Genomic DNA, 57102 nt, shown 5'->3' with positions numbered 1-57102 from the left:
GCCCCTGATTCACCGCCGAGCAGTTGTAGGGGACGGTGATGTGGACCGGTGCCGACGGGTCGTCGACGCGGAGCAGTCCCCATTCCTCGGCCGCGGTCCGGTGGCTCAGGATCGCCCGGCCGCCGTACAGGAGTGCGGCGGAGAGGGCCATCGGGCGGGTGAGCGGACCGTTGGTGACCGCGATGACGCGCGGCAGCACCCGCAGCCACTGGCCGGACACCACACGATGTCGGAGTGCGGTGGCACTGACGCCGTGCGCCCGGAGCTGTGCCGTGGTGACGACGCCGTCCTGGGCGTCGAGAATGGTCTGCCATGAGTCGTGTTCCATGCTCGGAACGGTGTCGGCCCGCCCCGACAGGAACCGCCCCTAACCACCATTTTTTTTCCACAGCCTGTGGATAACCCCTGTGAGTGCCGATGCGCATCCGAGTACACATCGGCACTCACGTGCGGAGCGCAACCAGAGGGTTGCAGAACGACGAAAAGAGTGCAACCATGAAGTTGCACATCAACCGTTGTCGAAAAAGGTGACCCACCATGGACGCATCGAGCAGCATCACCCGGACCGTCGTCGTGAACGCCCCGAGATCGGCGGTGTGGGCGGCGATCACGGATCCCGACAAGATCAGCCAGTGGTTCGGGCAGCGCACGTCGCTCGACCTCAGCGTCGGCGGTAAGGCCGCCTTCACCTGGGACGAGCACGGCACCGCCCGCGCCGTCGTCACGGAGGTCGACGAACCGAACGCGTTCGGCTTCCGCTGGGCCGCCGACATGGACGCCGACCCGGTGATCGGCAACTCCACCCTGGTGCGGTTCACGCTGTCCGAGCACGCGTCCGGCACCGAACTGACAGTCGTCGAGACCGGATTCGACACCCTCGACCGCGACGTGGCCGACCAGAAGAGGGCCCGCAAGGGCAACGTCCAGGGCTGGCACGCCGAACTCGACGAACTGGTCGCGTACCTGCACGGCGTGAAGGCGTGACAGTGGGCACGTACGCCGAACTGGCCTCGGTGTTCGCGGCACTGTCCGACGAAACCCGCTGGGAGATCCTCACCGAACTCGGGCGGGCCGACCAGTCGGCGTCGTCGCTCGCCACCCGGCTTCCGGTGTCGCGGCAGGCCATCGCGAAGCATTTGAATGCGCTGCAGGCCTGCGGACTGGTGGAGTCGGTGAAGGTGGGCCGCGAGATCCGCTACCGCGCGCTGGGCGCGGAGCTCAACAAGACGGCGCGGACGCTGGAACGGATCGGCGCCGAGTGGGATCGCCGGCTGGCCGCCATCAAGCAGATCGCGGAATCGATGGAGGAGTAAAGACCCCAGACAGGGGTTCGGCCGGGAATGCTTCTGCATTCTCGGCCGGATCTCTGCTTCTCGAGTTTTCTCTGCTCACAGGTACATTTCCTCGATCCGCATCACTGACGATACACGCGAGTGATCTACGTCACAAGAGGCTCTACCGGACTTTTCTTCACCCGATCGTGCCCGGGCAGGGCCAGGGACACCGCGAACACCAGGACCGCCAGCACGGCGCACACCCCGTAGGCGATCGAGAAACCGGCGGCCGAGGCGACACCGCCCACCATGCTCGCCGCCAGGACCGTCGCGACCACCGCGCTGCACATGGTGGTACCCATCGTCCGCAGCAGGACGTTGACGCCGTTGGCCGCGGCCATCTGCGTGGACGGCACGGCCCGGACGATCAGCATCGGCAGCGTGCTGTACACCAGCGCGGTGCCGACGGCCGCGACCCCGAGCGCGGCGATCACCATCCACAACTCCTTGTGCGGCACCGTGTGCAGCGCGTAGCCGAGGACGAGACAGATCGCGCCCGACAGGATCGTCACCTTCGACCCGTAGCGTTCGGACACCCGGGCCCCGACCTGCGCGAAGACGATCATCGACAGACTCGTCGGCAGCTGGCACACCGCGGCCTGGAGAATCGTCAGGCCGTAGCCGGCGTCTCCGCGGGGCGCCTGCAGCAACTGGGTGGTGATGAGGGCGTTTCCGTAGAACGCGAACCCGACGAGCAGCGCCGTGACATGCGGCAGCAGCACCGACCGTCGCGCCGACACCCGCAGGTCAACCAGCGGGTTCCGATTTCGCAGCTGCTGATGTCCCCACAGCGCGAACAGGAACACCGCGGACGCGAACATGCCCAGCACCGCGGGGCTACCCCAGCCCCACGAGCTGCCCTGGGTGATCGGGACGAGCAGGCAGACGAGGGCCGCGGTGAGACCGACGGCGCCGACGCCGTCGAACCGCCCACCGGACCGCACCTCGGACTCGCGGATGAACAGCACCGCGGCCGTGGTGACCGCGAGCCCGATTCCCGCGATGACCCAGAAGAGGACGTGCCAGTTGGAGTACTCGGCGACGGACGCCGCGAACGGCAGTCCGAGCGCGGTGCCGATCCCGAGGGTCGAGCTCATCATGGCGATGGCGCCGTTGACCTTCTCCCGCGGCAATTCGTCGCGGAGGATCGAGATTCCGACCGGGATGACGGCGGCGCCTGCCCCCTGCAGTCCCCGCGCGAAGATCAGGAACGCGATGTCGGACGTCACGGCGCAGATCAACGCTCCGAGCGTCATGAAGACGAAGGCGACGAGAAGCATCCGCTTCTTGCCGAACATGTCGGCGAGCCTGCCGAAGATGGGGGTGACGACCGCGCCGACCAGGAGGGTGGTGGTGATCAGCCAGGACACCGACGTCTGACTCGCGCCGGTGAACGCCGGCATGCTGGGCAGGAGGGGCACCATGACGGTCTGCAGGACGGCCTGGAACACGCCCGCGAACGCGAGAATCGGGAAGAGGTAACGCGATCCGCCGGCAGAGTCCGGCGGTGCGACCGGCTGATCCGCAAGCGCCGACAGTGGGCGCGGCAACGAGATCGTCAAGCGTCACCCCTTGCACAGCTGGTAAATGGTTGTTCACCAGATTAGGTGAACAACCATTTACCCCGCAAGCCGGACAATCCGCCCTCAGCCGTCGAGCAACTCCTGCACCAGCGGGGCGTAGTGCGCCACCACCTCTTCCGGGGTGCCCGTCGCATGCTCCTGCATCATCTTGCGACGCATGACGGCGAGACCCGTCAGCATCGACATCACCAGTTCGGCGCGCAGCCGGGCATCCGGCCCGGGCAGTCGTTCGGCCAGCGCGTCGATCATCTGCGCCGAATAGTTGGCGCGAAGCTTGCGGCTGCTCTCCTCGCTCGGCCCGCTCATGAACAGGATGTTCAGCGACAGCGGCTTGTACGGTTCGAGCGGCCGCGCGAACATCGACACCATCCGCTCACCGAGACCGTCCAGCGGACCGCTGAACACGATCTCCGCGGCGGCACGGAAATCGACGAGCGCGTCGAACAGCTGCTCCTTCGACCCGAAGTACTTGATGATCAGCGGTGCGCTGACCCCGGCGTCCTCGGCGATGTCCTTGAGCGTGATCTCCCGGTACGGACGCGTCGCGAACGCCCGCCCCGCCGCGTCGACGATCAGCGACCGTGACTGCTCGGCCGTCCGCTTCACCGGCGCGGCAGTGCCCGGATCCGACGTCACAGCGTGCGTCTCCCCGACAACGCCCTGCCCAGCGTGAGCTCGTCGGCGAACTCGAGGTCGCCGCCCATCGGCAGACCCGACGCGAGCCGGCTGACCGTCAGCCCGGGGAAGTCCCGCAGCATCCGCACCAGATACGTCGCGGTGGCCTCCCCCTCGGTGTTGGGGTCGGTCGCGATGATCACCTCGGAGACGTCGACGCCGTCCTCCTGATTGCCGATGCGCGCGAGCAACTCCCGGATACGGAGCTGATCGGGGCCCACCCCGGACAGCGGATCCAGCGCACCGCCCAGAACGTGATAGCGGCCCTTGAACTCGCGGGTGCGCTCGACGGCCTGGACGTCCTTCGGCTCCTCGACCACACAGATCACCGTGCGGTCACGGCGCGGATCGGCGCAGATGCGGCAGTGCTCCTTGTCGGAGACCGTGCCGCACACCACGCAGAACTGGACGCCGTCGCGCACCCGCTGCAGCGCATTCTTGAGCCGGTCGATCTCCGGCGGCTCGACGCTGAGCAGGTGGAACGCGATGCGCTGAGCGCTCTTCGGCCCGACGCCGGGCAGCTTGCCGAGCTCGTCGATCAGATCCTGAACCGGACCTTCGTACACGCCGCGCCTCTAGAAACCGGGGAGACCGGGCAGGCCTCCCCCACCGAATCCGCCCGCGAGCGGACCGAGCTTCTGCGCCGCGATCTCCTGCGCCTTGTTCGACGCGTCCTCGATCGCACCGATCACGAGGTCCTGCAGAGTTTCCACGTCGTCGGGATCGACGACCTTCGGATCGATCTTCAGACCGACCACTTCACCTGTTCCCTTGACCGTCGCGGTCACGAGTCCGCCACCGGCCTGCCCGGTGACCTCGGCCTCGGCCATCTCCTGCTGGGCGGCCATCAGCTGCTGCTGCATCTGCTGTGCCTGCGCGAGGAGCGCCGACATGTCGGGTTGTCCACCTGGTTGCACTGACGTGGTCCTTTCTGCTGTTTCCCCTGCCAGAGTAGACCGTGACCGTCGGTGCGGTCCGGCACCGACGCCGTCGTGGGACTCACGCCGACGGCGCCGGAGCGAACCGGCGTCGCGTCAGGCGAGTTCGCGCTCGAGGTTCGCCAGCACCTGCCCCTGAATCTTCTTCAGACCCAGCGGGGCGAACGTCTTCTCGAAGAAGCCCCCGATGCCGCCCGCGCCCTTCCACTCGGTGGTGGTGGTGACCGTGGAACCGCTGCCGCTCGGGGCGACGACCCAGGTGGTGACGAGCGACGAGTTCGCGTCCGTCTCGGTGATCGTGTTGCCCGCCACGGTGACCGTGGCCTTGATGTCGCGGGACCGCTTCTCGGTGGCCTTCAACGTCCACTGCGCGACGGTGCCGCCGCCCTGCCCACCCTCGAGGACGCGGTAGTCCAGGTACTGCTCCGAGAGGATGCGCGGACGCACCGTCTCGTAGTCCGTCAAAGCCGCGAGCGCCTTCTCCGGTGTGGCTGCGACGGTGATCGAACTGCTCGCGCTGACCTGGCCCACTGTTCTGACTCCTCTTGTACGATTTGTACGAAACTGCTTCCTCCTCTCATCCTGCCTTCCGTCGGCGAGTCCGGGCGATGACGTGGCAATCTATTGTGAGGTAGCTCACTTCGACGTGGTCACGACCCGCACATTGATGAGACATTTGTGTGAATCTTCGCTCGACCGCGCCGATATGCGTGGCCTGAACCCGCGGAGAGGGATAGCGTCAAGGTGTGGCTGCCTCTTCGGTTGAACTACTGAAAAGCATGCGGGAGGGTGGACGCCCCTTCCGTGCGCATCGCACTCTGCCCGTCACCGGGATCGACGCTCACCGCGCCGGCGTCGAACGGCTTCTCGCGTCCTACCGCGCGATTCCCACGGACGCCACCGTGCGTCTCGCGAAGAAGACGTCCAACCTGTTCCGGGCCCGGGCCCAGACCAGCGCACCCGGCCTCGACGTCTCCGGTCTCGGCGGAGTCATCTCGGTGGACGAGCAGGCCCGCACCGCGGATGTCGCCGGAATGTGCACGTACGAAGACCTGGTGGACGCCACCCTGCCGTACGGGCTGGCGCCGCTGGTGGTTCCACAACTGAAGACCATCACACTCGGCGGCGCGGTCACCGGCCTCGGCATCGAGTCCACGTCGTTCCGCAACGGGCTCCCCCACGAATCGGTCCTCGAGATCGACGTCCTGACCGGCAGCGGCGACATCGTCACCGCGACACCGGAAGGCGAGAACTCCGACCTGTTCTGGGGGTTCCCCAACTCCTACGGAACCCTCGGCTACTCCACACGACTGCGCATTCAGCTCGAGCCCGTCAAACGGTATGTGGCACTGCGACATCTGCGTTTCGACTCCCTGGACGAACTGCAGTCGGCGATGGATCGCATCGTCACCGAGCGCATCCACGACGACATCCCCGTCGACTACCTGGACGGCGTCGTGTTCACCGCATCCGAGAGTTACCTGACGCTGGGCCACCAGACTGACGAGGGCGGCCCCGTCAGCGACTACACCGGACAGAACATCTTCTACCGGTCCATCCAGCACAGTTCCGTGAACCACCCCAAAACGGACAAACTCATCATCCGAGACTACCTGTGGCGCTGGGACACCGACTGGTTCTGGTGCTCACGCGCCTTCGGCGCCCAGAACCCCACCATCCGCCGGCTGTGGCCGAAGAACCTCCTGCGCAGCAGCTTCTACTGGAAGCTCATCGCCCTCGACCACAAGTACGACATCGGCGACCGCCTCGAGAAGCGCAAGGGCAACCCGCCGCGCGAACGCGTCGTGCAGGACGTCGAAGTACCCATCGACCGCACCGCGGACTTCGTCCGCTGGTTCCTCGACGATATCCCGATCGAACCGCTGTGGCTGTGCCCGTTGCGGTTGCGGGAACCCGCCCCCGCCGGCGCGTCCTCGCAGCGCCCCTGGCCCCTGTACCCCCTCGAACCGAAACGCACATACGTGAACATCGGATTCTGGTCGTCGGTGCCCATCGTTCCGGGCCGACCCGAGGGGGCGGCGAATCGGCTGATCGAAGACAAGGTCAGCGACTTCGACGGACACAAGTCCCTCTACTCCGATTCGTACTATTCACGGGAAGACTTCGAACGCCTCTACTACGGCGGCGATCGATACACGGAACTGAAAAAACGCTACGACCCGAAATCACGATTACTGGACCTTTTCTCCAAGGCGGTGCAACGTCGATGACAACTCTGAAAGCTTCACGCTCCCAAGATCACAAGCTGACCATCGCAGAGATTCTCGAAACTCTGTCCGACGGCATGCTCCCGCTGCGGTTCTCCGCCTACGACGGCAGCGCCGCCGGCCCGGAGGACGCCCCCTACGGTCTCCACCTCAAGACGACCCGGGGCACCACCTACCTGGCGACCGCCCCCGGCGACCTCGGCATGGCGCGGGCCTACGTGTCCGGCGACCTCGAGGCCCGCGGCGTCCACCCCGGTGACCCCTACGAGATCCTCCGCGTCATGGGCGACGAACTGCACTTCCGTCGTCCGTCCGCGCTCACGCTCGCCGCGATCACGCGCTCGCTCGGCTGGGATCTGCTGCGCCCCATCGCCCCTCCCCCGCAGGAGCATCTCCCGCGGTGGCGTCGAGTCGCGGAAGGGTTGCGGCACTCCAAGTCCCGCGACGCCGAGGTCATCCACCACCACTACGACGTCTCGAACACCTTCTACGAGTACGTCCTCGGCCCGTCCATGACCTACACCTGCGCCTGCTACGAGAACACCGAGCAGACCCTCGAAGAAGCACAGGACAACAAGTACCGCCTCGTCTTCGAGAAGCTCGGCCTCCAGCCCGGCGACCGACTGCTCGACATCGGCTGCGGCTGGGGATCGATGGTCCGGTACGCCGCCCGCCGCGGCGTCAAGGTCATCGGCGCCACCCTGTCCCGCGAACAGGCCGAATGGGCGCAAAAGGCCATCGCCGAAGAAGGACTGTCCGACCTCGCCGAGGTCCGGTTCTCAGACTACCGCGACGTCCCCGAGACCGGATTCGACGCCATCTCCTCGATCGGCCTGACCGAGCACATCGGTGTCGGCAACTACCCCGCCTACTTCGGGCTGCTGCAGAGCAAACTCCGCGAGGGCGGCCGGCTGCTGAACCACTGCATCACCCGGCCCGACAACCAGAGTCAGGCGCGCGCAGGCGGATTCATCGACCGGTACGTCTTCCCCGACGGCGAACTCACCGGCTCCGGACGCATCATCACCGAGATCCAGAACGTCGGACTCGAGGTGCGGCACGAGGAGAACCTGCGCGAACACTACGCACTCACCCTCGCCGGATGGTGCCAGAACCTCGTCGACAACTGGGACGCCTGCGTCGCCGAGGTCGGCGAAGGCACCGCACGCGTGTGGGGCCTCTACATGGCAGGGTCGCGGCTGGGCTTCGAACGCAACGTCGTTCAGCTGCACCAGGTTCTCGCCGTCAAGCTCGGCCCCAAGGGCGAGGCGCACGTCCCGCTGCGTCCGTGGTGGAAGTAGGCGGCTCCGCCGCCCGTGCGCCTTTTTGGTAGCTAGAGCAACCAGAAAGGCGCACAGGCCCGGCAGGGCCTCTCGCCGGGCCTGATCCACCCCTCCCGCACCAGGACGGTCTCGACTTCGCGGGCCACCGCACACGGATTCTTTGTCACCTCGTCGAACCCGTAGACGAGTCGCGGCCGTCCCTGCAGTTCCGCGGCATTGTCGCGTCGGCGGTCCCGGAACGCGACCTCCGCCATGGCATGCGCGCGGCGACCGTCGAGTCGCACGATGAGCGGCACACCGTGGTCGGAGTAGTCGCAGTCCTCGAAGAGGGTCCGCCCGTCCACGACAACGGGTGACTGGCGCCGCGCCCGTGGTAGCCCGTGCGCATCCTCGACGTCGGTGGCGTAGCGGTACTCGAGCACCGACTGGACGCCGTCGGCGAGCAGTCGTACCGCATCCACGAGCGCCTTGCCATACCGACGTGGTCGTCGCTCCTCCATGCGTCGCCGGATGTCGCGCAGGGGGATCCGGGCATTGGTCACGAGGGCGATGAGCCTGGTGTATGCGTCACGGGCCGTGGGCTCGGCAATCGCGAGGTCGAGTGCAGTGTCGGCTCGCGCCGTACGAGGCGGATCCGTGTCGACGGCGATGTAATCGTGGGCCCTCGACCTGTGCACGACAACTCCCGGATGCAACGGCGAGGACGGAGCGATCGGATTGCCCGGCTTACGCGACGGACGCATGCCCGTCGAGCTCTGGCACCGCGACGATTTCCCGTACGGCACGGTGATGTGGATCGGTTCGCCGTCGCGGCGAGGGACCATCCCCCATTCCTCCGCCGCGGTAATGTGGCTGAGCATCGAATGGCCGCCGCCGTAGAGGAGAGCGGCGGACAGGATCATGTTTCGGGTCAACGGGCCGTTGGTGACGGCATAGACGCCTTGGAGGACACGGCGCCACTGCCCCGAGTCGAGGAGATGGCGAACCCTCCCTCTGGAGAAGCCGAACGGCTCGAGTTGGGATTGCGTGACGATCCCGAACTGGGTGTCAACGAGGCGCTGAAAGTCGTGGAGGTCGATGTCGGTCATACGGCGCATCGTGCGATGCGCGTCCGACTCCGATGCCGACAAAAACGCGGTTATCCACGCTGCCTGTGGATAACCGCGAAGTTGTGGATAACCCGCCCCGTGCGCCTTTTTGGTTGTTGCAGCTACCAAAAAGGCGCACGGGCGGCGGAGCCGCCTGCTACTTCAGCGAGGCCGGCGGGGTGAAGCGCTCACCGTACTTGGCGGCGAGTTCTTCGGCACGCTTGACGAAGCCGGCCTGGCCGCCTTCGTAGCCCTGGATGTACTGCGACACACCGCCGGTCCAGGCGGGGAAGCCGATACCCATGATGGAGCCGATGTTGGCGTCGGCGGTGGTGAGGAGCACACCTTCGTCGAAGCACTTCTGCGTCTCGATGGCCTCGATGAACAGCATGCGCTCGATGAGGTCCTGGAACGGCACCTCGAGTTCCTTGGAACCGAAGTTCTCCCGCAGCCCGGACCACAGGCCGGTGCGCTTGCCGTCGGCGTAGTCGTAGAAGCCGGCGCCGCCGAGTTTGCCCTTGCGGTCGAACTTGTCGACCATCGTGTTGATGACGTCGCCTGCCGGATCGGCGGGCAGTTCCTTGCCTTCGGCCTTCGCAGCTTCCGCGGTTTCCTTGCGGATCTTCTGCATCAGCGTGAGGTTCAGCTCGTCGGACAGCTGCAGCGGTGCCGCCGGGTAGCCGGCCTGCATGCCTGCCTGCTCGATGGTGGCGGGCTCGATGCCCTCCGCCAGCATGGCGATGGCCTCGTTGATGAACGTGCCGATGACGCGCGAGGTGAAGAAGCCACGCGAGTCGTTGACGACGATCGGCGTCTTGCGGATGGCCTGGACGTAGTCGAAGACGCGCGCGAGGGCCTCGTCGGACGTCTTCTCGCCGCGGATGATCTCGACGAGCGGCATCTTGTCGACGGGGGAGAAGAAGTGGATTCCGATGAAGTCCTCTTGACGCTTCACACCCGTCGCCAGGCCGGTGATCGGCAGGGTCGACGTGTTCGAGCCGAGCAGTGCCGTCGGCTCGACGATGTCCTCGATCTCCTGGAACACCTTGTGCTTCAGGTCCTGCGACTCGAACACGGCCTCGATGACGAAGTCGACACCGGCGAAGTCGGCGGGGTCGGCGGTCGGAGTGATGCGGTCGAGCAGCGTCTTCGACTTCTCCTCGGTGGTCTTGCCACGCGAGAGGGCCTTGGCCTCGATGCCCTCGGAGTACGCCTTGCCCTTGTTGGCGGCCTCGATGGTGACGTCCTTGAGGACGACGTCGAAGCCGGCCTTCGCGGACACGTAGGCGATGCCCGCGCCCATCATTCCGGCACCGAGCACACCGACCTTGGTGATCGGGGTCTTCTCGATGCCCTCGGGGCGGGAGGCGCCGGAGTTGATGGCCTGCAGGTCGAAGAAGAACGCCTGGATCATGTTCTTCGCGACCTGGCCGGTGACCAGCGACGTGAAGTAGCGGGCCTCGATGAGGAGCGCGTTGTCGATGTCGACCTGCGAACCCTCGACGGCGGCGGCCATGATGGCGCGCGGTGCCGGCATGGGAGCACCCTTGAGCTGCTTGCGCAGGTTCGCGGGGAACGCGGGCAGGTTGGCTGCGAACGCCGGGGTGGACGGGGTGCCGCCGGGGATCCGGTAGCCCTTCTTGTCCCACGGCTGGACGCCGCCCTCGGGGTTGGCCTTGATCCACGCCTTCGCGGCGGGGACCAGCTCCTCGACCGAGGACACGACCTCGTCGACGAGTCCGACCTCCTTGGCCTGCACCGGTCCACGCTGCTGACCCTGGAGCAGCACCTGCATGAGCGCGTTCTGCAGGCCGAGCATGCGGACGGTGCGCACGACGCCGCCACCACCGGGCAGCAGGCCGAGGGTGACCTCGGGCAGGCCGATCTTGACGCCCTTCACGTCCGCGGCGACGCGGTGATGCGTGGCCAGGGCGATCTCGAGTCCGCCACCGAGCGCGGCACCGTTGATGGCGGCGACGACAGGCTTGCCGAGCGTCTCGAGGCGGCGCAGGTCCGACTTGATCGCGACGCTGTGGCTGTAGATCTCGTCGGCGTTCTCCGGGCCGACCTTGATCATGTTCTTCAGGTCGCCGCCGGCGAAGAACGTCTTCTTGCCGGACGTGATGACGACACCGGTGATGGAGTCCTTCTCGTCGACGAGGCGGTCGACGGTCGCCTTCATCGAGGAGATGTAGGCGTCGTTCATGGTGTTCGCGCCCTGGTTGGGATCGTCGATGGTGAGCACGACGATGCCGTCGGCGTCCTGCTCCCAGTTGATGATGTTCTGCTCGCTCACTGCTTCAAGTCTCCTGATGGTCCGGGCGGTCAGACGCGCTCGATGATGGTGGCGACGCCCATACCGCCGCCGATGCATAGGGTGATGAGGGCGTACCGGGCGTTACGGCGCTCGAGCTCGTCGATCATGGTGCCGGTGATCATGGCGCCGGTGGCTCCGAGCGGGTGTCCCATCGCGATGGCACCGCCGTTGACGTTGAGCTTCTCGTCGGGGATGTTCAGGTCCTTCTGGAACTTGAGCACCACGGACGCGAACGCCTCGTTGATCTCGAACAGGTCGATGTCGTCGACGGTCAGACCGGCGGCGGCGAGGACCTTCTTCGAGGCCGGGGTCGGGCCAGTGAGCATGATCGTGGAGTCGGCACCGCTGGTGGCCGTCGCGACGACGCGGGCGCGCGGGGTCAGGCTCATGTCCTTGCCCGCCTGCTCGGATCCGACGAGGACCAGTGCGGCGCCGTCGACGATGCCGGAGCTGTTGCCGCCGTGGTGGACGTGGTTGATCTTCTCGACCCAGTGGTACTTCTGCAGCGACACGGCGTCGAAGCCGCCCATCTCACCGACGCCGGCGAACGACGGGTTGAGGCCCGCGAGGTTCTCGAGCGTGGTGCCGGGACGCATGTGCTCGTCCTGATCGAGGACGGTGAGGCCGTTGATGTCCTTGACCGGGACGACGGACTTGGCGAAGTAGCCGCCGGTCCACGCCTTCGCGGCGAGGTCCTGCGAGCGGACGGCGTACGCGTCGACGTCCTCGCGGGAGAAGCCCTCGATCGTGGCGATCAGGTCGGCGCCCACACCCTGGGGAACGAAGTAGTTGTCGTAGTTGGTGGCCGGGTCGAGCGCCCACGGTCCACCGTCGGAGCCCATCGGCACGCGGGACATCGACTCGACGCCGCCGGCGATGACCAGTTCGTCCCAGCCGGAGCGGACCTTCTGCGCGGCGGTGTTGACGGCCTCGAGGCCGGACGCGCAGAACCGGTTCAGCTGGACGCCACCGACGGTGTCGGGCAGCCCGGCGTCGTTGACCGCGACGCGCGCGATGTCCATGCCCTGGTCGCCGACCGGGGTGACGACGCCGAGGATCAGGTCCGAGATGCGATCCTCGTCGAGGTCCGGGAAGCGGGCGCGGAGCTCGTCGATCAGGCCGGTGACCAGCGAGATCGGCTTGACCGAGTGCAGCGAACCGGTCTTCTTTCCGCGGCCACGCGGGGTGCGGATGGCTTCATAAATGAATGCCTCTGTGGTCACTGTGGAGTGTTCCTTCCTTATCTGCGTCGACGCCGACCGTGCACACGGCGCTCTGCACGGGGCATACCCCGGCACGTCCACCTTAGAACGTGTTGCAAAACGGAAGGAAGGACCGAAGCGATCCTGGATCGTGACCCAGGCGATCACGATCGGCCGGTCTGCGCCCTGCCCGGCCCGCCTTTCGTGCTGTAATGACGCGGCGCTCGACCCGACCCGAGCGGAGGAGAACACGCTGTGACCACCCGACTGTCCCGCCGGCAACTGTTCGGCGCCGCGACCGCGGGTGCGGTGACCGTCGTCGGGCTGGGGCGTGCCGCGGCGTCCGCGAATCCGGCTCGTCGGCTGCCGTCGCCTGCCGCGATCACGGCGTCCGATCCGGCTCTCCTCAGCGCGGTCGAGGCCGCGTCGCTGTTGCAGTCCCGGGCGCTGCATCCGCGCGAACTTCTGGACGCATGCCTGTCGCGCAGCGCCGCGCACGACGGCGGCATCGGGGCGTGGATCCGTATCTACCCCGAGCAGGCGTACGAGGCCGCGGAGTCCGCCGCCCGGCGACTCGAGGAAGGGTCCGCGCCGCTGGTGTGCGGATTGCCGATCGCGTTGAAGGACCTGTACGCGGTGGCCGGGCTGCCCGTCACGGCGTCGAGCGGCGTCCTCGAGGGCAACATCGCCGCCGGCGATTCCGGGGTGTGGCGGCAGCTGCGCGACGCGGGCATGGTGCTGATGGGCCACGCGCACACTCACGAGTTCGCCATCGGAACGGCGACACCGCAGGTGGGGAACCCGTGGAACGTCGAGTACTCGCCGGGCGGCTCGTCCGGTGGCAGCGCAGCCGCCCTCGCCGCACGGTTCGCGCCCTGTGCGGCGGGTACCGACACCGGCGGGTCGCTGCGCATTCCCGCGAGCGCGTGCGGAATCACGTCGATCAAACCGACGTTCGGCCGGTGCAGCACCAGCGGGGTGATTCCGCTGACCTGGACGCGCGATCACACCGGTCCGATGGGACGCAGTGTCGCCGACGCGTCGCTGCTCCTGAGCCACATGGCGGGCGTCGACGTCGACGACCCCAGCACGTCGGTGGGTCCGGGCGTTCCCGCGGAGGGTTACCCGCTGACCGCCGCGGGCGGGTCACGCCCACTGTCCGGCACGCGTTTCGGGTTGCCTCGGGGTGTCGCCGACGACCTGCCCGGCCCGATCGGGACCCTGTTCGCCGGCTTCCTCGACCTCGTCCGCGCACTGGGCGGCCAGATCGTCGACGTGACCGAGCCCGACGTCCCGAAGGGGTTGCTGAGCGGCGACTATGCCGAGTTCGGCTCGTATCACCAGCAGTTCGCGGACCGGCTCCCGGCATACGGCCCGGAGTCGGCGCTCGCCGCGACCGCGGCGATGGCGAGCCTCGCCCTGCCCGTAGCCGACTACTTCGCACTCGAACGCGCACGGCTGCGCTTCCAGCACGACTACAACCGGATGTTCGCCGAGCACCGGCTGGATGCGATTCTGCGTCCCGGCGCACTCACCGACGGCGTGCGGCGCGACGCACTCGCCGATTCGAGCGTGTTCGCCGGTGCGCGGGAGAACTACTTCTGGGCCAACTACACGGGGGCACCGGTCGTCTGCACCCCGGTGGGCCGGTCCGCGGCCACCGGCATTCCGTTCGGCGTGCAACTGGGCGGTCTTCCGTGGTCCGAGGCGTCGCTGATCTCCATCGTCCTGGAACTGCAGGAGGCGCAGCCGGTGTGGCGGGACACGCCGCCGCTCGGCCCGGCGCCGCGGCGGATCCCCGAGGTGCGGGTAGCGGCCCCCGGCGCCGGACCGACTGCGACCAACACGGACGACACGGGCCCGGGCATCCGGTTCGTGCCGACGACGTCGACCGCGGCAGTGTGACCTCGCGAGGTCAGGCGTCGAGGCCGAGACCCGCGTCCCGTGCCCGAACGATCGCGGCGGGACGGTCGGGCACACCGAGTTTGGTCAGCACGTTCGACACGTGGTTGCGCACGGTCTTCGGGCTCAGCACGAGCCGCCGCGAGATGCTCGCGTTGTCGTAGCCGCGGGCAACGAGGTCGAGGACTTCACGCTCCCGGTCGGTCAGCTCGGGAAACACCGTGGGGCCCACCCTGCGTGAGGCGGCCATGAAGCTCATCGCGCGGGCCGCGACCGCGGCGCCGAGGATCACCTCACCGTTGGCGACCGCCCGGACCGCCCGTTCGACCTCCCCCGGGTCGGCCCCCTTCACCAGGTAGCCGCGAGCCCCGGCACGCACCGACGCGACCAGCGACTCGTCGTCCTCGTGCATGGTCACCACGAGCACCCGCAGTGCGGGATGCCGCTCGACGAGCCGCCGGGTGGCGTCCACCCCCGAACCGTCCCCGAGTTCGAGGTCCATCAGCACCACGTCGATGTCGCCGTCGACGACGTCGAGCGCCTCCGCGACGGAGCTGGCCTGCGCGGCCACCTCCATGCCGTCCAGCGTCGACAGCAACGCGACCATCCCCAGCCGGAACACGGGGTGGTCGTCGACGACGGCGACCCGGATGGACGAGGTGGTGGAATCCGTGGCGGCGCTCATGATGCGGTCAACGGTAACCGGGCCGTGACCACCGTGCCTGTCGGACGGGCGGATTCGATGTGGAGCGTGCCACCAAGTTCGTGGGCCCGCTCGCGCATCGACCGGGTTCCGACGCCGCCGCCCCCGGCCGGATCGAACCCGCACCCGTCGTCGTGGATGACGACGGTGAGCATCTCCCGAGCGAACGTGGCGTCGACCCGGCAGCCGTCGGCGCCGCTGTGCCTGCGCGCGTTGGTGACGGCCTCGACGACGATCCCGTACGCCGCGGCGCTGATCTCCGCGCCCAGCCTCGGCGGCGGTTCGGCCTGCACTCGCAGCTGGAATCCGCTGCGCGACTGGTTGGCCGCCAGTTCGTGCAGCGCCGGGACCAATCCGAGCTCGTCGAGCACCGGCGGGAACATGCTGCGGGACAGCTGCCGGACGCCCTCCACCTGATGGTCGAGTTGCTCCTGCAGCGCGTCGATGAGTTCCGCGGCGGCGGCGGGATCCGAGCCGAGCAGGTTCCGGGCGCCCTGCAGACCGAGTCGGATACCCGCCAGCGACGGACCCAGCCCGTCGTGCAGTTCGCGGCGAATCATCTGCCGCTCCTCCAGTCGCACGGACGCGAGCCGCCGCCGCGCCTCCTGCAGATTCTCCGCCGACTGCAGCACGACGAGACCGGCAGTCACCACCGCCGACAGTTCGGTGAGCGACCGGCGGGTGCGCGCCCCCAGCGACTCCCCCGGTGGCGCCGTCACGACCATCGTCCCCAGCACCGCACCGCGGTGGGCCAACTCCACCGACTCGGCGTGCCCCGTCGCCGAACCCCACACCGCGGCAACCCCGTTGGCGCGACGCACGGACACGGATTCGAGCCGCAACGCGACGCCCACCCCGGCAGCGAGACCCTCCAGGAGTTGTTCCGGGGTCTCGGCACTGCCGAACTGCCGGCCCAGGGTCCGGACGGCCCGCGCCGGATCCGCGCCCTCGCCGTAGACGAGGCGGTGCACCCGCCGCTGCAGCCACAACCGGACCGGCTGCACCGCGACGGCGACGACACCCGCCGCGACCACCTGCGCCCCCACCGAATCGCCTTCGGGCAGCAGCGCCGTCACGGCCGTGGCCACCACCACGTAGAGCACCAGCAGCAGCACGGTGAGGGTGCCGGCCACCGTCGCGCGGCTGACGGCGAGGTTCAGCCCCCACATGCGCTGGCGCAGGATGCACACCAGGATCGCGACCGGATAGAACGCCTGAACGGCCAAGTGCGCCAACGGGTTGAGCACCCACAGACCCGGCAGTGACGCGGGCAGCGCCAACGGAACGTACGCGGCGGTCATCAGCGCCGTGCCGAGGCACATCCATCCGAGCCCGACACGCTCGTCGGGTGGGCCGTGACGCCACCGCCACCCGCAGTCCGCGGCCGCCGCAGAGCCGACGACGAGAACGGGCGCGATCACCCAGACCGCGGGGATGTCCGTGAACGTGCGGGACCAGAAGTACCAGGCCGTCGCGGCGATACCCGCGAGGACGCCGAGTTTCGCGCCGACGCCCAGCGGGTGGTCGCGGATCAGCCACGGCACGATCAGGAACAGGCTGAGCGTCCCCGGAATCCACGCGGTGTTCTGCAGCGGCGACAGCACGTCGACCCACGGCAACCCGGGACGCACGAGCGCGAGTTGCGAATAGTTGTAGCTCAGCGCGGCGACACCCACGCCGATCGCGGTGAGCCCCATGATGATCGGCACCGGGTGCACCCGCCGCGCGAGGACGACGCCCGCCACGGTCCCGTAGACCGCCGCCCCGACGACGTCCACCAGGAAGAACAGTTGGTTCGAATCGATGCCCGGATCGGCCCGGACGAACGCCACCACCGAGAGGACGACCAGAATCCACGCGGACACCGCCATGACAGCAGCAGGTACGGGCGCACCGCCCGTACCCGCCGACCCCTCGGTCATTCGAGTGTCCTTCTGCTTCACCATGATGCGAACGAGTATCGCCCCTACTCGCGCACGGTGTCGGCGAAAGCGAATCCGATCGCGCTCACCAGCACCCACAGCGGTCCGGTGAACCCGGCGAGGTACTGCAGCGGCGAGACGCCGATGACGGCCGTCACCAGGCCCAGGACCAGGCTGACCCAGCCGATCCACTGCGGGCCCGCCTGTCCGCGCAGCAGTGCGACGGCCACCGCCAGCGCGCTGACGCCCGCCCCCGCCCACAGCCACGGGATGGTGCCCATCCAGTGACCGCCGACCACCGCGAACGCCGGCACCAACTGGTCCGTGTCACCGAGACCGAACACCAACTCGGTGGTCAGGCCGGTTCCCAGCAGGCACGCCGCCGACGTCAGGACCAGACCGAACGCCGCGACCGACGGCAGGATGCTCTCGGCGGGCAACGCTGCCCGCAGCCGCTGGGACAGCCCGGCGGCGAAGACGAGGATCAGCAGCGCCGTGGTCATGATCGATACGTGCATGACGAGGATCCCGGTGCGCTGTCCGGCGAGGCCGTTCATGATGGCGACCGCGTCGCCGGCCGACGCCTCCGCGTAGACGGCGTCGATCGACATGCTCGCCTGGATGCCGACGATTCCGGCCACGCCGGCGAGGACCCCGACGTAGGCCCACCACCGGCTGCCACTTCGCGGTCGTGCCGTCGCCGGGACCTCGTTCTGCACGCCGTCTGGAACGTTCACTGTGCTCATGGGACGAGAATCGGCCACCCGGCGTCCCGGGCACCAGGGGCGGATGTCCCGATGTGGCGGGACCGCCGACGGCCCTTCGGGTCAGCCCTCGAGCTTCTTTGCCCCGAGCATGTCCTTGAGCAGTTCGAACGCCACGTCTTCCGGGTCGCGGCGCGTCGTGGGGTCGACGGGTTCCGCCGCCTCCGCGAACATCTCTTCCTCGTCCTCGGGTGTGGAGACGGGCGGCGTGGTCGCCGAAGCCTCGTAGTCGATCGGCCCGGGATCGTCCGGGTAGTCGGGTGCCTCCGGCGGCGGGATGTCGTCGTCCGGTTCGGACGACGGACGTGCCTGTCCCGCACCCGGGCCCGAGTCGGAGCGCTGCGTGTCGGACTGCTGCTGCGGCGGGCGCTGTGCGGTCCGCTCCTGGCTGGGCCGGGAGAACCGCGGTGCGCCTGCCGGTTTCGTCGGCGCTGCGGCGGCCTTCGCGACCGGTGGCGGCGGCGCCGTCGGAGCGCCGGCCTGGTACTCCACTTCCCAGGTGCCGCCGAACATCTCGGCGAGCACCTCGGTGATCACCTGGGCGTTGTGCGGTGACGCGATGCGAGCGCCCAGGTTGGGGACGGGGTGCGCCAGGATCAGGCGGTTGCCCTGAACGTCGTGCACCGTCGCGGCCGACAACATGGCAGGCAGGATCTTGTTCCGCTGACTCACCTTTTCGCGCAGCGAATTCCAGGCTTCCCGCAGCGCGGCAGCATCCGGGCCGGCGGATGCGGCGGGCGCCGCCTCCACCTCGGGGGCGATCGGCGGCTCCGGCTCGGGTTCGGGAGTCGGCTCCGGCACAGGAGTCGGTTCCGGCGCAGGATTCGGTTCCGGCGCAGGGGTCGGCTCGGGTTCCGGGACCGGAGCGGGCGCCGGTGCGGGAGTCGGCTCGGGCTCGGGTGCGGGAACAGGGGCCGGCTCGGGCTGCGGCTCCGGTTCGGGGACAGGGGTCGGTTCGGGCTGCGGCTCCGGTTCGGGAACGGGCGTCGGCGCGGGCTCCGGAACCGGCCGCGGCATCGGTTCGGGTTCCGGCTCGGGCGGCGGGGGCACGGTGGCCGCCGCGGCCTGGCGCATCGACGGTCGCTGGAACTTCGGTTCCGGTTCCGGCTCGGCGGGTTGTTGCGGCGCACGCGCAGGAGCCGCCGCGGGCCGCTCGGCCGCGTCGACGGCCGGCGCCGACCCGGCGGGCGGAAGTCCGCGTTCGACCCGTTCGAGTCGCTGCAGCACGGCGGACTCCGCATCGGACGCCGAGGGCAGCAGCATCCGGGCGCACATCACCTCGAGCAGCAGGCGGGGGGCGGTGGCGCCGCGCATCTCACCGAGGCCCGCGTGCATCACCTCGGCGTAGCGGGTGAGCGTGGCGGGACCGATCCGCTGGACCTGGGCGCGCATGTGCTCGAGCACGTCGCCGGGCGCGTCGACCAGGCCACGTTCGGCGGCGTCGGGCACCGCCTGCATCAGGATGAGGTCGCGCAGACGCTCGAGCAGGTCGACGGCGAACCGGCGTGGATCGTGCCCGGCGTCCATCACGCGGTCGACCGTCCCGAACAGCGCTGCACCGTCGCCGGTGGCGAGCGCGTCCACGGCGTCGTCGATGAGCGCGACGTCGGTGACGCCGAGCAGCGCGAGAGCGCGCGGGTAGGTGACACCCTCGTCGCCCGCGCCGGCGAGCAGCTGATCGAGGATGCTCAGCGAGTCACGCGGCGAACCGCCACCCGCGCGGATGACCAGCGGATACACCGGGTCCGCGACCGGCACACTCTCCTGGTGGCAGATCTTCTCCAGCAACCCGCGCATCGTCGCCGGTGCGAGCAACCGGAACGGGTAGTGATGGGTGCGCGAGCGGATGGTCGGCAGCACCTTTTCGGGTTCGGTGGTGGCGAAGATGAAGATGAGGTGCTCCGGCGGCTCCTCGACGATCTTGAGGAGCGCGTTGAAACCGGCCGTGGTGACCATGTGGGCCTCGTCCACGATGAACACCCGGTACCGGGATTCGGCGGGCGCGTAGAACGCGCGGTCGCGCAGCTCACGGGTGTCGTCGACACCACCGTGGCTGGCCGCGTCGAGTTCGGTGACGTCGAGGTTGCCCGATCCGCCGGGGCCGAGGGCCACGCACGAGGGGCACTGGCCGCACGGCGTCGAGGTGGGACCCTCGACGCAGTTCAGCGATCGGGCCAGGATGCGGGCAGACGACGTCTTGCCACAGCCGCGGGGACCGGAGAACAGATACGCGTGGTTGATCCGTCCGGCGTCGAGAGCGGTGCTCAGTGGTTCGGTGACGTGCTCCTGCCCCACCACCTCGGCGAAGGATGCGGGTCGGTACTTCCGGTACAGGGCCACGCGGAAAGACTACCGGCGGTCCCCGACAGTCCGGGCCGGGTGGTCGAAGCACCCGCTCAGCAACCGCTCGGGGCGCTACTCACAGGCGGAAGTCCGAACCTGACCGCATTGCGTAACACGTTCGCAACGCAGCGGCAGCACAGTCGAAACCGCTCACGGTCATCGTGACTTTCCGCGCCGGGTTTCGTCCCGGGGTGTGAGGAGAATGTCGTGCCTGCAATCGACGCCGGAGCAACCGCCTGGCTTCTGATCAGTACCGCGCTGGTCCTTCTGATGACGCCGGGGCTCGCCCTGTTCTACGGCGGAATGGTCCGTTCCACCGGCGTACTGAACATGATCATGATGAGCTTCGTGTCGATCGCGCTGGTCACGGTCGCGTGGCTGGTGGCCGGATACTCCCTCATCTTCGGCGACGACATCGGCGGCGGACTGATCGGCGGGCTGGAGCACCTGGGGATGGTGGGCATCGACCCGACCACCGTCCACGGGCAGGTGCCCGAGATCCTGTTCGCCACGTTCCAGCTGACGTTCGCGATCATCACCGCCGCGCTGATCAGCGGTGCGATCGCCGATCGGGCCAAGTTCTCGGCCTGGATGATCTTCGTGCCCGTCTGGGCCCTCGTCGTCTACGCACCCGTCGCGCACTGGGTGTGGAACCCGCAGGGCTGGATCGCGCAGTTCGGCGCCCTCGACTATGCGGGCGGACTGGTCGTCGAGATCGTGTCCGGAGCGTCGGGCCTGGCGTTGGCGCTGGTGCTGGGCCCGCGTCTCGGTTTCCGGTCCGAGTCGATGCGCCCCCACAACCTTCCGCTGGTGTTGCTGGGCGTCGGCCTGCTGTGGTTCGGCTGGTTCGGTTTCAACGCCGGCTCCGCGCTCGCCGCCGACGGCACCGCCGCCGCGATCTTCCTGAATACCCTCGTCGCCGGGTGCACGGGCCTGCTCGGCTGGCTCCTCGTCGAGCAGAAGCGGGACGGTCACCCCACCACGTTCGGTGCGGCGTCCGGCGTCGTCGCGGGTCTGGTCGCGATCACCCCGTCCTGCGGCACCGTCAGCATGGTCGGGGCGCTCGTCGTCGGCGCCGTCGCCGGTGTGGTCTGCTCGTTCGCCGTCGGCTGGAAGTTCCGCCTCGGGTACGACGACTCGCTCGACGTCGTGGGAGTCCACCTGATGGGCGGCATCGTCGGCACCCTCCTGATCGGACTGCTGGCCACCGAGGTCATGACCGACGGACCGGAAGGCCTCTTCTACGGGGGCGGTTTCGCGCAACTCGGCAAGCAGTTGCTGGCCGTGGTGGTCGTCGCCCTGTACGCGTTCGGAGTGACGTACGCGCTGGGCAAACTGATCGACCGGATCTTCGGGTTCCGGGTGAGCGCGGAGGACGAGTCGTCCGGCATCGACCTCGCGTTGCACGCCGAATCGGCGTACGAACACGGTGTGCTCGGGCACGGTCCGGGCGGCGGCGGTCAGGGCAACAGTGTCTTCCCGTGGATGCACGAGGCCGAACGCCGGCGGCACCTGGACGCCGAGCGGAAGCAGAAGCCGTCGGATCCCGAGTAGCGGCGGCTACTTCTTCTTCGCTGCCGCAGCCTTCTTCGCCTCGGCCTTCGCGGCTTTCTTGAACTCGCGGACCTCGTGGAGGCTCTTGTCGTCCACGACGTCCGCGATCGACCGCCGGGATCCCTCGGTGCCGTAGTCGCCTGCGGCCTCCCGCCAGCCCTTCGGCTCCACACCGATCTGCTTGCCGAGCAGTGCCAGGAAGATGCGCGCCTTCTGATCGCCGTAACCCGGCAGCGCCTTCAGCCGTTTCAGGACCTCTTTGCCGTCGGGGTCGCCGCTGGTCCACAACGCCTCGACGCTGCCGTCGTAGTTCTCGACGAGGAACGCGCACAGCGACTGGATGCGGGTGGCCATCGATCCGGGAAACCGGTGGACCGCCGGTGTCTGTGAGCAGACGGCCGCGAACTCTTCCGGATCCATCTCCGCGATGCGATGCACCTCGAGGCCGCCGATCCGGTCGTCCAGCTTCTTCGGACCCGCGAACGCCGTCTCCATCGGAACCTGCTGATCGAGCAACATCCCGATGAGCAACGCCAGCGGATCACTCGCCAGAAGCGCGTCGGCGTCCGGATCCCCTACCAGATTCAGCGTGCGTGCCATGCTCTGATCCTGCCATCCCACCATCGGGCGGGTGCGCCCTTCACCTCGACGCGCGGTTTATTCACAGAGTTATCCACATCACTGCATTACCGGTCGGTACGCTCCAGCATCGAGGCCACGCCGGCGATCAGACCGTCGCGCCAGTGCAGGACGTCGTGGCCCCCGCAGAACTCGCGGTACCGCACGGTGAAGGCCAACAGTTCGCGTACCTCGCGGTTGGGTTCGACGAGCATCCATTCGAGGGTCCCGACCTCCACGCTGAACCGGCTGTTCGACGGGGCAGCGGCGCGGACGCGGTCCTGGAACGGGACTCCCGGCCCCGAGCCGGGCCACCAGAACGATCCGGACAGGCTGACGGCGCAGCCGAACACGTGCGGGGCCGTCAGCGCGAGGTGGCACGCCGTCAGTCCGCCCAGGCTGCAGCCGGCCACGATCGTCGACGCGGGATCGTCGGTGGCACCCCATTCCCGCCGCAGCCACGGAAGCAGTTCGCCGACGAGACCGGACGCGAACGCGGCACTGCAGCCCAGCTCCTCGGATCGCAGTTCGGGTCCGACGCTGTCGACCATCACGACGAGCGGAACCCGGTGCCCGGCACGTCCGAGTGCGTCGACGGCGCCCGCGATCGGCAGGTCGACCGCCCACGTCCGGCCGTCCAGCAACACCACAACCGGACGATTCCGAACAGTGAGTCCGGGCGGTTCGTAGACCCACACCGACCGACGCGTGCCCGACAGCGTGAACGCCGTCTCGTGAAGCGCGCCGCGGCCGGGCCGGTCGGTCCACCAGTGCTGTGCGGGCGCCGCCGGCATCACCGCCTCGGAGCTGTCACCGGTCTGCACCACCCGCGTCGGCAGTGGGTTGAACGGGTCGGGTTGCGCGTCGGCGAGCACCCTCCGCCACCACTGCCAGCCCGGGGTGCCGCCGGGAACTGTCAATGGTTCCGCCCGGGGAATGAAACGGTAAGCACCCCGCCACTTCTCGGGGACCTCGATCGAGAGGGACCACAGGTCGGTGCCGGGTAGCCGGGACAGCGCGGCCTGTCCCAGGCGGGAGCGATCGGTGATTCCGTTGGCGTCGAGGTAGACGTGCCGCGTGCGTGACGTGCGCTCGTCACCGTCCGGATCGCGCCAGCAGAACGTCGCGATCACGCAGCCGGGGCCTGCCCCGTCCGGCTCGATGAGGGGACTGCCCGCGGCGGTGAGACGGTCCCAGAACGCGGGGACGCCGTCACGCGTCAGGTCGTCGATCGACCGTGCGCGCACGACGCGACGCTCGGGTCCCGGCACTCGTTGCAGCATCCACTTCCCCATTCGAATGTAGGTAACGCTAGCCTAAATCAGCTTCCTTACCCGTGCGAAAGAGAGTCTTACCGTGAAACTTCGTCGCTCACTGGCAGCCGTCGCTGTCCTCGCCGTCGGGATCGGCGCTGCCGCGTGCTCATCCGATCCCGATTCCGACGCCGCGACCACCGGCACCACCGCCGCGTCCGACCAGAACTGGCCGCGCACCGTCACCGACGAGACCGGCAGCATCACGATCGAACAGAAGCCCGAGCGGATCGTGTCCACCAGCGTCACCCTCACGGGCTCACTGCTCGCCCTCGACGCCCCACTGATCGGTACCGGCGCGCAGCGAGCCAGCGACGTGACCGACGAGAACGGTCTGTTCACGCAGTGGGCGGACATCGCCGCCGAGCGCGGCGTCGACACGCTGTACCAGGGCGAACCCAACGTCGAGAAGATCACCGCCGCCGATCCGGACCTCATCTTCATGTCCGCCACCGGCGGCGACTCGGCGCTCGATCAGGTGGACACGTTGAAGCAGATCGCGCCCGTCGTGGTGCTGCGATACGACGACAAGTCGTGGCAGGACCTCAGCGGACAGATCGCCGCGGCCATCGGGGCCGAGGCACAGGCCGACGCCCTCGTCGCGAAATTCGACCAGCAACTCGACGACGCCAAAGCGGCGCTGGGCGACACGGTCGCTGCGGCGAACCCGGTGAATGTGCTCGCATACAACTCGCCGGAGGAGTCGCGGATCTTCACTGCCGAATCGGCGCAGGGCATCCTGCTGGAACGCCTCGGATTCTCGCTCGCCGAGCTGCCGTCCGACCTCACCGCCGCCGACAAGGGCATCATGGCCGGCCGCAAGGACGTCGTGCCGGCCGGGCAGGAGAACCTGCCGCGAGCCGTGCCCGGCAACACCACGTTCATCGTGATCGGTGAAGCAGCGGACGCCGACAGGTTCCTTACCGATCCGACGCTGCGGGAGACGCCGTCCGTGGAGAAGGAGCAGGTGATCGGGCTCGGGAAGGACAGCTTCCGCCTCGACTACTACAGCGCGTCCAACCTGATCGACCGGGTCACGAACGCAGTGCGATAGCGCTCACCCCGTGTCGGCGCGGCCCATATCGGGTACCTCTACGTCACAGGGACTCCGGTCCGTTCACACAACCCGAAGGACACCCGATGGCCCAGAACGAAACGAATCGAGCCAACGGGATGAGCCGCGCCGTCGACAGGGCAACCGACAGCAACACTTTCGAGCGGGTCGCGCGCGCCGGCCACGTGATGAGCGGTTTCGTCCACCTGCTGATCGCGTACATCATCGTTCAGCTGGCGTTCGGCACCGGCGGCAACGCCGATCAGTCCGGGGCCCTCGGCGCCCTGGCCGCCAAACCCGGTGGCCGGTTCGTGCTGTGGGTGGCGATGGTCGCGTTCATCGCGATGGCGCTGTGGCGGCTCGCCGAGACCGTTCTCGGCCCCCACGTCACCGAGAATTCCGGGGGCGACGGCGACGACACGTCCCTGCTGGACCGCGCGAAGGCGTTCGGCCTGGCCGTCGTCTACTTCGCGTTCGCCTTCTCGGCGTACCAGTTCGCGAGCGGCGGTGGTAAATCGAGCGGTCAGCAGAACGCCGGAATGAGTGCACGCCTCATGGAATCCGGGGGAGGCAAGATCCTTCTCGTGGTGGTGGGTCTCGTCGCCATCGCGATCGGCGGCTACCACATCTACAAGGGGGCGTCGAAGAACTTCCTGGACGACCTGAAGGGCACCCCGTCGAAGCTCGTCGAGCCCCTCGGAGTGGTCGGCTACGTCGCCAAGGGGCTCGTCATCGCGGGCGCGGGCGTGCTGGTGATCGTGGCGGTCGTCAACGCCGACCCGTCCAAGGCCACCGGCCTCGACGGCGCGGTCAAGACACTGGGCTCGGCGCCGTTCGGGCAGTTCCTCCTGGTCCTCGCCGGACTGGGCATCGCCGCGTACGGGCTGTACAGCTTCGTGATGGCGCGCTACGCCAGGATGTAGAGACACGTCCGGCCGCTCACCCATGAAGGGTGAGCGGCCGGACGTCTTCTACTAGGACTTCGGCAGGTCCAGGCGTGACTCGGTGGCCGCGAGCAGCACGCACGTCGCGACACCGTTCATCGACTTGTCCAGATCCTCCATCGAGGGGAAGCTCGGCGCGAGCCGGATGTTCTTGTCCTCGGGGTCGACGCCGTACGGGAACGCCGATCCGGCGGCGGTGAGCGCGATCCCCGCGTCCTTCGCCAGAGCGATGACGCGCTTCGCGGTGCCCTCGACGACGTCCAGGCTGATGAAATATCCGCCCTTCGGCTCCGTCCACGACGCCACCTTCGACGCCCCGAGACGATCCTCGAGGATCTTCAGGACGAGCGCGAACTTCGGCGCCAGGATCTCGCGGTGCTTCTCCATGTGGGCGCGCACGCCCTCGGCGTCACCGAAGAACCGCAGGTGCCGCAGCTGGTTCAGCTTGTCGGGACCGATGCTCTTCTTGCCGAGGTACTTCTGGTACCAGGCCAGGTTCGCGGTCGAGGAACCGAAGAAGCTGACGCCGGCACCGGCGAACGTGATCTTCGACGTCGACGCGAACACGAGCGGCCGGTTCGGGTTGCCCGCCTCCGCGGCCATCCCGAGGATGTCCAGCGACGGCGCCGTCTCGCCGACGAGCGGGTGGACGGCGTAGGCGTTGTCCCAGAACAGCCGGAAGTCGGGGGCTGCGGCCGGCATCGACGCCAGCGTCCGCGTCACCTCTTCCGAGTACACCGCGCCCGTCGGGTTGGAGTAGTTGGGGACGGCCCACAGACCCTTGATCTGCGGATCGTTCGCCACCAGCTCGGAGATGACGCCCACGTCGGGGCCGTCCGGGCGCATCGGCACCGGGATCATCTCGATGCCGTACGTCTCGGTGATCCCGAAGTGCCGGTCGTAACCGGGTGCCGGGCACAGGAACTTGACCTTCTCCTCCTGCGACCACGGGCGCGGGGAGTCGGGGGTGCCGTGCAGCAGGGCGAACACGACGTTGTCGTGCATGATCTCGAGGCTGGCGTTGTTGCCGGCGAGCAGGTTCTCGACGGGGATGCCGAGCAGTTCACCGAAGATGGCGCGCAGCTCCGGCAGCCCGGTCAGCCCGCCGTAGTTGCGGGTGTCGGTGCCGTTGCCGTCGCGGAAGTCGCCGTCACCGGGCAGTGTCAGCAGCGCCGCCGACAGATCCAGCTGTTCGGGCGAGGGCTTGCCGCGAGTGAGGTCGAGCGTGAGCTTCTCCGTCTTCAGCTGCGCGTAACTCGCAGTCTGGCGCTCGTGCTCCGAAAGTAGTTCCTCATGGCTCATCAACCCGATCTGGGTCTGGTTGGTCATCAGGAGCGGCCTCTCACCGACGTCGTGGGTCGGGTATGCGAAAGATAGGGGACCCCGCGCACCCGGCAGAGCCCGTTGACCCTTGCTGCCTTCCGGCCCTGGGGGAGTTCACAGGATGCGCGCCGCGCGGGATCCACCACAGAGTGTAGACGGCCCCGAGACGTGGTCGGGATCCACCCCGGCCCGGGCCCGACGCCGCACCTCTGACCACGGCCAGTGCTACCGTCGCCCCCGCATTCGGCCACCTTCGGCAAAGGATCGGGATGAAACTCAGAAGGACAGCACACACGGTGACACTCGCCGCCGTCGTGGCAGCACTGTCGGCGTGCGGCGGAGGCAGCGACGACGCAGCCACGTCGGACGCGGTGAGCTGGGACGCGGCCGAGCCGTGCACGCTCGCGGACGATGCGACGCTCGCACCGCTCCTCACGGCAGGCGCCGGCGAGGGCACCGCCACCGACAGTCCCGAACGTCGCGCCTGCACGTGGGGCAAGCCCGAGGCGCTGAACACCGTGACGATCACGACTACGAGCGCGCCGGAACCGGTCGACCCGCTGCGCACGATCGACGTCGGCGGGCTCGAGGGGCGCGCGCTCGCCGAGAGCAAGTACCAGTGCATCCTCGAGGTCACCACCGATGCGGGCACCCTGTCGATCGAGACGAAATTCGGTCTCGACGCCACCGCGAACGCGGACACGTCCTGCGACCGGTCCGTCCCTCTCGCCGAGCATGCCCTCACCCAGCTGAAGTGGGCCTAGAACGGGCGGCTACCTGGTCGTTTAACGGTGAGCCGCCGTCGTTGGGTATGCTCCTCCACGGAGGATTCGCCTAGTGGCCTATGGCGCTCGCCTGGAACGCGGGTTGGGTTAACGCCCTCAGGGGTTCAAATCCCCTATCCTCCGCCACAGGAACCCCTGTGAACTGCTGAGAAGCGGTTCGCAGGGGTTTCTTTTTTCTGTCTTCGAGCGACGACCGATCGCCTGTCGGAGCCGAAAGTCCTGGCCACAGCGGGCACAACCCGTTATCTTCCTGTTATCGTCTGCGGTGCAGCGTTCGCTGTGCTGTGTGTCGATTCGAGATAAAAGGACATTCGTATGGCGATTCGTCGCACCCGCGCACTGATCGTGGGCCTGGTCGCAGTGTTGGCATCGGGCCTCGTGTCCGTATTGGCCGGAACCGGCGTCGCCCACGCCGACTCGGCCCTGATCTCGGTGTATTCACCGTCGATGGACAAGGACATTCCCGTCAAGGTGCTCAAGGCCGCGGGCGGTGGTCCCGCGCCGACCCTGTACCTGCTCGACGGTCTGCGGGCACCGGACGACAACAACGGCTGGCTGATCGAGACCGACGTGGAGAGTTTCTTCGCCGGCAAGCACGTCAACGTGGTCATCCCGTTCGGCGGCGGCGGCACCTTCTACTCCGACTGGCAGCGCGACGACCCGAAGCTCGGCCGCGTCAAGTGGGAGACGTTCCTGACCAATGAGCTGCCCCCGGTGATGGCTTCCCAGTTCGGCAGCGACGGGGTGAACAACGCGGTCGCGGGTCTGTCGATGAGCGGCACCTCCGCGTTGAACCTCGCCACTCACCGTCCCGACTTCTACAAGGCGGTCGCGTCGTACAGCGGTTACCCGACGGCCAGCTCGCCCGGCTTCGCGCAGGGCATCCAGGTTTCCGTCGCTCAGATGGGCGGCAACGCGCTGAACATGTGGGGCTTCTGGCCGTCGGGTGCGTGGCTTCGCAACGACCCGCTGCTCAACGTCGGCGCGCTGCGCGGCAAGTCCGTCTACATCTCGTCCGGCGCAGGCTCGGCGGCGGGCGATCCGACGGTCGACCCGGACAGCGCCTCGTTCGACCCGGTGAAGTTCTCGCAGACGGTCCCCCTCGAGACCGCCTCCGGTCTGAGCAGCAAGGTGTTCGTGCCCGCGGCGCAGCGCGCAGGCGCCAAGCTGCAGACCCACATCACCGACGACGGCCTCCACACGTGGAACTACTGGCAGGACCGCTTGCACGAGTCCTGGGCCAACACGCTGGCACCCGCCCTCGGGACCTCCTGAGCCAGGCGTCGTGATCGCCTGACCTACGCCTCAGTGGCCCCCGATCTCCGGATCGGGGGCCACTGTCGTCGGCTGCGGTGTTTGATGTGGGGTGTGCCGATCGACGACAGCAGGCGGATACTCGCGCTGGCGGTGGTGTTGTCCACGCTGGCCGGTTACGTCGACGCGCTGGGATTCATCACGCTCGGCGGGTTCTTCGTCGCGTTCATGAGCGGCAACCTCACCCGGTTCAGTGTCGGGTTCGCAGACGCCGCGTGGGCGCACGCGGCGACGGCTGCCGCGGTGATCGGCATGTTCGTTCTCGGCTGCGCCCTCGGCGCCGTGGTCGTGCACCTGTCCGATCGTCGGCGCCTGCCCGTCCGGACGACGGTGCTCGCTGTCGTGTCGGGACTGCTGATCGTCGGCGCGGTGGCCGCGACTGTCGGGGCGAGCACGGTGGCCGTCGGCGCGATGCTGCTCGCGATGGGCGCCGAGAACTCCTTCTTCCAGCGCGACGGCGAGGTGACCATCGGTCTCACCTACATGACGGGCGCGCTCGTGAAGATGGGACATCGGCTGGCCGGAGCACTGTTCGGCGGGCCGCGGTGGGCGTGGCTACGACACTTCGCGCTGTGGGCCGGTCTGGTGGTGGGAGCGGTGACGGGCGCCCTCGCGCACCACTGGATCGGGCTCGACGCCCTCTGGTTCGCTGCCGTCCTGTCGGCAGCGCTGACCGTCACCGTCCACCTGAGGATCGACCGCGCTACTCGCCGCCCGCAGTTGTCGTGACCGGGTTGCCTGCGGAGTCGAGGGTCCACCACACGCTGCCGACCGCCTGCCCGAATGCGTCGCCGGGTTCGTTGTCGTCCTTGTAGCGGTACACGGGGCGTCCGTTGACGGTGAGCTGATGGGTGCCGTCCGGCGCCGGGATGGTGTCGATGACGACTTCCTGCAACCCCTGGACCGTCGGGTTCTCGGTGACGGAGGTGACCGGCGGCCACGACTGCAGGCACGTGTCCCGGCACGAACTGGCGCCGGAGCCGACCTCGTCGTTGTCGTACACGTAGACCGTCATGCCACCGTCGTCGACCATCACCTCGCCGAGCGTCGTCGGTCCCATCTTCAGTACGGGTGTGCCGGGCGCGGCTGGCGGGGACGTCGGCGTCGGCGACACCGGGGCGTTGCCGCCCGTGTCGCCGGAATCGGTGCTGTCGTAGGCGCAACTCGAGAAGGTCAGGCTGACGGCGGCGATCGCTGCCAGCGCCCATGTTCGTCTCATGGAGTCCTCGTTCTCTGTGACGGCGAAGTGGCGGGCCTCCGGGGAACCTCTGCGGACCCGTGCATACAGTTCACCTCGAGTTGCGTGCCGGTGCGGGCACTTCGGGCGATGTGACGGGCCCGCACGTGTCGGTATCCGTGATTAGGCTCCTGTGCATGGGCTGGTACACGCCGACCGCACCGTCGCCCGATCTCACCGGCACCCTGGTGTGCGGGTGGTCCGCGCGCACGCAGGGCGAGCATCTGCTGGTGCCGGATGCGTGCATGGACATCCTGTGGATCCGGGGTGTGGGAATCCGCGTGTGCGGTCCCGAAACCACGGCGTGGTCGTTCACGCTGCCGCCGGGCACCGAATCCGTCGGCGTCCGTTTCCGTCCCGGCGCCGCCTCGCATCTGCTGCGGACGTCGGCGGCCGAGGTCCGCAACATCCGGGTCGGTCTCGGGGACGTGCTCGGATCCACGTGGGAACGGACGCTGACCGACCGGCTCGACAATGCGCCCGGTTACGCGGAACGAATCGCCCTGTTCGAGAACGCCGTGCGCGCGTGGCGAAATCGCGGACCGGACGCGGACCCGCTGATCGGCACCGTCCGGCAGGCCCTGGCCCGGCACTCGTGGAACGTGGGCGCGCTCGCCGACGCCGCCTCCGTCACGGAGCGGCAACTGCAGCGGCGATGCAACGACGCGTTTGGATACGGGCCCGCGACCCTCCGCGGCATCCTGCGGCTGCAGCGGTTCATGGCGCTGGCGCAGTCGGGGACGCGGGCCGGGCTCGCCGACCTCGCCGCCACCGCCGGCTACAGCGACCAGGCGCACCTGTCGCGGGAATGCCGGCGGATCTCCTCGCTCACCCCGTCCGACCTCCTCGCCAGTGAGGCCCCCGACTGGCACGGGACGGAATCCGTCGTCGATGTCGGAAATGTTCAAGCCCTCGGGCCCCGGGCGGGAGAAGAATCGGCAGCATGACCTCGACAACCGAAACCCCCGCAGCCCACTACCGAGACCTCGCCGCGAAGTTCACGAAGCGCGTCGAATCCGTGCCCGCCGAACGCTGGGACGACGCGTCCCCGTGTGACGGCTGGACGGCCCGCGACGTCGTGCGGCACGTGATCGACACGCAGCGCTACATCGTCACCGTCGTCGATCTGGAACTGCCGGAACCGCCGTCCGTCGACGACGACCCGGTTGCCGCATGGGCGGCCACGCGCGACGGCATGCAGGAGATCCTGAACGACCCGGCTCTGGTGAGCCGCGAGTACGACGGGCACTTCGGCCGCACCGACCTCGGAAAGACCATCGACAGCTTCTACTGCTTCGACCTGGTGATCCACGGCTGGGACCTCGCCCGGGCCACCGGCCTCGACGAGACCATCCCGGCCGACGACCTGACCTGGGTGGGTGGCGTCGCGGAGCAGATGGGCGAGAGCATCCGCACGGCCGGGGTGTGCGGTCCAGCCGTGGACGTTTCCGCGGACGCCGACGAGCAGACCCGGGTCCTGGCCTTCCTCGGCCGCAAGGCCTGACCCGAGCGCCTGCCCGGTCGCGCTTGTAACCTCGGGTCATGAGCGTGCCGGGCAGGATTGCCGCGCTGACGGCGGTGTCACTGGCCGCGGCGCTGCTCGGCGGTGACGTGGTCGCGGTGGCCGATCCCGAACCCCGGGGCGCATCCGGTCTGCCGGCGCGTGGCCTCGTCACCTCGGCGCCGCTCGCGTCCGCGGTCATGTTCGCCGGGACCACCGGCGACGCCGCTCCCTCACAGCGGGTTCCGGGTGACGAGTCGAACGGTATGTCGGCCACCAGCCACCGCTTCGACGAGTACCCGTACATGCGGTACGAGGTCCGGTTCGGTCCGGAGCCCGCAGGCACCGACGTGACCTGGCACGGACGTTCGGTGAATCTCGACGACCTCGCGATGCACGTGTGGGACGAGGAGGCGCAGAGCTGGGGTGAGCCGGTCGCGACGGCGCAGGCGTCCGAACCGGGCGGTCCGGTCACCCTGACCACCCGGATCGAGGGCGAGGACTCCGCGCAGATCCTCGTCATCGACGGTCCGCGACGCGACCGGAGTTTCCGCGAGGCCAACGCGACAGCCGATCAGCAGTTCGCCGACCCGAACGCGTACGACTTCGCGCTGCAGCACATCTCCGACACCCAGTACGTCTCGCGGGACCGGCCGGAGGTGTACTTCGACATGACCCGCTGGACCGCCGAGAACGCCGCCGAACGCAAGATCGCCTATTCCATGCACACCGGCGACCTCGTCCAGAGCTGGATTCGCCCGGGCGCACCCGAGTCCCGCGCCCGGCCCGAGTTCGAAGTCGCGGACAAGGCGATGGCGACGCTCGAAGAGGCAGGCATTCCCTACGGCGTCCTGCCCGGCAACCACGACAACCTGTGGAACGTCGGCGGACGGCTCATTCCCGGCGAGCACGAGAAGAATCACGCCCTCTACAACGAGTTCTTCGGGCCGTGGCGGTACCGCGACCGGCCGTACTGGGGCGAATCCGTCACGGACACGGACAATTCGGCGCACTACGACCTGCTCGACATCGCCGGCGCGAAGTTCCTGATGCTCTACATCGGCTACAACCCGCCCGAGCACGTACTGCAGTGGGCCGAGGACGTGCTCGCCGACCACCCGGACCGCAACGTGATGATCGGCAGCCACTACTACCTGGACGAGGACGGCTCGCTGCGGATGAGCGGGTTCGGCGACATCGGTAGCAGTGCGGGACAGCAGATCTGGAACCGGCTCGTCGTTCCCTTCGACACGGTGTTCCTGGTCCTCGCAGGACATGTCGACGGGCAGACGACGGTCACCGACCGGGAGGTGGGCGACACGGACCGGAAGGTCGTGGAGTTGCTCGCCGACTACCAGTACTTCACCGTCGACACCCGCCGCGAGACCGGGTTCCAGCGACTCCTGCAGTTCGATCTCGACGGCGGAACCCTCGCCGTCACGACGCACTCCCCCACGCTGGACAGCTTCCGGGTGGAGGACTTCGATCCGCAGCGGCGCTACCAGCCGGATGACGGGGACTTCGTCACCGATGTGGAGTTGCGGGCCGACCTGCCGCGCGCCGTCATGCCTACGCCCTGAGATGTAGGTCGATCAGCTGCGCGACGAAGCTGTCCACGTCGAAGTCGCCGGCGATCACTTCGATGCTGCGGGTGGCGCAGAGGGTCGCCACCCCGTGCAGCTGGGTCCACAGGTTCAACGCGACCACGCGCGGCTCGTCGGAGCCGGTGTCCGCGACGAGTGCGACGACCGTCTCGAACAGAGGTTTCGAGTGTTGCCGCAGGTCCTCGCCCGACCCTTCGAGCAGGTCGTGCCGAAACATCAACTCGAACAGGGTGCGGTGGGTGTCGGCGAAGGAGAGGTACTGCCGTGCCGTCCGCCGCACGCGTGCGAGGGGGTCCGACTCGGACGCGATCGCCGACCGGAGCTCGTCGGCCAGTTCGGCGAATCCCGAGGCGGCGATCGCGGCGAGCAATGCTTTGTGGGTGGGAAAGTACCGTCGCGGCGCGCCGTGCGAGACACCCGCGTGCCGGGCGACGGCGCGCAGCCCGACGGCGTCGATGCCGCCCTGGTCCAGCAATTCGCGGCCACTGTCGATCAGCCGCACGCGCAGGGGTTGCACTTCTCCACTCATGTAGACAGTGTCTATCATTGCGTGAGTAGACAATGTCTACTCACGCAATGGCGCCCGAGTGAGGAGTTCACCGTGTGGTACTGGATCTTCAAGTACGTGCTGATCGGACCGGTGCTGCGCATGTTCGGGCGGCCCGCGATCGACGGTGCACACCACATCCCGGCGTCGGGTCCGGTGATCCTTGCGAGCAATCACCTCACAGTCGTCGACTCGTTCTTCCTCGTCCTGATGGTGCGCAGGCGCATCACGTTCGTGGCAAAGAGCGAATACTTCACCGAAAGCGGCGCGAAAGGCAGGGCGAAACGCTGGTTCTTCACCGCGGCCGGCCAGGTGCCGATCGACCGATCCGGGGCCTCCGCGGCGGAATCCGCACTGAACACCGCGCGGAAGATCCTGGACGACGGCAAGGTCTGGGGAATCTACCCCGAGGGCACCCGGTCTCCCGACGGCCGACTCCACAAGGGCAAGACCGGAATCGCCCGGGTCGCGCTCGCGACGGGCGCCCCGGTCGTGCCCGTCGCCATGCACGGCACCCGGCAGGTCAACCCCGCCGGATCGCGGATGTGGCGGTTCGGCAAGGTGACGGTGACCGTCGGCGAACCGCTCGACTTCACCCGATTCGCCGAGCTACGCGACAACCGGCACGTCGTCCGGGCCGCGACGGACGAGCTGATGCACGCCCTCATGACACTGTCGGGGCAGGAGTACGTGGACGACTACGCGCTCAGGCGTCCGGCGTAGCGACGGCACGCGTCACGAGATCGGCGACGAGCCGCTCCGTGTCGACCCCCTCGAGCACGCCGGGCAGCGTCAGGTGCTCGACGATGAGCGCATTCATCGCGAGGTAGAGCATCAGCACGGTGCTGCGATCACCGGGCAGTCCCGAGTCGAGGTGAAAACCGATGTCGCGTTCCAGATTCTCGGAGATCGTGCGCGTCAGCGTGGTCCGCAACTCGGGACGCCGGACCGCTTCGAGTCGCAATTCCTGCAACGCGAGATAGCCCGTGCGGTCGCGGGTGATCCTGCCGAACAGCCCCTGCATGTACTCGATCGCGAGCTCGAGATTCTGCGGGTTGCGCCCGCTTTCTTCGACGACCGAGGGGTCGGGACCCATCCGCTCGTGAATCCGCTTGCCGACCTGGTCGAACAGGTCGTCGCGGCTGGCGAAGTAGTTGGACGCCGTCCCCTTGGGGACGTTCGCCTCGACGTCGACGGCGCGGAAGGTGAGGCCGCGCGCACCCTCGCGCGCAAGCACTTCGATCGCGGCGTTCACGAGAGCCGCACGTCGTTCCGGATTCTGCGCCATCGACACTCCTCGACGAAAAGGACTTGCAACCACTTCAGTCATAGTACTACAAATGGAGTTGTTACCGACCACGGGAGGACTCACATGCGAAAGCTCGTCTACTACGCCGCCGCCACCATCGACGGATTCATCGCCGGCGCCGACGGCTCGGACCCCACCGGCACCATCTTCGAGATCGACGGCGATCACATGCCCGTGATGATCGCCGAGTACCCCGAGACGGTCCCCACCCACATGCGGGCACCGCTGGGAATTGACGCCCCCAACAAACATTTCGACACACTGCTCATGGGCCGCGCCAGTTACCAGCCCGGCCTCGACCTCGGCATGACCAGCCCGTACGCGCATCTGCGGCAGTACGTCTTCTCGACCACGATCACCGAGTCGCCCGACCCGGACGTCGAGATCGTCTCGGGCGATCCGATCGAGAAGGTCCGCGAACTCAAGCGGGAGGACGGCAAGGACATCTGGCTGTGCGGCGGCGGCAAGCTCGCCGCCGCGGTCCAACCCGAGATCGACGAGCTCCGGATCAAGCTCAACCCCGTGGCGATCGGCACCGGCATTCCGTTGTTCGACGGCGAATTCGGCCCTCAGCGGTTCCGGCTGGCCGCGAGCCGCGCCTTCGAGAGCGGGATGATTTTCCTGACGTACGTCCGCCGATAAACGAAGTCACACCCGCCACTCGCGGCAACACGGGCACCTGACGCATGTATTGATTCAATACGTCAGTAATGTTCGAGGCATGCGCGAACGCCGATACTCGTCCACCAGCCCCGAACGCCTGGCCGCAGCCCTGTTCGACGTCGCGGCCGAGTCGGGGCTCGAGGGCGCCAGCGTGCGCGAGGTCGCCAAGAGGGCGGGTGTGTCCATCGGAGCCGTGCAGCACCACTTCTCCACGAAGGACGAGATGTTCGCGTTCGCCCTGCGGACCCTCGTCGACAAACTCCTCGCCCGACTGTCGGAGGTCGAGCGCGGCGGGGATCCCGCCCGGGCCCTGTTCGCCGCGATGTCCCAGTTGCTGCCGCTCGACGAGGCGCGGTCGCGGGAGGCGCACGTCATGGCGGCATTCGCCGTCCGGGCCGCGACCTCCCCGTCGCTCGCCGAGATCCGGCGCAAGACCCTGTTCACCATCCGCACCGGACTGTCCGCCGTGCTCATCGGGATCGGCACCCCGGAGGCGGAAACCCGTGCGGCGCTTCTCCTCGCCACCGTCGACGGCCTCGCCCTCGATGCGATCGGCAGTCCGGCGCTGTACCCGCCGGAGTACCTCGAGCACGCCCTCGACATTCAGATCGGCATGATTCTGCAGGGCGCCGACGTCGTGCCGTCGTCGTCGATCGAACTGGCCAGCTGACCCCTCGGCCGATGTCACATCCGTCTCGTCAGAGTGAACCGCTGTCACATCGGGCGGGGGGCGCGGGGCGGTTCGCGCCCAGCCCGTCCGGCGACCTGCACCTCGGCAACCTGCGGACCGCCGTGCTGGCGTGGCTGTTCGCCCGGTCCACCGGCCGGAAGTTCCTCCTGCGCGTCGAAGACCTCGACCGCGTCCACGAGGGCGCCCGCGACCGGCAACTGGCCGACCTCGCGGAACTCGGCCTCGACTGGGACGGCGACGTCGTGTCGCAGTCGCACCGACTGTCGCGGTACGACGCTGCCATCGCCGAACTCCACGCCGCCGGCCTCACGTACGAGTGCTTCTGCACGAGAAGAGAAATCCTCAAAGCCGCGTCGGCGCCGCACGCACCGCAGGGCGCGTACCCGGGGACCTGCCGCAACCTGACACCGGACGAACGCGCCGACCGGCTCGCCGGCGGCCGACCCCCCGCGCTGCGGCTGCGCGCCGGCGTCACGTCGTTCACCATCGACGACGTCCTGCACGGCAGCTATTCCGGCATGGTGGACGATCTCGTGCTGCGGCGCGGCGACGGGACACCCGCCTACAACCTCGCGGTGGTCGTCGACGACGCCGCCCAGGGAATCGATCAGGTGGTGCGCGGCGACGACCTGCTCTCGTCCGCGCCCCGCCAGGCCTACCTCGCCGGGCTGCTCGGGTTGACCGCCCCCACCTACGCGCACGTGGCCCTCGCACTCAACGAGGACGGCAAACGGCTCGCGAAACGCGACGGCGCCGTCACGCTCGCCGACCAGAAAGCGTTGGGACGCACCCCGAGCGACGTCCTCGGAGTGCTGGCGACGTCACTCGCGCTCGCGGAACCGGGCGAGGTCGTGGATCTCGGGATACTCCTCGACCGGTTCGACCCGGCCCGCCTGCACCGCGAACCGTGGGTGGTCAGGCTCCCGACGCCGCAGCAATCACCATGATCAGGAAGAACAGGATCCAGCCGACGACGTAGGCGCCGCCGATGGCGATTCCGGCGATCGCAAGTCCGCGGCCCTCCTGCCCGGACTGCTTGATCTGGCCCAGCGCAATGATGCCGAGGATGATGCCGACGATGGAGCCGAGGCCGTAGAAGCATCCGCCGACGATCGACGTGATCAGCGACGCGATCGCGAGACCGTTCGTCCCCAGCGGCCGCGGGTAGGGCGCGCCGTACGGGTTCGGTGCGCCGTACTGCGGGGCGGGACCGCCGTATTGGCCCGAAGCCCCGTACTGGTTGGGCGCGCCGCCGTACTGGTTGGGGGCGCTGTACTGATTCGGGGCGGCATACGGGTTGGGCGTCCCGTACTGCTGGTTCGGCGCCCCGTACTGGTCGCCGCCGTACTGATTCTGATTCGGCGCGGCATACGGATTCGGAGAAGTCCCATACGCGCCCGGCTGCTGATAGTCGGGGTACTTCTCGGTGGGCGCCGAATAGGTGGGATAACCGGATTCGTCGACCCCGTATCCGTCGCGCGGCAAGCCGGGAACCTCGCCATAAGTGGGTGGTGTTTGCCCGTTGTACGGATTCGAATCGTCCGATCCCCCAGAATTAGTCACGATAACCAGCGTAAAGCATCAAAACCGCAGGAGAAGAAGCAGACCAAAGGGAGGCGAGTAAAGGATTGTCCACGTAGTGTTTATTCGCACTGTCACGCGCGAGCATTCAACTCTTGCTGAGGGGATCACATGACGACTGGTGGATACGACCCTAACGACAAACCTGAAGGTGGTGACCAGGGCGGATGCCCCCCGCGGGGCAATCCTCCACCGCCGCCCGGTGGTTATCCGCCGCCCCCGGGGAATTACCCTCCGCCGCCGCAGGGACCGCCGCCCGGCGGATATCCGCCACCGCCGCCCGGCGGAAACTACCCGCCCCCGCCCGGCGGAAACTATCCGCCGCCCCCCGGCGGAAACTATCCGCCGCCTCCCGGTAATTACCCGCCGCCGCAGGGCAATTACCCGCCGCCGCCCCAGGGACCGCCGCCCGGTGGATATCCGCCGCCTCCGCCGATGTCGGATTACGGCACGCCCGGGCAGACGCCGGGGCAGTTCTCCGTGGGCGACGCGATCGGCTACGGCTGGAACAAATTCAAGGACAACGCGCTCATCTGGATCGGCATCCTGCTGATCGCCGCCATCATCCAGGTGGTGCTGAACCTCGTCTTCGGCGGCTTCAGCACGTCGTCCGACATGAGCGCGGCGTTCTCGGTGTGGCGCATCATCGGCACGATCGTCACGACCATCGTCGGCTATCTGATCAATGCGGCTCTCGTGCGGGGCGCACTGCACGAGGTGGACGGGAACAAGCCGGCGTTCGGTTCGTTCTTCCAGTTCACCAATGTCGGGGCGATCATCATCGCCAGCGTGATCATCGGTGTGGCCGCCACCATCGGTTTCGTCCTGCTCATCATCCCGGGTCTCATCGTCATCTTCCTGACCTGGTGGACGCTGCAGTTCGTCATCGATCAGAACGAGGACGCGATCACCGGCATCAAGTCGAGTTTCCGCGTGATCTCGCAGAACGTCGGCCCGGTGCTGCTGCTGGCCCTCGCTCTCGTCGGCATCAACATCGTCGGTGCACTCCTCTGCGGCGTCGGACTTCTCGTCTCGATCCCGATCACGATCATCGCGTCGACCTACGCGTACCGCGTGCTCACCGGCCGTTACGTCGCGGCCTGACCGCTCGCTCCCACGGGTGAGTGTGCTTCCTGTCCTTCGCGGACGGAAAGTACGCTCACCCGTTTTGCCACTCCCGTCACTCGAGTCACTTCCACCCCTTGCGTAAGGTGCTCAGGCGTCATCCGAGACATTCAGGACTCGAGATTCGAGGGGGAACACATGACTACCGGTGGATTCGATCCAGGCCAGGGACAACAGCCGTTCGGCGGGCAGCAGTACGGGCAACCGCACTACAACGGGGCGGGGCAGCAGCAGTACGGACAGCAGTTCGGCGCACCGCCGCAGTTCGATTCGGCACAGCAGTTCGGCACCCAGCCGTTCACGCAGCCGGACTTCGGGTTCGACCCGTCCCGTCCCGGTGAACTTCTTCCCCGCCTCGGCGCACGGGTGATCGACGGCCTGATCGTCGGCATCCCGATGGCCGTGGTCAGCACCGTCCTCGCGCTGGTGCTGGGCAACTTCCTGGGCAGCGTCCTCGGCGCGATCCTCACCGCGGCCGCCGCCGTCGGCTACTTCGTCTTCCTCGAGACGACGAGGGGGCAGACCCTGGGCAAGCAGCTCCTGGGTCTGCGCGTCGAGGGCCCGACCGGCGGACTCCCCACCCAGCAGCAGTCGCTGACCAGGAACGGTTTCTACGTCCTGTCCGCGCTCGGCGGGTTCCCGCTCCTCGGGTTCCTGTTCGGTCTGCTCGGCGTCGTCGCCGCGATCGTCATCGGGGTGACGATCAACGGCAGCCCCACCAAGCAGGGCAAGCACGACGAACTGGCCGGCGGCACGCGCGTCGTTCAGGGCTAGTCCGAACCCGTCCTACCGTGCGGGTGAACGTATCTTTCGTCGCGTCAGATCGGACAAAAGGTACGTTCACCCGTTCCTGATTCGCGCCCTTCCACCTGCAGGTGCTTGGATTGCGGCGTGACAGCCTCAGATCAGCAGACCAAACCAGACGACCACGCGACGTTCGCGCACGTCAGCCGGGGGTACTACCCCACGTTCGTCGCCCTCTTCACCGCGACGCTGCTGATCTCGAATATCTGCGCGACGAAGGGCGTCGCGTTCTTCGCCGATTCGTCGCTGACCATCGGGCCGCTGCAGATCCTGCCCGTCATCACCGACGGCGGCTTCTTCCTGTTCCCGCTCGCCTACATTCTCGGCGACGTCCTCAGCGAGGTGTACGGGTTCAAGTCGACGCGTCGCGCGATCTACCTGGGCTTCGGCGCCCTGATCCTGGCCGCGTTCTGCTTCTGGCTCCTCATCGAGCTGCCGTCCGCCGACTTCTACGAGAACCAGGAGGCGCTGCGGTCCGTCGTCGGCGTCTACCCGCGACTGCTGCTCGCCGGGCTGGCCGGTTACCTCGTCGGGCAGATGCTGAACTCGGTGACGCTGGTCCTGATCAAGGAGCGCACCAAGGAGAAGCACCTGTGGGCGCGGCTCATCGGGTCCACCATCGTCGGTGAGTTCGCCGACACCCTGATCTTCTGCTCCATCGCCGCAGGCGCGATCGGCATCAGCACGTGGAGCGATTTCGTCAACTACGTGATCGTCGGATTCCTGTGGAAGACCCTCGTCGAGGTACTGGTCATGCCGATCACGTACCGCGTCATCGCGTACGTGAAGAAGCGCGAACCCACCTACCAGCTCTGACCCCCACGTGAGTGGGAAAGTGTGCCCGAGGACGCTTTCCCACTCACGTGCGGTAGAAGCGGCCCAGGGTTTCGGCTTTGAACTCGTCGAAGTAGCCGCCCTCGATGCTGGCGCGTATCTGATCGACCAACCGCACGGTGAAGCGTTCGTTGTGGATGGTGCACAACGTGGACGCCAGCATTTCCTTCGCCTTGAACAAATGGTGAATGTAGGCGCTGGTGTAATTCGCGCAGGTGTAGCAATCGCAGTTCTCGTCGATGGGCGTGAAGTCACGACGGAAGCGGCTGGTGTTGATGTTGAACCGGCCGTCCGGGTGGTAGATCGCGGCGTTGCGCGCGACCCGTGACGGATTCACGCAGTCGAACGTGTCCGCGCCGTTCTCGATGGCCACGAAGAAGTCGTCCGGCTCGCTGATGCCGAGCATGTGCCGCGGCTTGTGCTCGGGAAGCTCCTCGTTGCACCAGCGGACGATGGTGCCGAGGTTCTGCTTCTCGAGCGCACCGCCGATGCCGTATCCGTCGAACCCGCGGCCGCTCTCCCCCGTGATCGACTCCAGCCCCCGGCACGCCTGCCTCCGCAGGTCCTCGTACTGCGCGCCCTGCACAACCCCGAACAGCGCCTGGTACGGGCGATGGGCGCGCTCGGCGGTGAGCTTCTCGTGCTCGGCGATGCAGCGCACCGCCCACGCCTGCGTCCGCTCCACCGACTGCTCCTGGTACCCGCGGGTGTTCAGCAGCGTGGTGAGCTCGTCGAACGCGAACATGATGTCGGCGCCGAGCTGGTGCTGGATCTGCATCGACACCTCGGGGGTGAACCGGTGCCGCGACCCGTCCAGGTGCGATTTGAACGTCACACCGTCGTCGTCGACGGTCGCGAGGCGTTCCTTGCCCTTCGCGATGACGTCGTCGGAGCGCACCCCGACCGCTTCCATCGCGAGGACCTTCTTGAACCCGACGCCCAGCGACATGACCTGGAATCCGCCGCTGTCGGTGAACGTCGGGCCGTCCCAGTTCATGAACTTGCCCAGACCGCCGGCCTCGTCGACGATGTCCGGCCCGGGCTGCAGGTACAGGTGGTACGCGTTGGCGAGCAGCGACTGCGCGCCCAGTTCCTTCATGCTCTCCGGCAGCACCGCCTTGACGGTGGCCTTGGTGCCGACGGCCACGAACGACGGCGTCGCGATGTCACCGTGCGGGGTGTGAATGGTTCCGGTACGACCCAGCTGCCCGTCGAGTCGGGTACCGACGGTGAAGAACGGATCGGGCGGGGTCGGGACTACGGCATTCACGGGTGTATCCAATCACGGGCGACATTTCCGGCGACACATCACTACTTCGTTCGATAGTGGGTACAGAGAGTGAGACGATCCCATCCCTTCGACCGGAGGAACCGCCATGAGCGACGAGCAGGCCGGCCACCGGATCGACAGGCGAACCTTTCTCTCGGGTGCGGCGGTCGCCGGCGGGGTGACCGTGATGTCGGGCCTCTTCGACCGTCGGGCGGACGCATCGGAGAAGCCGCTGCACCGGCAGCCCAGCAACTACGTGCAGCCCAACATCGTGTTCATCGTCGTCGACGAGATGCGGTTTCCCCAGGTCTTTCCCGCGGGGATCACCACTGCCGACCAGTTTCTGCAGCGGTTCATGCCCAACCTCTACACGCTGTGGGCGCCCGGGGTGAAGTTCACGCAGCACTACACGGCCGGGGTGGCGTGCAGCCCCGGCCGTGCGTGTTTCGTCACCGGGCTGTATCCGCTGCAGAACTGGATGCTGCAGACACGGACCGGTAATCGGGCCTCCCCCGTCCCGTCGCCCGCGATGGGACGGGACTTTCCGACGTACGGCAAGCTGCTGCGGCAGGCGGGGTACGTCACGCCGTACGTCGGCAAGTGGCATCTGTCGCCGTCCCCCGACGAGGACTCCGGGCTCGCCCCCGGCTACCTCGAGGAGTACGGGTTCGACGGACTGACCATGCCCGACATCATCGGAATGAACGGTGAGGGATTCGAATTCGACGGGCACATCGCCGACCAGGCCGCGGCGTGGTTGTCGACACGGAAGCCCGGGGACGGCCCGTTCTGTCTCACTGCGAGCTTCGTCAATCCCCACGACCAGCAGTTCTTCTGGGCCGGAACGGAAGCGGAACGGTATCAGTCGCTGTACGCGAACAACGTTCCCCCGCTCAGTCCCGCGCGGGCCTGGTCGGTGACCACCGCCGAGAGCGACCCTCCGCGCCTAGGTTATCCGTCGGTGCCGCCCAACTGGGAACCCGAGAAGGCATTGCAGTCGAAACCGAGCACCCAGGTGTTCGCCCGGGAGTTCCAGGCCCTGGTGTGGGGCGGCGTCACCGACGACATCCAGAATCTGTCGAACTACTACCTCCAGCCCTACGGCCAGGGCACCGATCCCGACCGTCACATCGCGTTCGCGCCGTACACGTATTGGGAGCGGGCCCTGGACAGTTACACCAACGTGCTGTCGATGGTCGATCACCACATCGGCACGGTGATCAACTCGCTGCCGGAGGATGTCGCGGCGAACACCGTCTTCGTCATGACATCCGATCACGGCGAATATGCCGGGGCGCACGGCTTCGTCGCGGGCAAGTTGTCCACCGCCTACGACGAGGCATTCCACATCCCGCTGATCGTCGCCGACCCGACCGGGCGATTCACCGGCGACACCGACACCCCGCGCGGCCAGCTCACGTCGAGCGTCGACGTCGTGCCGCTGCTCGCGACGCTCGGGCACGGCGACCGGAACTGGATGTCCGGGGACCTGTTCGCCACCTATGCCGAACGCGCCGACCTCATGCCGCTGCTGCGGAGCAACACCGCGGCCGGTCGCGACCACGTCGTCCTCGCCACCAACGAGCACGCACCGCAGGGGGTCAACTGGAACAATTCCCCCACCCACATCTACGTGCTGCGCACCCCCGAGGCGAAGGTCGCGGTGTATTCGAAGTGGTTGGGGCCCACCGCCTACGTCGACCCGGCGTCGTTCCAGTACGAGTTCTACGACTACGCCACCGAACGCGGCCGGGCGGAACTCGACAACACCTTCGATCACGACCCGCGCGGTCCGGCCATGGCTGCGCAGCTTATGACCCAGTACCTGCCGACTCAGCTCGCCGCGCCGCTCCCCCCGGCGTTCGCTCAGCAGGGTGCCGACGCGATGGCCCGCTACCTCGCCTACATCCAGCTGATCAACCGGTACACGCCCGGCGAGATCGACCGCGAGGGCATCGACAAGCTGACCGCGTTCGGGGAGGTGTTCTGACGGTTATGGCCGGGAAAGTCGTTGCCGCCGTGCTGGTTCTGCTGCTGTGGTCCGGCGGCACCTCCCCCGCGTCCGCGGCGCCCCCACCGACCGCGCAGTGCGGGTGGCAATTCATGTCCGACTCGACCGTGCTCGACGTCGCCTTCCCCGACGCCAACGCGACGTACTGGGTGCTGCCCTACGCGTTGGGGCCGGATGACACCATCGAACTGAGCGGCACCTACCCGGCCGCCCGGTACTTCTCGCTCAATACGTATGGGACGAACTTCGACACCGTCGACACGTTGCGCGACAACCAGATCGGACCCGACCCCGGCAGCGAAAACCCGTTCGCCGACGCCGCCGCCGGCGCCCTGCCCGCCACGCAGAAGCGCTGGCACGCGACGGTCGTGACCGGTCCGGCCGACCACTCCCGCAACCAGATTCAGGCCCTGCCCGCCGGCGCCGACACGCAGTCGGTACCCATCGGCTTCCTCATCATCCGGGTGTACGTCCCCGACGACCCCGCATCGCCGACCGGCGGTGTTCCACTACCCGACGTGACGCTGACGTTCGGGGGCCGAACGTCGCCGGTGCCGACATGCGGATCCGAATTCGACCCCACCGCCTACGACAACGGACCACTCGGACAGATCGCGGAGGCCGCATTCGACCAGATCATCGCCGGCGCAGCGTCCGGCGCGTTCCCCGGCAACGTGCCCGAGGCGACGTTCGTGAACCCCGCGAGCACGTCGGGCCTGTTCCCCAACGGCGACAACAAATATGTCGGGGCCGGCCTGACGTACCAGCCCGGACGCATCGTCGTCGTGCAGGGCCGGGCACCGACGTTCCCCGACACCCGTGCCGGCCAACCCGTCACCGCACCCGGCCGCCAGGTGCGGTACTGGTCGATGTGCCAGAACGATCAGGCGACGCCGTACCCGGTCGTCGCGTGCGCCGCCGACTTCCAGACACGCACCGACGGCGACGGCAACTACACGTACGTCGTCGCCGCACCGCAGGACGTCCCCGCCCGCGCCGCGTCCGACCCGGCCGTCACCGTCATCCCCTGGGGCTCCACCGACGTCGCGAAAAAGGTCCTGTTCCTGCGGTACATGCTGCCGTCCGACGCCTTCTACCCCCAGTCGGTGCAGGCTTCGCAGAACGATCACACCGACCCGGCCGCCACGATGGGTCCGTACTATCCGCGCGCCGCCTATTGCGACACCGCCACCTTCGAAGCGGGGGGAAGCACTGCGTGCCTGTGAGTACTTATCAACCGCCCGTGGTTAACAAGTACTCACAAGTCGTCAGACCTCGGCGCCGACGAACTGGCTGTTGTAGAGGCGGTAGTACGCGCCGCGGGTGAGGAGCAGGTCGTCGTGGCTGCCCTGCTCGACGATGCGACCGTCCTCCATGACGACGATGAGGTCGGCGTCGCGGATGGTCGACAACCGGTGTGCGATCACGAAACTCGTGCGATCGCTGCGCAGGACCGCCGTCGCGTGCTGCACGAGCAACTCGGTGCGGGTGTCGACGGAACTGGTTGCCTCGTCGAGGATCAGGATCGACGGCTGCGAGATGAACGCGCGGGCGATGGTGATCAGCTGCTTCTCACCGGCACTGATGTTGCTGCCCTCTTCGTCGATGACGGTGTCGTAGCCGTCGGGCAGCGAGTGCACGAACCGGTCGACGTAGCTGATCCGTGCGGCCGCCTGGATCTCGTCCTCGGTGGCGTCGGGACGTCCGTACGCGATGTTGTCGCGGATGGTGCCGCCGAACAACCAGGCGTCCTGCAGCACCATGCCGATGCGGGACCGCAGGTCGTCGCGCGACATCTCGGCGATGTCGACACCGTCGAGGAGGATCTTGCCGCCGTCGAGTTCGTAGAACCGCAGGATCAGGTTGACGAGTGTGGTCTTGCCGGCGCCGGTGGGTCCGACGATGGCGACCATCTGACCGGGTTCCGCGACCAGCGACAGGTTCTCGATCAGCGGCTTCTCCGGCGAGTAGCTGAACGACACGTCCGAGAACTCCACCCGGCCGAACGTATGGACGCGACCCGCATCACGGGGCTCCGCCGGTGTGGGCGCTTCGGCGAGGTCGGGCTCCTCCTCGTCCTCGTCGAGGATGGCGAACACCCGCTCGGCGGACGCCACACCCGACTGCATGAGGTTGACCATCGCCCCGATCTGAGTGAGGGGCTGGGTGAACTGGCGCGAGTACTGGATGAACGCCTGCACGTCGCCGAGGCTCATCGTGCCGGACGCCACCCGCATGCCACCCAGCACGGCGATGGCCACGAAGTTGAGGTTTCCGAGGAACATGATGGCGGGCATGATCAGGCCCGAGATGAACTGGGCCCGGTAACTGGCCTGGTAGAGCGCCTCGTTCTGCTCCTCGAAGCGGGCCTCCACCTCACGGCTGCGACCGAACACGGTGACCAGTTCGTGGCCCGTGTACGCCTCCTCCACGTGAGAGTTGAGCACTCCCGTCGACTTCCACTGCGACACGAAGTGGGTCTTGGACCGTTTCGCGATCTGCGCCGTCACCAGGATCGACAGCGGCACCGTCAGCACCGCGATCAACGCGAGCAGCGGCGAGATGACGATCATCATCACGAGGATGCCGATCACCGTCATCGCCGACACGATCAGCTGACTCATCGTCTGCTGCAACGACTGCGAGACGTTGTCGATGTCGTTGGTGACCCGGCTCAGCAGGTCGCCGCGGGAGTGGGAGTCGAAGTAGCGCAGCGGAAGTCGATGGATCTTCCGTTCGACCTCGGCGCGCAGATTCTTCACGACACCCTGCACGATGATGTTCAGCAGGAAACCCGACAGCCACATGAACACCGACGACCCCAGGTACAGGGCCAGCACGATCGCCAGCACCCGGCCGAGCGCGCTGAAGTCGATACCGACACCGGGCACGACGGCCATGCCGGACACCATGTCGGCGAACGTGTTCTGCCCGTCGGCCCGCAGTGCGGCGACGGCCTGATCCTTCGACATCCCGGCGGGCAACTGCGCGCCGATGATGCCGTCGAAGATCAGGTTCGTGCCCTGACCGAGCATCCGCGGCGCGATCGAGGTGAGCACCACCGACACGGCAGCGACCAGGAAAACGATGCCGACGGCGATCCGGTGGGGACCCAGCCGCCTCAGCAACCGCTTGGTGGACGGCCACAGGTCGTTCGGCTTGGACCCCGGGGCACCCGGAGCGACCGGTCCCGGAATACGGGGGCCGGCGGGCCTTTCGGCAGTGGTGGTGGTTGCGCGATCGCTCATAGTGCTTCCTGGACCGATCGTTGGGATTCGACGATCTCGACGTAACACGGACACGTCTCGAGCAGTTGGTCGTGCGTGCCGATTCCGACCACCGCGCCGTCCTCGAGGACCACGATCTGCTCGGCCTCCACGATCGTCGAGACACGTTGGGCGACGACGATGACGCACGCGTCCGAGGTCTCGGGTTTGAGCGCCGCACGCAGCCGCGCGTCGGTGGTGAGGTCGAGGGCGGAGAAAGAGTCGTCGAACAGGTAGATCGACGGGCGACGGACCAGCGCCCGCGCGATGGCGAGTCGCTGTCGCTGACCGCCGGACACGGTCGTGCCGCCCTGCGCGATCGGAGTGTCGAGACCCTCGGGCATGGCGCGGACGAAATCCGCGGCCTGCGCGATCTCCAGTGCCCGCCACAGTTCGTCGTCGGTGGCATCGGGTTTGCCGTACCGGAGGTTGGTGGCGACGGTGCCCGAGAACAGGTACGGCCGCTGCGGAACGAGTCCGATGCCGGACCGCAGGACGTCCAGGTCGATGCGGCGCACATCCGTGTCGGACACGGTGACCGAACCCGACGTGGCGTCGATGAGGCGAGGGATCAGCGACAGCAGCGTCGTCTTACCGGAACCGGTGCCGCCGATGATCGCGGTTGTCTTGCCCGGCTCGGCGCGGAAGCTGATGTCGCGCAACACCGGTTCGTCGGCACCAGGGAACTTGAACTGGGCGTCGCGCAGTTCCACCACACCAGGGTTCTCGAGCACGGTGACTGCGTCGACCGGCGGCACGACGGTGGAATCGGTGGCGAGCACCTCGCCGATGCGTTCGGCGCAGACGGTGGCGCGGGGGGCCATCATCGCGATGAACGACGCCATCATCACCGACATCAGGATCTGCATGATGTAGCTGAGCATCGCGGTCAGCGAGCCGACCTGCATGGTGCCGCTGTTGATCTCGTGACCGCCGAACCAGATGACGGCGACGCTGGTGATGTTCGCGATGACCATCACGAGGGGGAACATCACCGCCGTCAGCCTGCCCACCCGCAGGGCGGTCTGGGTGAGCTGCTCGTTCGCGTCGCCGAACCGCGCCACCTCGGAGCGCTCACGGACGAACGCCCGCACCACGCGGATACCGGTGATCTGCTCACGCAGCACGCGGTTGACCCCGTCGATCCGGGTCTGCATCTCCCGGAACGCGGGCACCATCCGCGAAATCACGAAACCCATGGACAGCGCGAGTACCGGCACGGTGACCGCCAGGATCCAGGCGAGCCCGGCGTCCTCGCGGATCGACATCACGACGCCGCCGACGCACATGATCGGCGCCATCACCAGGATCGTGCAGCTCATCACGACGAGCATCTGCACCTGCTGCACGTCGTTGGTGTTGCGGGTGATCAGGGACGGCGCGCCGAAGCGGCCGAATTCGCGGGACGAGAAGCTCCCGACCTGATGCATCACGGCGCGGCGCACGTCGCGCCCGAAACCCATTGCGGCGCGGGCGCCGAAGAACACCGAACCGATCGAGCAGATGATCTGCACGACGGTGACGAGCAGCATCATGACGCCCGTGGACAGGATGTACCCGGTGTCGCCCTTGGTGACGCCGTTGTCGATGAGATCGGCGTTCAGACTGGGCAGGTACAGGGCTGCCGCGGTCGCGACGAGTTGGAACAGGACGACCGCCGTGAGGTCCCGCTTGTACGGGCGGAGGTACGTGGTGAGCAGGGCATTCAACATGGGCAGCGATCCTGGCGGGTCATCATTATGTCCGAAGGTTACCAACAGAAACGACCGCAGGCCCGCGGATTTTCGGGGCCTCCGGCCCCGTGCGCCTTTCTGGTAGCAGGCACTACCAGAAAGGCGCACGGGCGCGAAGCGCCTACCGGACGGGCTGCAGCGGCTCGTCCGCGTCGTGCAGGACCTTCTTCAGTTTCTCGCCCTCGATGTCGACGTTGGGCAGGATCTTGTCCAGCCACTTCGGCAGCCACCACGCCTTGTCGCCGAGCAATGCCATCACCGACGGGATGATCACCATGCGCACGACGAAGGCGTCGAAGAACACGGCCGCCGCCAGGGCGAAACCGATCGACTTGATGAACGAGTTCGGCTCGGCGATGAACGCCGCGAACACCGAGATCATGATGACCGCGGCGGCGCTGACCACCCGGGCACCGTGGTTGAAACCGACGGTGACGGCCTGCTTCGCCGTCGCGCCATGGACGTATTCCTCCCGCATCCGGGTCACCAGGAACACCTGGTAGTCCATCGCGAGACCGAACACGACGCCGATCAGGAAGATCGGCATGAAGCTGACGATCGGCTGCGGGTTGGAGATGATGCCGCCCCAGCCCTCCTGGAACACCGCGACGGTGGCACCGAACGTGGCCGCGACGCTGAGCAGGAAGCCGAGTGTGGCCGTCAGCGGCACGAGGACCGAGCGGAACACCAGCAGCAGCAGGAGGAAGGCGAGGCCCACGACCACCGCGAGATACGGGATCAGCGCGTCCTGCAGCGTCTCGGACACATCGCCTTCGAGCGCGGTCTGCCCGGTGACGCCGTAGTTGACGCCGATCGAGTCGTGCAGCTCCGCCTCCGCACCGCGGATGTTGTTCACCAGGTCCATCGTCGCCGGATCGCTGGGGGCGCTGCTCGGCGTCACCAGGATCTGCGCGGTGTCGCCGGCCTTGTTCACGCCGACGACCTGAGCGTTGGACACGTCGTCCTGCGCGGTGATGGTCTTCACGACCTCCCCGAACGCCTCCGACGGCGTGCCGGTGGTGACGTCCTTGGCGTCGACGACGACGAGCAGCGGACCGTTCTTGCCGGGTCCGAAGCCTTCGCTCACGAGGTCGTAGGCCTGCCGGGAGCTGGTGGCGGGGTCGCCGGTGCCCTCACTGGGGAGGGCCAGGCTCAGGCCGGTCGCCGGGATGGCGAGCGCCCCGAGCACCACGACTCCGGCGATCAGCGGAATCGCGGGCCTGCGGACCACGGCACTGATGTACCGCAGGGCGAGGCTCGGCTTGCCCTCGTCGTCCTCGAGGTCACGACTGCTGAGGAACGGGATCTTGCCTGCGAACGCCTTCTTCCCGAACAGCCCGAGGATCGCGGGCAGGAGCGTCAATGCGATCGAGACGGCGATGAACACCGTGAACGCGGCGGCCGCACCCATGTCGGAGAGGAACGGGATCCCGACGACGCGGAGCGCGATCAGGGCGATGATCACCGTGAGACCGGCGAACACCACGGCGGAACCGGCGGTGCCGACGGCACGTCCGGCCGCTTCCGAGCGGTCGTCGGTGAGCGAAAGCTCGTGTCGGAACCGGGACACGATGAACAGCGAGTAGTCGATGGCGACGGCCAGGCCGATCATGATGGCCAGCGTGGGGGTCATCGAGCTGAGGTCGGTGAAGCCGGTGGCGACGGTGATTCCGAGGCTGCCGATCATGATGCCGATGATCGCGGTGATCAACGGCAGACCCGCGGCGACCAGCGAACCGAACGTCAGCGCGAGCACGACCGCGGCCACGCCGATACCGACGAGTTCGGTGGCGCCGCCGGGCGGCTCGGCTTCGTTGGCTGCGGAGCCACTGATCTCGACGGTCAGTCCGGCGTTGCGGCCGGCGTCGGCCGCGGCCGAGATCTGGTCGCGCAGAGCCTGGTCGACGTCGCCCATGCCGCCCTTGAACGGCACCTCGACGTAGCCCACGGTCTTGTCGGCGTTGAGCGGAGACAGCGCCTGCGCGTTCGCGACGGCGGCGTCTTCACTGATTCCCTTGTCGGCCGCGGTCGACTTCGCCATCTCGACGAGCTGCTCGTTCGCGGTGACGGGGTTGACCAGTGCCTTCGCGGCGTCGGCGCCCGAGGCGGTGGCGGGATCGACCTTGGCGGCGTCCTGGACCTGGTCGATGCCGCGCACCTTGGCGAGCACCGCGTCCATCGCCTGCTGACTCTGCTCGCTCTCGAGGGTCTGCCCCTCGGGAGCGGCGAACACGTAACGCGCGCTGACGGCGTTCATCGGGTCGCTGCCCGCGGCCTCGGGGAACCGTTCGGCCATCAGGTCCTGCGCCTGCTGCGCGGGGGTGCCCGGGATGGAGAACGAGTCCTTCGTGGGCCCGGACAGCGTTGCCGCCCCGACGCCCATGAGGACCAGGATCACCAACCAGACGCTGAGGACCGCACCTTTTCGCCGGTAGGCGAATCTGCCGATCCGATAGAGATAGGTGGCCACGAGAGGCTCCTTCTGAGTCGGTGGAACGAAGAGTGATTCGGGGCAGCCGGCTACGGCTGCGGGATTCCCTGACGGAGTTGGCGCATGGCGTCGCGGACGAGTTCTTCGGGTCCGCTCGCACCGGACTTGCCGCTCATCCACAGGTCGAGCGACGCCTTGCACGCCGATCCGACCGCCAGGTGCAGCAGGTTGGGGTAGAGGTCGGTGTCGATGTTCGTGCCCGTGCGTTCGGCGATCACCTCACCGACCAGACGGGTGACGCGCAGGTGCACTTCGAGTTTCTTCGCGAGCAGTGCGGGGCTGGTCTCGACGAGTTCCATCATCACCGCGGTCTCTTCGAGCGGTTTCGCCGGATCGGTGACGATCTGGACCACCACGTGCTCGAGGGAATCCCAGATCGGCTCGTCCTCGGGGCGGGCGCGGAGCAGGTCCACCCAGTCGTGGACGGACTGCTCGAAGTGCGCGAGTACCGCCTCCTCCTTGCTGGAGAAGTAGTTGTGGAACGTCCGAGTCGAGACTCCCGCCTCGGACGCGATGGCGTCGGCCGTGACGCATTCGATGCCCAGTGCGCGGGCCAGGCGTGCGGCGGCGCCGCTGAGGGCTGCGCGCGTGGCGGCCTTCTTGCGGTCCCGCAGTCCGATTTCCGAAATCACTACACCGACGGTACAGAACTTGCAGAGCTCTGCAAATTTGCGCGACAGTGCAACTTTTATGTTCTTGCCCACAGTCCGCGCAGCACTGTGTTGGGAGTCACCGCGGCATTACGGTGGATTCATGTCCGATCCGACGGCGCCGCTGTCGTTCCGGGCGGACGAGATCGACCGCGCCGCCCTGGACCAACTCGCCGCAGTCCTCGACCTGCAGGCCGCGCGCCCGGGAATCCGGCGACTGCGCGAGTGGTCGTTTGCCGCCCTGCACGTGCGGCCGGGCGAGAGCGCCCTCGACCTCGGATCGGGCACGGGGTCGGAGACGCGGGCCCTCGCCGCGGCGGTCACCCCGTCGGGTCGCGCGATCGGACTCGATCCCAATCCCGGCATGACCCTCCTCGCCCGGGAGCGGGCCGGGGTGGAGGGCTCGACGGCGCAGTTCGTGATCGGCGACGCCTACTCGCTGCCGTTCCCCGACGACCGCCTCGACATCGTGCGGAGCGAGCGGGTGTTCCAGCACCTGAGCGAGCCGGACCGCGCGGCGGCGGAAGTGGCCCGTGTTCTGCGACCGGGCGGGCGAGGTGTCATCGTCGACAGCGACTGGGGCACGGCGATCATGCACCCCGGCGACCCCGAGATCCTGCAGCGGATCATGGACGTGATGCTCTCGCACACCGCGAACCCGCACTCCGGACGGCTGCTCGCGGGGCAGCTCACCTCCGCCGGGCTCGTCGTCGAGGACATCGGCACGGAGGCGTTGATCCAGGATCCGGGCGATGTGACCGGCCCACTCGTCCAGATGATGACGGCCGCGGCGATCGCCGAGGGGGCGATCACCGAGGCGCAGAGCGCCGAGCTGCTGGAGCAGCTGAACGCCGCCGCCCGCAGCGGCGACTTCCACATGTCGGTGACGATGTTCGCCTACCTCGTCCGCAAGCCCTGACGAAACCCTTCCGACATTCGGAAACCGAGTGTGGTGGATCACCTCCGGTGCCGCACAGTGGTGGAGACGACGCTGACGCCTCACCGAGTCCGGCGTCACGAATAACGCAGCAGCCCAGCATATTCCGGAGGCCCACATGTCCACGATCGCCCGCAACCAGTGGTACGTCGCAGCCTACGGCCGTGAGGTCGGACGCGAACTGTTCTCGCGCACCATCTGCGAGGAGCCGATCCTGTTCTGGCGGACCGAGGCCGGCGAGGCCGTTGCGATGAGCGACCGGTGCGTGCACCGCCGGTACCCGCTGTCCGAGGCGCCGAGCCGGCTCGACGGCGACAAGGTGGTCTGCGGCTATCACGGTTTCACCTACGGCAGCGACGGCGGCTGCGTGTTCGTGCCCGGCCAGGCGCGCGTTCCCCGCACCGCGCGGCTGCGCTCGTACCAGGTGGTCGAGCAGGACTCGTTCGTGTGGGTCTGGATCGCCGACCCGCAGAACCCCCAGCAGGGCGATCCCACCCGCATCCCCCGCGCACCGTGGATGGATTCCCCCGACTACACCGTGGTCAGCGGCATGGAACCGATCGACTGCAACTACGGCCTGCTCGTCGACAACCTGATGGACCTGTCGCACGAGACGTACCTGCACGGCGGCTACATCGGCACCCCCGAGGTAGCGGAAACCCCGATCACCACGGAGATCGACGAGGACCGAAACGTCATCTACGTGTCCCGGCACATGGACGACGCCGAGTGCCCGCCGTTCTACTCCAAGTCCACCGGCATCGAGGGACGCATCACCCGCTGGCAGGACATCGAGTACACGCCCCCGTGCCTGTACCTGCTGCACAGCCGCATCGCCCCGATCGGCGCACCGCTGCCCGGCGACGACGGCTCCGACCCGCACGCGTTCCACAGCGAGATCGTGTACGCGATCACCCCGTCGACGGAGAATTCCACCCTCGACTTCTGGGCCGTGGCCCGCGACTTCGCGGTCGGCGACGACGCCGTCACGACGTTCCTGGCCGAGAACAACCGGACCGTCGTGATGCAGGACGTCGTGGCGCTGAACATCCTGCAGAAGGCGCTCGACACGGAAAAGGACGGCTACCAGGAGCTGTCGATCAACATCGACGCCGGCGGCCTCGGCGCACGCCGGATCCTGAAGAAGCTGGTCGACGCGCCGCAGGCCGTGACCGCCGCGGCGGTGGGCTGAACCGTGGAACCGACCAGGATGCTCCGCGGCGCCAACGTCATGCGCATCGTCTGGCTTCCGGGGTCGGACCTGCTCGAGGGCGAGTGCCACTGCGGCGCGCGCCACGTCGCGGAAGAACCCGCCGCCCTCTGGGAGTGGTTGCTCGCCCACCCCGAGGGACACCACCCCGCCGATCCGCCGGTGCCCGCCACGCCGCCGCCCGCGGCGCCGGAATCCGCTCCCGTTCCCGTCTGATCCCGGAGAAACCGCCATGCCTACCCCACCCGAACCCGTGCTCGACCTGGAGCTGACCACCAAGACCACCGGCGCCGACGGCGTCGTCGTCCTGGAGTTCCGCGACCCTTCCGGCGCCGACCTGCCCGCCTGGACGCCGGGTGCGCACATCGATCTGGTGCTGACGCCGGAGCTCACCCGCCAGTACTCGCTGTGCGGCGACCCGGCCGAGACCGGGACGTGGCGCGTCGCCGTGCTGCGGGAGGCGATGGGGCGCGGCGGTTCGCAGTTCGTGCACGACAAGCTGAGCGAGGGCGACCGCGTCACGGTCCGGGGACCGCGCAACCATTTCGAGCTCGAGCCGTCACCGCGGTACGTGTTCGTCGCGGGCGGCATCGGGATCACGCCGATCCTCACCATGGCGCACGCCGCGGAGAACGCCGGCGCCGACTGGACCCTCGTCTACGGCGGACGCAGCCGCAGTTCGATGGCGTTCGCCGACGCACTCGCCGAGCGGTTCGGAGACCGGGTGGTGGTGCACCCCGAGGACGAGCACGGCCTCATCGACCTACCGGGGCTGCTCGGCGACGTTCGGGAGAACACCCTCGTCTACTGCTGCGGGCCGGCGCCGCTGCTCGACGCCGTCACCGGTCACTGCGACAGCTGGCCGTCCGGCGCGCTGCACATCGAGCGCTTCGCGGCCAAGGATCTCGAGGAACCGGTTCGGGCCGAGGGGTTCGAGGTGGAGCTGACACTGAGCGGCAAGACCGTGACGGTGGCACCCGAGCAGTCGATCCTGCAGGCCGTCACCGCCGCCGGCGTCCAGGTCCTGTCGTCCTGCGAGGAAGGGACCTGCGGAACCTGCGAGACGGCCGTGCTCGGCGGTACTGTCGATCACCGGGATTCCCTGCTCACCGCGGACGAGCAGGCCGCCAACGACACCATGATGATCTGCGTCTCGCGTGCGAGCTGTCCACGCCTGACGCTGGAACTGTGAGACGGAGAACGAGCAATGGCGATCACCGGATCGGTGACCATTCGCTCGTTGCGGCTCCTCGAGCTCTTCACCCCGTCCACGCCGCGGCTGACCCTCAGCGATCTGTCGCGGAAGTCCGGATATCCGCTGAGCACCGTGCACCGGCTGACCAGCGACCTCATCGAATGGGGCGCCCTCGAACGTGACAGCAGCGGCCGCTTCACGGTCGGGCTCAAGCTGTGGGAGATCGCGTCGCTCGCCCCGCGCGGCACGATGCTCCGCGAGCTGGCGATGCCGGTGATGGAGGACCTGTCGCAGATCACGCGGGAGAACGTCCAGCTCGGCATCGCCGAGGGCACCGAGGTCGTGTTCGTCGAACGCATCGCCGGACAGAAGGCCGTGCCCGTCCAGACCCGCGTCGGTGGCAGGTTCCCGCTTACGGCGTCCGGCATCGGCCTTGCCCTGCTCGCGTACATGCCCGCCGACGTGCAGGAGCAGGTGCTGAGCGGGCCGATCGAGAAGTTCACCGAGCGGACCGTCACCGACCCCGTCGTCCTGCGGCGGACGCTCGCCGAGATCCGCCGATCCGAGGTCGCGATCAGTGATCGTCAGGTGACCATGGACGCGGTCTCCGTTGCGGCACCGATCTTCGAGCGTCCCGGAGCGGCGGTCGCGGCCGTGTCGCTGGTGGTGTCGGCGGAAAATGCGTCACTGAACGCGCTGGTCCCGCTGGTGCGTGCGGCCGGCCGGACGATCAGCCGCGCGCTGCGCCCTCGTCAGCCGTCGTAGCCGGCCGGGTGCGACGCTCCCAGGCCCCCGGATCGGACGTCAGCGTGGTGAGGAAACCCGGCAGCTGCCCGTTCGCCACGTCCGCGAGGCTCACGTTTTCGAGCACGGCGCGCAGGTTCACCCGCACGGCGATCCACACGTCCTGCAGTTTGGCGGCCGGCCCGCAGTAGTCGACGTCCTCGGGGCGCTCCCCCCGCACCGACGCGAGCGGACCCTCGACGGTCCGGATGACGTCGGCGATCGTGATGTCCTCGGCGGGCCGGGCCAGCCAGTAGCCGCCGTCGGGTCCGCGTCTGCTGTTGACCAGTCCCCCGCGCCGAAGGTCGGCGAGGACGGCCTCGAGGAACTTGTGCGGAATGGTCTGCGACTGTGCCAGGAACTCGGCCTTGGACGGGGACGGCCCGGCAGCGGCCAGTTCGATCAGCGTCCGCACGGCGTAGTCCACCTTTGCGGTGATGTGCACACCGAATTCCTACCATCCAAGTATGAAA

At 67.9% G+C, this 57102-nt stretch carries 54 protein-coding genes, 1 tRNA gene and 1 other RNA gene (1 of these 56 cut by a window edge); 29 read left to right on the top strand and 27 right to left on the bottom strand.

Annotation, left to right across the window (positions count from 1 at the left end):
• On the bottom strand, window positions 1-328 hold the 5' end (the start) of the coding sequence (locus tag ACLIVD_RS02830) for a type IV toxin-antitoxin system AbiEi family antitoxin domain-containing protein (RefSeq protein WP_491931893.1). 686 nt of this gene lie to the left of the window's left edge; only the first 328 of its 1014 coding nucleotides appear in the window; its start codon is at window positions 326-328; the stop codon falls past the left edge of the window.
• Window positions 329-537: 209 nt separating this feature from the next.
• Here ACLIVD_RS02830 and ACLIVD_RS02825 point away from each other — a divergent pair, with 209 nt between their 5' ends.
• Together ACLIVD_RS02825 and ACLIVD_RS02820 are read left to right on the top strand one after the other, a co-directional pair.
• The gene (locus tag ACLIVD_RS02825) at window positions 538-984 is read left to right on the top strand and encodes an SRPBCC family protein (RefSeq protein WP_491931892.1); all 447 of its coding nucleotides are present in this window, start codon (window positions 538-540) and stop codon (window positions 982-984) included.
• Complete coding sequence (locus ACLIVD_RS02820; RefSeq protein ID WP_005248640.1) at window positions 981-1313, top strand: ArsR/SmtB family transcription factor; 333 nt, start codon at window positions 981-983, stop codon at window positions 1311-1313. The genes ACLIVD_RS02825 and ACLIVD_RS02820 overlap by 4 nt, the downstream gene beginning before the upstream one ends.
• 125 nt (window positions 1314-1438) lie before the next feature.
• On the opposite strand, the gene ACLIVD_RS02815 is transcribed toward ACLIVD_RS02820, so the two are convergent.
• The 5 genes from ACLIVD_RS02815 to ACLIVD_RS02795 all read right to left on the bottom strand — a co-directional run bounded on the left by ACLIVD_RS02815 (window position 1439) and on the right by ACLIVD_RS02795 (window position 5061).
• Complete coding sequence (locus tag ACLIVD_RS02815; RefSeq protein ID WP_317571840.1) at window positions 1439-2896, bottom strand: MFS transporter; 1458 nt, start codon at window positions 2894-2896, stop codon at window positions 1439-1441.
• Between the two features lie 84 nt (window positions 2897-2980).
• Complete coding sequence (locus tag ACLIVD_RS02810; protein WP_005248642.1) at window positions 2981-3553, bottom strand: TetR/AcrR family transcriptional regulator; 573 nt, start codon at window positions 3551-3553, stop codon at window positions 2981-2983.
• Window positions 3550-4158 (bottom strand): recombination mediator RecR, encoded by a 609-nt coding sequence (gene recR, locus ACLIVD_RS02805; RefSeq protein ID WP_005248644.1) that lies wholly within the window; start codon window positions 4156-4158, stop codon window positions 3550-3552. Before recR ends, ACLIVD_RS02810 begins: the two co-directional genes overlap by 4 nt.
• Before the next feature lie 9 nt (window positions 4159-4167).
• Window positions 4168-4509: a YbaB/EbfC family nucleoid-associated protein gene (locus ACLIVD_RS02800; RefSeq protein WP_009477269.1), complete on the bottom strand. Its 342-nt coding sequence runs from the start codon at window positions 4507-4509 to the stop codon at window positions 4168-4170.
• A 117-nt stretch (window positions 4510-4626) separates the two neighbouring features.
• Window positions 4627-5061 (bottom strand): SRPBCC family protein, encoded by a 435-nt coding sequence (locus ACLIVD_RS02795; RefSeq protein ID WP_005248646.1) that lies wholly within the window; start codon window positions 5059-5061, stop codon window positions 4627-4629.
• Between the two features lie 248 nt (window positions 5062-5309).
• Between ACLIVD_RS02795 and ACLIVD_RS02790 the strand changes: the two genes are divergently transcribed.
• Entirely contained in the window at window positions 5310-6761 is a 1452-nt protein-coding gene (locus ACLIVD_RS02790) for an FAD-binding oxidoreductase (RefSeq protein WP_491932840.1), read from the top strand.
• Window positions 6758-8059, top strand: a complete 1302-nt coding sequence (locus ACLIVD_RS02785) for a class I SAM-dependent methyltransferase (protein WP_280782999.1) — start codon at window positions 6758-6760, stop codon at window positions 8057-8059. The genes ACLIVD_RS02790 and ACLIVD_RS02785 overlap by 4 nt, the downstream gene beginning before the upstream one ends.
• A gap of 32 nt (window positions 8060-8091) precedes the next feature.
• Here the strand turns inward: ACLIVD_RS02785 and ACLIVD_RS02780 are convergent, their stop codons facing one another.
• The 3 genes from ACLIVD_RS02780 to ACLIVD_RS02770 all read right to left on the bottom strand — a co-directional run bounded on the left by ACLIVD_RS02780 (window position 8092) and on the right by ACLIVD_RS02770 (window position 12669).
• The gene (locus ACLIVD_RS02780) at window positions 8092-9129 is read right to left on the bottom strand and encodes a type IV toxin-antitoxin system AbiEi family antitoxin domain-containing protein (protein ID WP_280783000.1); all 1038 of its coding nucleotides are present in this window, start codon (window positions 9127-9129) and stop codon (window positions 8092-8094) included.
• Window positions 9130-9286: 157 nt separating this feature from the next.
• Window positions 9287-11425 carry a 3-hydroxyacyl-CoA dehydrogenase NAD-binding domain-containing protein gene (locus tag ACLIVD_RS02775; RefSeq protein WP_025431691.1) on the bottom strand — a complete coding sequence of 713 codons (2139 nt, stop codon included), beginning with the start codon at window positions 11423-11425 and terminating at the stop codon, window positions 9287-9289.
• Between the two features lie 29 nt (window positions 11426-11454).
• On the bottom strand, window positions 11455-12669 hold the full coding sequence (locus ACLIVD_RS02770) for an acetyl-CoA C-acetyltransferase (RefSeq protein WP_005253367.1): 1215 nt from the start codon (window positions 12667-12669) through the stop codon (window positions 11455-11457).
• A gap of 234 nt (window positions 12670-12903) precedes the next feature.
• Between ACLIVD_RS02770 and ACLIVD_RS02765 the strand changes: the two genes are divergently transcribed.
• Window positions 12904-14553, top strand: coding sequence for an amidase (locus ACLIVD_RS02765; RefSeq protein WP_283332737.1), 1650 nt, complete (start codon window positions 12904-12906; stop codon window positions 14551-14553).
• A 10-nt stretch (window positions 14554-14563) separates the two neighbouring features.
• Here the strand turns inward: ACLIVD_RS02765 and ACLIVD_RS02760 are convergent, their stop codons facing one another.
• From ACLIVD_RS02760 to ACLIVD_RS02745, 4 genes are all read right to left on the bottom strand, one after another.
• Window positions 14564-15235, bottom strand: coding sequence for a response regulator (locus ACLIVD_RS02760; protein ID WP_283332736.1), 672 nt, complete (start codon window positions 15233-15235; stop codon window positions 14564-14566).
• Window positions 15232-17175, bottom strand: coding sequence for a sensor histidine kinase (locus ACLIVD_RS02755; RefSeq protein ID WP_491931890.1), 1944 nt, complete (start codon window positions 17173-17175; stop codon window positions 15232-15234). The genes ACLIVD_RS02760 and ACLIVD_RS02755 overlap by 4 nt, the downstream gene beginning before the upstream one ends.
• A 44-nt stretch (window positions 17176-17219) precedes the next feature.
• Window positions 17220-17921, bottom strand: coding sequence for a hypothetical protein (locus ACLIVD_RS02750; protein ID WP_283332734.1), 702 nt, complete (start codon window positions 17919-17921; stop codon window positions 17220-17222).
• Between the two features lie 81 nt (window positions 17922-18002).
• Entirely contained in the window at window positions 18003-20279 is a 2277-nt protein-coding gene (locus tag ACLIVD_RS02745; protein WP_283332733.1) for a DNA polymerase III subunit gamma and tau, read from the bottom strand.
• A gap of 210 nt (window positions 20280-20489) precedes the next feature.
• On the opposite strand from ACLIVD_RS02745, the gene ACLIVD_RS02740 reads away from it, so the two are divergent.
• Window positions 20490-21836, top strand: a complete 1347-nt coding sequence (locus tag ACLIVD_RS02740; protein ID WP_005566991.1) for an ammonium transporter — start codon at window positions 20490-20492, stop codon at window positions 21834-21836.
• Window positions 21837-21842: 6 nt separating this feature from the next.
• Here ACLIVD_RS02740 and ACLIVD_RS02735 read toward each other — a convergent pair whose 3' ends face one another.
• Window positions 21843-22436: an HhH-GPD-type base excision DNA repair protein gene (locus ACLIVD_RS02735; protein ID WP_283332732.1), complete on the bottom strand. Its 594-nt coding sequence runs from the start codon at window positions 22434-22436 to the stop codon at window positions 21843-21845.
• Window positions 22437-22522: 86 nt separating this feature from the next.
• Window positions 22523-23737, bottom strand: a complete 1215-nt coding sequence (fes, locus tag ACLIVD_RS02730) for an enterochelin esterase (RefSeq protein WP_283332731.1) — start codon at window positions 23735-23737, stop codon at window positions 22523-22525.
• A 73-nt stretch (window positions 23738-23810) separates the two neighbouring features.
• Between fes and fepB the strand changes: the two genes are divergently transcribed.
• Together fepB and ACLIVD_RS02720 are read left to right on the top strand one after the other, a co-directional pair.
• A complete protein-coding gene (fepB, locus tag ACLIVD_RS02725; protein WP_283332730.1) occupies window positions 23811-24821 on the top strand; it encodes a Fe2+-enterobactin ABC transporter substrate-binding protein in 1011 nt (336 codons plus the stop codon).
• Between the two features lie 86 nt (window positions 24822-24907).
• The gene (locus ACLIVD_RS02720; protein ID WP_280781793.1) at window positions 24908-25744 is read left to right on the top strand and encodes a DUF1206 domain-containing protein; all 837 of its coding nucleotides are present in this window, start codon (window positions 24908-24910) and stop codon (window positions 25742-25744) included.
• Window positions 25745-25795: 51 nt separating this feature from the next.
• Here the strand turns inward: ACLIVD_RS02720 and ACLIVD_RS02715 are convergent, their stop codons facing one another.
• Both ACLIVD_RS02715 and ffs read right to left on the bottom strand, forming a co-directional pair.
• Window positions 25796-27094: an aspartate aminotransferase type Ic gene (locus ACLIVD_RS02715; protein ID WP_105413939.1), complete on the bottom strand. Its 1299-nt coding sequence runs from the start codon at window positions 27092-27094 to the stop codon at window positions 25796-25798.
• A 43-nt stretch (window positions 27095-27137) separates the two neighbouring features.
• An RNA gene (ffs, locus tag ACLIVD_RS02710) (signal recognition particle sRNA small type) lies at window positions 27138-27232 on the bottom strand.
• A gap of 125 nt (window positions 27233-27357) precedes the next feature.
• Here ffs and ACLIVD_RS02705 point away from each other — a divergent pair.
• The 4 genes from ACLIVD_RS02705 to ACLIVD_RS02690 all read left to right on the top strand — a co-directional run bounded on the left by ACLIVD_RS02705 (window position 27358) and on the right by ACLIVD_RS02690 (window position 29916).
• The gene (locus ACLIVD_RS02705) at window positions 27358-27852 is read left to right on the top strand and encodes a DUF3558 family protein (RefSeq protein WP_283332728.1); all 495 of its coding nucleotides are present in this window, start codon (window positions 27358-27360) and stop codon (window positions 27850-27852) included.
• A 59-nt stretch (window positions 27853-27911) separates the two neighbouring features.
• Window positions 27912-27999: transfer RNA gene (locus ACLIVD_RS02700), tRNA-Ser, on the top strand.
• A gap of 189 nt (window positions 28000-28188) precedes the next feature.
• Window positions 28189-29148 carry an alpha/beta hydrolase gene (locus ACLIVD_RS02695; protein WP_105413940.1) on the top strand — a complete coding sequence of 320 codons (960 nt, stop codon included), beginning with the start codon at window positions 28189-28191 and terminating at the stop codon, window positions 29146-29148.
• A gap of 84 nt (window positions 29149-29232) precedes the next feature.
• The gene (locus ACLIVD_RS02690; protein ID WP_283332727.1) at window positions 29233-29916 is read left to right on the top strand and encodes a YoaK family protein; all 684 of its coding nucleotides are present in this window, start codon (window positions 29233-29235) and stop codon (window positions 29914-29916) included.
• Here ACLIVD_RS02690 and ACLIVD_RS02685 read toward each other — a convergent pair.
• Window positions 29891-30406: a COG4315 family predicted lipoprotein gene (locus ACLIVD_RS02685; protein WP_005248698.1), complete on the bottom strand. Its 516-nt coding sequence runs from the start codon at window positions 30404-30406 to the stop codon at window positions 29891-29893. The two genes, ACLIVD_RS02690 and ACLIVD_RS02685, sit on opposite strands and share 26 nt — an antisense overlap.
• Window positions 30407-30561: 155 nt before the next feature.
• On the opposite strand from ACLIVD_RS02685, the gene ACLIVD_RS02680 reads away from it, so the two are divergent.
• The 3 genes from ACLIVD_RS02680 to ACLIVD_RS02670 are packed head-to-tail and all read left to right on the top strand — an operon-like array spanning window position 30562 to window position 33505.
• Window positions 30562-31371, top strand: a complete 810-nt coding sequence (locus ACLIVD_RS02680) for an AraC family transcriptional regulator (RefSeq protein WP_283332725.1) — start codon at window positions 30562-30564, stop codon at window positions 31369-31371.
• Window positions 31368-31928: a TIGR03086 family metal-binding protein gene (locus ACLIVD_RS02675; protein ID WP_280781798.1), complete on the top strand. Its 561-nt coding sequence runs from the start codon at window positions 31368-31370 to the stop codon at window positions 31926-31928. Before ACLIVD_RS02680 ends, ACLIVD_RS02675 begins: the two co-directional genes overlap by 4 nt.
• 38 nt (window positions 31929-31966) lie before the next feature.
• Window positions 31967-33505 carry a metallophosphoesterase gene (locus ACLIVD_RS02670; protein ID WP_283332724.1) on the top strand — a complete coding sequence of 513 codons (1539 nt, stop codon included), beginning with the start codon at window positions 31967-31969 and terminating at the stop codon, window positions 33503-33505.
• On the opposite strand, the gene ACLIVD_RS02665 is transcribed toward ACLIVD_RS02670, so the two are convergent.
• On the bottom strand, window positions 33495-34076 hold the full coding sequence (locus tag ACLIVD_RS02665) for a TetR/AcrR family transcriptional regulator (RefSeq protein ID WP_283332723.1): 582 nt from the start codon (window positions 34074-34076) through the stop codon (window positions 33495-33497). The genes ACLIVD_RS02670 and ACLIVD_RS02665 overlap by 11 nt on opposite strands.
• A 54-nt stretch (window positions 34077-34130) precedes the next feature.
• On the opposite strand from ACLIVD_RS02665, the gene ACLIVD_RS02660 reads away from it, so the two are divergent.
• Window positions 34131-34799, top strand: coding sequence for a lysophospholipid acyltransferase family protein (locus ACLIVD_RS02660; protein ID WP_491931889.1), 669 nt, complete (start codon window positions 34131-34133; stop codon window positions 34797-34799).
• On the opposite strand, the gene ACLIVD_RS02655 is transcribed toward ACLIVD_RS02660, so the two are convergent.
• Window positions 34783-35364 carry a TetR/AcrR family transcriptional regulator gene (locus ACLIVD_RS02655; protein WP_283332720.1) on the bottom strand — a complete coding sequence of 194 codons (582 nt, stop codon included), beginning with the start codon at window positions 35362-35364 and terminating at the stop codon, window positions 34783-34785. The genes ACLIVD_RS02660 and ACLIVD_RS02655 overlap by 17 nt on opposite strands.
• Window positions 35365-35448: 84 nt before the next feature.
• Here ACLIVD_RS02655 and ACLIVD_RS02650 point away from each other — a divergent pair, with 84 nt between their 5' ends.
• From ACLIVD_RS02650 to gluQRS, 3 genes are all read left to right on the top strand, one after another.
• On the top strand, window positions 35449-36027 hold the full coding sequence (locus ACLIVD_RS02650; RefSeq protein WP_283354595.1) for a dihydrofolate reductase family protein: 579 nt from the start codon (window positions 35449-35451) through the stop codon (window positions 36025-36027).
• A 79-nt stretch (window positions 36028-36106) separates the two neighbouring features.
• Window positions 36107-36718 carry a TetR/AcrR family transcriptional regulator gene (locus tag ACLIVD_RS02645; RefSeq protein ID WP_011596657.1) on the top strand — a complete coding sequence of 204 codons (612 nt, stop codon included), beginning with the start codon at window positions 36107-36109 and terminating at the stop codon, window positions 36716-36718.
• Window positions 36719-36729: 11 nt separating this feature from the next.
• Window positions 36730-37686 carry a tRNA glutamyl-Q(34) synthetase GluQRS gene (gluQRS, locus tag ACLIVD_RS02640; protein ID WP_283332716.1) on the top strand — a complete coding sequence of 319 codons (957 nt, stop codon included), beginning with the start codon at window positions 36730-36732 and terminating at the stop codon, window positions 37684-37686.
• On the opposite strand, the gene ACLIVD_RS02635 is transcribed toward gluQRS, so the two are convergent.
• Window positions 37655-38224 carry a DUF4190 domain-containing protein gene (locus ACLIVD_RS02635; RefSeq protein WP_280781956.1) on the bottom strand — a complete coding sequence of 190 codons (570 nt, stop codon included), beginning with the start codon at window positions 38222-38224 and terminating at the stop codon, window positions 37655-37657. The genes gluQRS and ACLIVD_RS02635 overlap by 32 nt on opposite strands.
• A 531-nt stretch (window positions 38225-38755) precedes the next feature.
• Between ACLIVD_RS02635 and ACLIVD_RS02630 the strand changes: the two genes are divergently transcribed.
• From ACLIVD_RS02630 to ACLIVD_RS02620, 3 genes are all read left to right on the top strand, one after another.
• A complete protein-coding gene (locus ACLIVD_RS02630) occupies window positions 38756-39424 on the top strand; it encodes a DUF2189 domain-containing protein (RefSeq protein ID WP_317569518.1) in 669 nt (222 codons plus the stop codon).
• A 159-nt stretch (window positions 39425-39583) separates the two neighbouring features.
• On the top strand, window positions 39584-40219 hold the full coding sequence (locus tag ACLIVD_RS02625; protein ID WP_283332714.1) for an RDD family protein: 636 nt from the start codon (window positions 39584-39586) through the stop codon (window positions 40217-40219).
• 117 nt (window positions 40220-40336) lie between these two features.
• A complete protein-coding gene (locus ACLIVD_RS02620; RefSeq protein WP_005248717.1) occupies window positions 40337-41065 on the top strand; it encodes a queuosine precursor transporter in 729 nt (242 codons plus the stop codon).
• A gap of 43 nt (window positions 41066-41108) precedes the next feature.
• On the opposite strand, the gene tgt is transcribed toward ACLIVD_RS02620, so the two are convergent.
• Window positions 41109-42353 (bottom strand): tRNA guanosine(34) transglycosylase Tgt, encoded by a 1245-nt coding sequence (tgt, locus tag ACLIVD_RS02615; protein WP_009477237.1) that lies wholly within the window; start codon window positions 42351-42353, stop codon window positions 41109-41111.
• 106 nt (window positions 42354-42459) lie between these two features.
• Here tgt and ACLIVD_RS02610 point away from each other — a divergent pair, with 106 nt between their 5' ends.
• Window positions 42460-44343, top strand: a complete 1884-nt coding sequence (locus ACLIVD_RS02610; RefSeq protein ID WP_283332713.1) for a sulfatase-like hydrolase/transferase — start codon at window positions 42460-42462, stop codon at window positions 44341-44343.
• A 5-nt stretch (window positions 44344-44348) separates the two neighbouring features.
• Entirely contained in the window at window positions 44349-45590 is a 1242-nt protein-coding gene (locus tag ACLIVD_RS02605; protein WP_283332712.1) for a hypothetical protein, read from the top strand.
• Window positions 45591-45632: 42 nt separating this feature from the next.
• On the opposite strand, the gene ACLIVD_RS02600 is transcribed toward ACLIVD_RS02605, so the two are convergent.
• From ACLIVD_RS02600 to ACLIVD_RS02585, 4 genes are all read right to left on the bottom strand, one after another.
• A complete protein-coding gene (locus tag ACLIVD_RS02600) occupies window positions 45633-47612 on the bottom strand; it encodes an ABC transporter ATP-binding protein (protein WP_491931888.1) in 1980 nt (659 codons plus the stop codon).
• Entirely contained in the window at window positions 47609-49342 is a 1734-nt protein-coding gene (locus ACLIVD_RS02595) for an ABC transporter ATP-binding protein (RefSeq protein ID WP_280781808.1), read from the bottom strand. The genes ACLIVD_RS02600 and ACLIVD_RS02595 overlap by 4 nt, the downstream gene beginning before the upstream one ends.
• 142 nt (window positions 49343-49484) lie before the next feature.
• Window positions 49485-51833, bottom strand: coding sequence for an MMPL family transporter (locus ACLIVD_RS02590; RefSeq protein WP_280781809.1), 2349 nt, complete (start codon window positions 51831-51833; stop codon window positions 49485-49487).
• A 50-nt stretch (window positions 51834-51883) separates the two neighbouring features.
• A complete protein-coding gene (locus ACLIVD_RS02585) occupies window positions 51884-52486 on the bottom strand; it encodes a TetR/AcrR family transcriptional regulator (protein WP_005253325.1) in 603 nt (200 codons plus the stop codon).
• Between the two features lie 121 nt (window positions 52487-52607).
• Between ACLIVD_RS02585 and ACLIVD_RS02580 the strand changes: the two genes are divergently transcribed.
• The 5 genes from ACLIVD_RS02580 (at window position 52608) to ACLIVD_RS02560 (ending at window position 56611) form a co-directional block, all read left to right on the top strand.
• Window positions 52608-53423, top strand: a complete 816-nt coding sequence (locus ACLIVD_RS02580) for a class I SAM-dependent methyltransferase (protein WP_491931887.1) — start codon at window positions 52608-52610, stop codon at window positions 53421-53423.
• 136 nt (window positions 53424-53559) lie between these two features.
• Window positions 53560-54633, top strand: a complete 1074-nt coding sequence (locus ACLIVD_RS02575) for an aromatic ring-hydroxylating oxygenase subunit alpha (protein WP_283354603.1) — start codon at window positions 53560-53562, stop codon at window positions 54631-54633.
• An 18-nt stretch (window positions 54634-54651) separates the two neighbouring features.
• Window positions 54652-54867 carry a hypothetical protein gene (locus ACLIVD_RS02570; protein WP_317569662.1) on the top strand — a complete coding sequence of 72 codons (216 nt, stop codon included), beginning with the start codon at window positions 54652-54654 and terminating at the stop codon, window positions 54865-54867.
• 16 nt (window positions 54868-54883) lie between these two features.
• On the top strand, window positions 54884-55843 hold the full coding sequence (locus tag ACLIVD_RS02565; protein ID WP_491931886.1) for a PDR/VanB family oxidoreductase: 960 nt from the start codon (window positions 54884-54886) through the stop codon (window positions 55841-55843).
• A gap of 15 nt (window positions 55844-55858) precedes the next feature.
• Entirely contained in the window at window positions 55859-56611 is a 753-nt protein-coding gene (locus ACLIVD_RS02560) for an IclR family transcriptional regulator (protein WP_283332701.1), read from the top strand.
• On the opposite strand, the gene ACLIVD_RS02555 is transcribed toward ACLIVD_RS02560, so the two are convergent.
• Window positions 56577-57074, bottom strand: coding sequence for an RrF2 family transcriptional regulator (locus tag ACLIVD_RS02555; RefSeq protein WP_009477226.1), 498 nt, complete (start codon window positions 57072-57074; stop codon window positions 56577-56579). The two genes, ACLIVD_RS02560 and ACLIVD_RS02555, sit on opposite strands and share 35 nt — an antisense overlap.
• Between the last annotated feature and the right edge of the window lie 28 nt (window positions 57075-57102).

This window comes from Rhodococcus sp. G6(2025), assembly GCF_058628105.1.
This window is presented reverse-complemented; position numbering and strand designations above follow the sequence as displayed.

Coding starts and splice junctions, on each gene's coding strand:
- ACLIVD_RS02825 (WP_491931892.1), top strand. CDS start 538: ATGGACGCATCGAGCAGCATCACCCGGACCGTCGTCGTGAACGCCCCG.
- ACLIVD_RS02790 (WP_491932840.1), top strand. CDS start 5,310: ATGCGGGAGGGTGGACGCCCCTTCCGTGCGCATCGCACTCTGCCCGTC.
- ACLIVD_RS02785 (WP_280782999.1), top strand. CDS start 6,758: ATGACAACTCTGAAAGCTTCACGCTCCCAAGATCACAAGCTGACCATC.
- ACLIVD_RS02780 (WP_280783000.1), bottom strand. CDS start 9,129: ATGACCGACATCGACCTCCACGACTTTCAGCGCCTCGTTGACACCCAG.
- ACLIVD_RS02760 (WP_283332736.1), bottom strand. CDS start 15,235: ATGAGCGCCGCCACGGATTCCACCACCTCGTCCATCCGGGTCGCCGTC.
- ACLIVD_RS02755 (WP_491931890.1), bottom strand. CDS start 17,175: ATGACCGAGGGGTCGGCGGGTACGGGCGGTGCGCCCGTACCTGCTGCT.
- ACLIVD_RS02750 (WP_283332734.1), bottom strand. CDS start 17,921: ATGAGCACAGTGAACGTTCCAGACGGCGTGCAGAACGAGGTCCCGGCG.
- ACLIVD_RS02735 (WP_283332732.1), bottom strand. CDS start 22,436: ATGGCACGCACGCTGAATCTGGTAGGGGATCCGGACGCCGACGCGCTT.
- fes (WP_283332731.1), bottom strand. CDS start 23,737: ATGCTGCAACGAGTGCCGGGACCCGAGCGTCGCGTCGTGCGCGCACGG.
- ACLIVD_RS02720 (WP_280781793.1), top strand. CDS start 24,908: ATGGCCCAGAACGAAACGAATCGAGCCAACGGGATGAGCCGCGCCGTC.
- ACLIVD_RS02715 (WP_105413939.1), bottom strand. CDS start 27,094: ATGACCAACCAGACCCAGATCGGGTTGATGAGCCATGAGGAACTACTT.
- ACLIVD_RS02705 (WP_283332728.1), top strand. CDS start 27,358: ATGAAACTCAGAAGGACAGCACACACGGTGACACTCGCCGCCGTCGTG.
- ACLIVD_RS02695 (WP_105413940.1), top strand. CDS start 28,189: ATGGCGATTCGTCGCACCCGCGCACTGATCGTGGGCCTGGTCGCAGTG.
- ACLIVD_RS02690 (WP_283332727.1), top strand. CDS start 29,233: ATGTGGGGTGTGCCGATCGACGACAGCAGGCGGATACTCGCGCTGGCG.
- ACLIVD_RS02685 (WP_005248698.1), bottom strand. CDS start 30,406: ATGAGACGAACATGGGCGCTGGCAGCGATCGCCGCCGTCAGCCTGACC.
- ACLIVD_RS02680 (WP_283332725.1), top strand. CDS start 30,562: ATGGGCTGGTACACGCCGACCGCACCGTCGCCCGATCTCACCGGCACC.
- ACLIVD_RS02675 (WP_280781798.1), top strand. CDS start 31,368: ATGACCTCGACAACCGAAACCCCCGCAGCCCACTACCGAGACCTCGCC.
- ACLIVD_RS02670 (WP_283332724.1), top strand. CDS start 31,967: ATGAGCGTGCCGGGCAGGATTGCCGCGCTGACGGCGGTGTCACTGGCC.
- ACLIVD_RS02665 (WP_283332723.1), bottom strand. CDS start 34,076: ATGATAGACACTGTCTACATGAGTGGAGAAGTGCAACCCCTGCGCGTG.
- ACLIVD_RS02655 (WP_283332720.1), bottom strand. CDS start 35,364: ATGGCGCAGAATCCGGAACGACGTGCGGCTCTCGTGAACGCCGCGATC.
- ACLIVD_RS02650 (WP_283354595.1), top strand. CDS start 35,449: ATGCGAAAGCTCGTCTACTACGCCGCCGCCACCATCGACGGATTCATC.
- ACLIVD_RS02645 (WP_011596657.1), top strand. CDS start 36,107: ATGCGCGAACGCCGATACTCGTCCACCAGCCCCGAACGCCTGGCCGCA.
- gluQRS (WP_283332716.1), top strand. CDS start 36,730: ATGTCACATCCGTCTCGTCAGAGTGAACCGCTGTCACATCGGGCGGGG.
- ACLIVD_RS02630 (WP_317569518.1), top strand. CDS start 38,756: ATGTCGGATTACGGCACGCCCGGGCAGACGCCGGGGCAGTTCTCCGTG.
- ACLIVD_RS02625 (WP_283332714.1), top strand. CDS start 39,584: ATGACTACCGGTGGATTCGATCCAGGCCAGGGACAACAGCCGTTCGGC.
- ACLIVD_RS02610 (WP_283332713.1), top strand. CDS start 42,460: ATGAGCGACGAGCAGGCCGGCCACCGGATCGACAGGCGAACCTTTCTC.
- ACLIVD_RS02605 (WP_283332712.1), top strand. CDS start 44,349: ATGGCCGGGAAAGTCGTTGCCGCCGTGCTGGTTCTGCTGCTGTGGTCC.
- ACLIVD_RS02600 (WP_491931888.1), bottom strand. CDS start 47,612: ATGAGCGATCGCGCAACCACCACCACTGCCGAAAGGCCCGCCGGCCCC.
- ACLIVD_RS02595 (WP_280781808.1), bottom strand. CDS start 49,342: ATGTTGAATGCCCTGCTCACCACGTACCTCCGCCCGTACAAGCGGGAC.
- ACLIVD_RS02580 (WP_491931887.1), top strand. CDS start 52,608: ATGTCCGATCCGACGGCGCCGCTGTCGTTCCGGGCGGACGAGATCGAC.
- ACLIVD_RS02575 (WP_283354603.1), top strand. CDS start 53,560: ATGTCCACGATCGCCCGCAACCAGTGGTACGTCGCAGCCTACGGCCGT.
- ACLIVD_RS02570 (WP_317569662.1), top strand. CDS start 54,652: ATGCTCCGCGGCGCCAACGTCATGCGCATCGTCTGGCTTCCGGGGTCG.
- ACLIVD_RS02565 (WP_491931886.1), top strand. CDS start 54,884: ATGCCTACCCCACCCGAACCCGTGCTCGACCTGGAGCTGACCACCAAG.
- ACLIVD_RS02560 (WP_283332701.1), top strand. CDS start 55,859: ATGGCGATCACCGGATCGGTGACCATTCGCTCGTTGCGGCTCCTCGAG.